Here is a 57671-nt window from a genome sequence, read left to right on the forward strand (position 1 = left end):
TGCACCATTTGGACCAATTAATCCTACGATTGATCCCTCTTCTACGTCAAAACTTACATCATCTACAGCAGCAAGTCCGCCAAAATATTTTGTGAGGTTTTTAAGATGAAGAAGGGCCATATTTAGACTCCCTTTTGTCTAATTTTCAGCAAAATTTTTGTCCATATATACGTCATATTTACGTGGAGGAGGTGGAATCAAACCTTGTGGCCTAAATATCATCATAATGATCATTGCAAGTCCAAACATAAGCATCCTGGCCTGGGAAAATTCCCTGAATATTTCAGGCAGCCCTATTAGCAAAAATGATCCCAGGATGACCCCAGTTATGCTCCCTGATCCTCCTAAGATTACAATGCAAAAATATACCACAGATTCCCAGAAGGTAAACGATTCTGGGGAAATTATGGTCATTTTTGATGCATAGATGTTTCCAACCATACCAGCCCAAAAGGCCCCAATTACAAAGGCTATTAATTTATATCTTGCAATATTGACCCCAGTTCCTTCAGCCGCTACTTCGTCTTCTTTTATGTAGTTTAGGGCCCGGCCAAATCTGGAATTTCTGAGCCTTTCAAACAAAAATACACTTATGGCTAAAAATATCCAGATGTAGTAGAAAAAGTGCTCTGGTCTCCTGATAATAAGACCCAGTAAATTTGGTCTGGATATTCCAAAGATTCCATTTGATCCACCTGTTATCCCAAATACATTGTTTACCAGTCCAATTCTAACTATCTCCACAATACCTATTGTTACAATAAGTAAATAATCGCCCCTTAGGTGAATAATTGGTCTTGCAACAAGGTATGCAAAGATAGCAGCAGTTATTCCACTAAATGGGATCAAAAAAATGATTGGGATGTGATACATGGTGTTTAAAATGGCCGTAGTATATGCACCAATTGCAAAAAAAGCTGCATGGCCCATGTGAAAAAGACCAGTATCCCCTAAAATAAAATTTAGACTAAGTGCCAGTATTGCATAAATTCCAATATTGTTTAATACATCTACCCAATAGGAATTTAACACAAGCGGTGATAAGAAAAAGGCAATTACAATAAAAGTTGTTATGTATTTCCTGTTCATGTCACCATCATTTAGGTTTATGGTTTATATTTTGTCAGCAACCCTCTCACCAAGAATACCAGTTGGACGCACGATCAAAATGATTATAAGGACAAAAAATGCAATTGCGTCCTTCCATGAAGTTGAGATATAGGCAGCACCAAGGGCCTCTATAACCCCCAGCAAAATACCCCCAACCATGGCTCCAGGGATGTTCCCAATACCTCCAATTACTGCAGCTATAAATGCCTTTAGGCCATAGACCCATCCCATCATAAAGTTCAACTGTCCATAATAGAGACCAACCATAAAACCAGCTGCACCCCCAAGGGCAGGTCCAATAAAGAACACATAGGAGATGATTTTGTTTACATCTATCCCCATGAGTCTGGCTGCTCCATGATCTATCGCCGTTGCCCTTATGGCTGTTCCAATTTTAGTTTTTTGCACAAATAGATATAAAATTATCATGAGAATTATTGATAAAAGGAGCATTGCAATCCTAAGAAAGGGAATCTTCATTCCTAAAATATTTATGGTAATTTGGGGAAGCAGATGGTGGGGATATACCTGGAACCTTGCTCCATAGATGAGCATTATTGAATTGGAGATGACTATTGATGCCCCAAGGGCAGATACCACTGCAGCAAGCCTGTCTGCTGATCTAAGCGGTCTATAGGCTACCCTTTCTAAAACTATTCCAGCTACACCCACCAACCCCATTATTATGAGTCCAAAGAGAAAAAGGGTTGGCATAGGCCCTATCTTTCCAACTAGAGATAGGGATGTTAGGAGGGTAAATCCTATGTAGGCACCAAGGGTAAATAGGTCCCCATGGGCAAAGTTTATGAGTTTTAACACCCCATAAACCATGGTATATCCAAGGGCAATCAATGCGTATATGCCGCCTATTGCCAGTCCATTGGTCAATTGTTGAAAAAAGAATTCCATGGGCTATATCTCCAAGGATAACACTTTAAAGAGTTCAAGTATTAAAGCTTATTGTTTAACCTTGCTGTCTTAATATAAAAAAGGCAGGGAGACCCTGCCTTTTAAAAAAAATTATTTAGGGCTGCAATATAAAGTTGCCCTGGGCGTCAACCATGTAAACCCTGTAAAGGTCACCTACCCTGTCACCCTTTTCATCAAAAGATATTTTTCCAGTAAGACCGGGCATATTCTTTAATTTATGATGTAAAAAATCTGCCATTTTGTCAGGATCAGTGGATTTTGTGCCATCAATTGCCTTAACTATTGCAAGGAGTGCATCCCCTGATAAAACTGCCCATACTGAAGCAGGATAGTCATGGTATTTTGTCTTATATGCCTTTAAAAATGCCTTTGCTTCAGGTGTGTCTAGGTCTTGTGGCACAGGCGGGCTCAAGAAATAAAAGCCTTTTGCAGCGTCTTTTCCTGCGATTTTAACTAAATCTGGATTATTGGTTGCATCACCACCTATAAAAGGTACATCCCATCCCATTTCTTTTTTCTGTTTTAAAAGAAGACCAGCTTCTGGATAATAACCAGTGAAGAATACCACATCTGGATTTTTGGACTTTAATTTGGTTAAAATAGTTGTGTAATCCCTCTCACCAGGTGTGAGGGCATCAAAAAATACAACCTTTATTCCACCAAGCTTCTCAATGTTGTGCTTTGCCTCTTCAGCAAGACCCTTTGCATATGTGGTGTTGTCATGAAGGATAGCTACCCTTTTATAACCAAATTTCTTTATGGTCTTTGCTGCAACTTTTCCCTGCTCATCGTCCCTTGGAGATGTCCTGAAGAAATATTTATATCCCTTTTCTGTTAACCTGATTGCTGTGGAGCCATTTGCAATTTGTATTATCTTGTTTTCATTAAAAATGTTTTGTGTGGCCTCTGTAACAGAAGAACCATACGTACCAATTACTGCAACTATGTCCCTTGTAACCAGTTTGTTTGCAGCAAGGGCAGCGGTCCTGGGATCTCCACCATCATCTTCGTCAATGATCTCAATCTTTTTGCCAAGTACCCCTCCTTTTTTGTTGATGTCCTCGGCAAGTAAATTCACAATCTTTTTCATATCTAAACCTTCACTTGCCCAGCTGCCAGTTTGTGGACACATAAGCCCAATCTTTATAGTGGACTTGGCAAAACTTATGCCTGTTAAACACAGGGCCCAAAAAAGCACTAAAACCAAAACTTTTCTCAGCATAACAACATCCTCCCTTTAAAGATTTTTTAAAATAACCTTAAAACCCCTCCCTTAATTTTAATGAGTGAGCATTAATTAAAAAACACCCAATGGTCAATTAATTTTTGCTTGATAAACACTATTTCATTAAAAGAAGATAGTTAAACCTGTTTGGGTTAATTTTTTTGAATAAAATTCTTGACTCACTTATTTTTTATGAACTATAAACTAAAAAAAGGAGAAAATCAAGAATGATTGACGAGATTGATAAAAAAATTTTGAATTTACTTCAAAATAATGCTCGAATATCCAATGCAGAGATAGCTAGACGGATAAATATGGCTCCATCTGGTGTGCTTGAGAGGATAAGGAAGCTTGAGAAAAAGGGTGTTATCCTTGGGTATGAGACAAGGCTAAACCACAAGATTTTAGGCCTTGTGCTTACTGTGCTTATTTTGGTGAAGACCAAGGATGCTGTTGGTTCTACCTTAATAGGAGAAGAAATTGCGAAAATTGGGGAAGTTCAGGAGGTTTTTTACATAGCAGGTGAGTACAACTATTTGGTCAAGGCTAGGATTTCAGATACTGATAATTTAAAGGAGTTGTTGAAGAAGTTTGGGGACATTGGCGGTGTTGTGGATACCAGGACCACGCTTGTAATTGATGAATTATTAGAGACCTTGAAACTGGATTTAGATGGAGTGGAGGTCCGCATAAAGGGTATGGGGAAGGCAAAGTAGAAATAGTTGACCAAGATAAGGAGGTTTTTTATGGAAAATCAAGTATTAAACCAGAGGATAAAGGCAAGGGGCAAAGAGTTTTTTAGATCCATTGCTGGCGAGGCCCCATCAGTGTTTAATAAGAGCTGGTGGACTGGTAAGGTCATGGACTGGGCAATGAAGAGCGAGAACTTTAAGGTCCAGCTCTTTCGTTTTGTGGATGTATTGCCCTATTTGAATACTTCAGAGTCCTTGATTAGACACATTGAGGAGTATTTTGGGGCAGATGAAGAAGAGCTACCAGCAGTTTTAAAATGGGGGGCCAAAGGCGCTGGAGGTATTGGAAGGGTCTTTGGTGGAAAGATCCTGGCAAAGACCATATCTTCCAACATCAAGTCCATGGCAATGCAATTTATAATTGGCGAGAACACAAAACAGGCCTTAAAGACCCTTGGAAAACTAAGAAAGGACAATTTTGCATTTACTGTTGATATCCTGGGTGAGGCAACAGTTAGTGAAGAAGAGGCAATCTATTATCAAAAGAGTTATCTTGATCTTCTAGATGTACTGGCAAAAGAATCATCCAAATGGGATGGTCTGTTAACTGGAGGGGATTTAGACTGGGGTTATGCGCCAAAGGTAAATTGCTCAATTAAGCCTTCTGCTCTCTATTCCCAGGCAAGGCCCGTTGATTTTGAGAACAGTGTAAATGTGATTGTTGAGAGACTTAAGCCAATTGTTGCCAAGACCAAGGAAATTGGTGGTCATTTATGTATTGATATGGAACAGTATACATACAAAGACATAACCCTGGAAGTGTATAAAAGACTTCGCCAGGATCCAGAATTTAGGGATTTTGACCAGTTGGCTGTTGTTTTACAGTCTTATCTTAAAGATACAGATAGAGATCTTGAAGAACTCCTTAATTGGGCAAGAAGTGAGGGGATAAAGATTTCAATCAGGTTGGTTAAGGGTGCATACTGGGATTATGAGACAGTTATTGCAAAACAAAAGGGATGGGAGATACCTGTTTATACAATAAAGGCAGAAACCGATGCAGCATATGAGAGACATGCTGAGATGATTTTAAAAAATAGTGATATATGCTATTTTGCATGTGGATCTCACAATATACGGACCATCTCTGCTGTTATGGAAATGGCAAGGGAATTTGGAGTGGATGAATCAAGATATGAGTTCCAGGTGCTATATGGTATGGCAGAGCCAGTTAGAAAGGGGCTTTTAAATGTTGCAAAAAAAGTGAGGCTCTATGCCCCATATGGGGAACTCATTCCAGGTATGGCTTATCTGGTTAGAAGGTTACTGGAAAATACAGCAAATGAGTCTTTTTTGAGACAGAGCTTTGCAGAAGGGGCAGATCTGGACAAACTTTTAGAAGACCCCCTTATCTTGGCTGAGGAAAAGAAGAAACAAAGGGAACAGGCCAAAAAGGAAGATAAGGGGTCTGTTGCAATACCCCCATTTAAAAACCATCCATTTGTGGATTTTACAAAAAAGGATGAAAGAGAGGCCTTTTACAGGGCAATATCTGAAGTTAGAGGGGAGCTGGGAAGGACCTATCCCCTGGTGATTGGAGGAAAAGAAATACATACTGAAGATAAAATTCCATCAGTAAATCCAGCCAATCCTGATGAGGTCATAGGGTATATATCTCAGGCATCAAAAAAAGAGGTAGATGATGCAATTTCAGCTGCCAAATCAGTCCTCTATGATTGGAGGGAGCTAAGTGGTGAAGACAGGGCAAAATATCTATTTAAGGCAGCAGATTATGCCCGTAAAAATATTTTCAAACTGGCTGCATGGCAGATTTTAGAGGTTGGGAAACAATGGGATCAGGCCCATGCCGATGTTGCAGAGGCAATTGATTTCCTGGAATATTATGCGAGGGAAATGATAAGGCTTGGCTCTCCCCGTCGTATGGGAAGGGCACCGGGAGAAGTAAACCACCTTATGTATCAGGGAAAGGGAGTTGCTGCAGTAATTGCCCCATGGAATTTCCCTCTGGCAATCTCATGTGGAATGACTTCAGCTGCCATAGTGACTGGAAATCCAGTTTTGTATAAACCAGCATCCTTGTCCTCTGTTGTAGGATATACCCTGTATGAAATCTATAAGGCAGCAGGCCTTCCTGACGGTGTTTTTAACTATATACCTGGCAGGGGAAGCGAGATAGGCGACTACCTAGTTGAACATCCTGATATAAGTGTAATTGCCTTTACAGGATCCATGGAAGTTGGACTAAGGATTGTCAATAAGGCATCAAAGGTGAGAGATGGTCAGGCCCAGGTAAAGAGGGTGATTGCTGAGATGGGTGGAAAGAATGCAATTATTGTGGACGACGATGCAGACTTGGACGAGGCAGTTTTAGATATTATTTACTCTGCCTTTGGATATCAGGGACAAAAGTGTTCAGCCTGCTCCAGGGTAATTGTGCTTGAGCCAATATACGATAAATTTGTAAAAAGGCTTGTTGAGGCTGCAAAATCAATTAAAATAGGGCCTGCAGAGGATCCCCATTACTATATGGGACCAGTTGTGGATGGATCTGCTAAGGAGAAGATTTTAAAGTATGTGGAACTGGCAAAAAAAGAGGGAAATGTGCTTTTGATTAGAGATGATATACCAGATAAGGGTTATTATGTGCCCTTGACAATAGTTGAAGGAATTACCCCAGAGCACAGACTGGCCCAGGAAGAGATTTTTGGCCCTGTACTGTCCATTATGAAGGTAAAGGATTTTGACCAGGCAATTGAATGGGCAAATTCAACAAGATATGCCTTGACTGGTGGAGCCTTTTCAAGGAGCCCAAGAAACTTAGATAAGGTGAGAAAGAGATTTAAGGTTGGAAATCTCTACTTAAACAGGGGAATTACTGGCGCCCTTGTTGAAAGACAGCCATTTGGTGGATTTAAGATGTCTGGTGTAGGCTCCAAAGCAGGTGGCCCAGACTACCTACTTCAGTTTATGGATCCAATTTGTATAACAGAAAATACCATGAGAAGAGGTTTTGCCCCAATTCAAGAAGGGGATGAGTGGGTAGAGTAGAAAATACAAACAGCCTACTAACTCAACCCAAGTTTGTTAAAACTTGGGTTGAGTTATAGTAATAATTTAAAAGATGTTTAAAAATGATATAATCGATTAAAATATTTGAATAATTGTTTGAGTTAATGTATTATAAATAATCAGAAAAGAGGAAAATATGCAAAAAACTGGTTGAACATCTTAAAGTCAATTAAAAATCCCCACCTAATGGCCCTTAAAATTCCCAAGTAAGTTTTACATTTTTTTAGTTTGTTGGAAGTTTTTAATGAGCCTGTAACATAATCTGTGTAAATCCTTTTGTAGTCTTAATACTATTGAACTACATTTTTAATCCTGTCCTCAAAAAATATATATAGTTGGGGATAAATCTTGGACCAGTTTCTTATGGTATCTGCCCATTTTTTGCTTATATCCAAAATTGCCAGGTATAAGAGTTTCAAAATGGCATCTTCAGTTGGGAATACTCCTTTTGTCTTACATATAGTCCATATTGATTTGTTACATCATGGGGAATTGATTTTGGGGATTTGATCCCACTCATAAACAGCTATCTAACTCCTAAATGGTATAGAATCTTCCAAATACACAAGATCCCTGTATTTCTCCCTCTCTCTGATTAGATGAAATTCTTCTCCAGAAACCATAACCTCTGCTGCCCTTGGTCTGGAATTATACTGAGAAGACATGACAAATCCATAGGCACCAGCAGAGAATACACACAAGAGCTCTCCTGCCTTGATTTCTGGAAGATCCCTGTCCTTTGCCAGAAAATCTCCACTCTCACATATTGGACCAACTACATCATATTTTTTTAGGGCTCTGCCCCTAGGAGTAACTTCTGCTATCCTGTGGTATGATCCGTACAGGGAAGGTCTGATAAGGTCATTCATCCCAGCGTCAACAATGAGGAAGTTTTTGTTTCCAGTCTCCTTTGTGTATATCACTTTGGTGATCAATACCCCTGCATTTCCAGCAATAACCCTTCCAGGTTCTAATATCAGGGTAAGGGGATATCCTGATAGGGCACGGGATAGGGCCTCCCCAAATTCCTTTGGATGGGGTGGATCTTCCTCTTTATACTGAATTCCAAGACCACCTCCAAGGTCTAAATATTTTATGTTTATTTCAAGTTCTTTCAGTTCAGTGTAGAGCATCTTTAATTTTTCCAGTGCCTCTAAAAAAGGAGATATTTCAGTTAGTTGTGAGCCTATATGGCAATCAATGCCAATTGGTTCAACCCCTTTTAATTCCTTTGCAGTCTTGTAGGCATATATTGCGTCGCTTATGTCAATTCCAAATTTATTTTCCCTTAGACCAGTGGAAATATAAGGGTGGGTTTTGGGGTCCACATCTGGATTTATCCTGAAACTTATCCTTGCCTTTTTATTTAAAGACAGGGCTATTTCATTGATCTTCATGAGTTCATCCATGGATTCAACATTAAACATCAGGATGTCAGCAAAAAGTGCTTCTTGTATCTCATGTTCTTGTTTCCCAACCCCTGAGAAAACAATCTTATCTGGAGCAATCTCTGCCCTAAGTGCTCTGTATAATTCCCCACCTGATACAATATCAGCTCCAGCTCCTTCTTCTTTCAATGTTTTAAGGATGTTTATATTTGAGTTACATTTTACAGAAAAGCATATAATATGTGGAATAGAATAAAAAGCTGAATCAAAGGCGTGAAAGTGCCTTTTAAATGTCCTGGAAGAATATATATAAATGGGAGTACCATATTCTTTTACAATGTCTTCAACTAAAACTTCTTCTGCCCATAATCTATTGTCTTTAACAGTAAAGTAATGCATATGAATGACTCCTTTTAGCAATTTAAGAATTATTTCGAAGGGTAACATCCCCATACATTATTTTATGAATTTTATTTTTATTGTCCATGACCATTAAATTTCCATTTTCATCTAAGTCAATGGCCTTTCCATATAATTTTTTGTCTTTTAAAAATACTATTACATTTCTATGTATTGTATTGCTCATATCAATCCATTTAGTCCTTATAGATTTAAATCCTTCTTTTAAGTATATATTGTACCAATATTCCAGATACATCAAAATATTTCCCAAAAGGTGTGCCCTTTTAAAGTTTTTTTTCCCTTCTAAATAAAGAGATGTTGCATAATCTTGAAGTTCATAAGGGATATCTTCTTGGTCTAGATTTACGTTAATCCCCACGCCTAAAATTACATAATTAACAAATTCTATATCTCCTGAGATCTCAGCCAGTATGCCAACAACTTTTTTGTTGTTTATCAGTATATCATTGGGCCATTTTAGCTCTGCTTTTAGATTTGTGTGGGCACCTATTGCCTTGCATATTGCAAGACCAGCAACCAGGGGCAGTTGCATAACTTCTGAAGGGGAAAGGTTTGGCCTTAAAATTATGGAAAATGATAATGATTTTTTGGGGACATGGACCCACTGCCTGCCCCTTCTACCCCTTCCCTTTAATTGAGATTCACATAAGATAAGGGTGCCCTCTTCTTCGCCTTGTTCTGCGAGTTTTTTTGCCTTATCCTGGGTTGATGGGAGTTCTTCAAAAAAATAGATCTTTTTGCCAAGGCTATCTGTGGTTAAATAGGGTTTTATTAGAGGTGGGATGAGTACGTCTGGAATTGAGATGAGTTTATATCCCTTTTTAGCAGAAGACTCTATCTCAAATCCAAGCTGCTTTAAGATTTTTATCTGGTTCCAAACCCATGTCCTGGAGATGTTTAAGTATTGGGCTAGTTCTTCTCCAGAAACAAATTCACCTGATAATAATTGATTAAGTATATGTTCCAGGGGGCTTTTTTTCATCTTTGAAACTTGTGTGTAAGATTTCTTTTTTTGGTGAATATAAAGATAATTGGTTTAAATATGCAAGGAGAAATTTAATAATAAATTATTTCTTGACTATAAAAAGTAACTCTAGATAATATATGAAAAAATTAGAATAGGAGATGTTATGGAAATTCCATTTATTGACCTTAAAGTCCAGTATAGGAGGATTGAAAAAAAGATTAAGGACAACATATCCAGGGTACTTGAGCATACCAGATATGTATTGGGAGAAGAGGTGTATCAATTAGAAGAAGTCCTGGCAAGTTATGTTGGGACTAAATACTGTATATCCTGTTCTTCTGGTACAGATGCACTACTTATGAGTCTAATGGCCCTGGACATTGGGGATGGAGATGTGGTCTTTACCACTCCATTTACCTTTTTTGCAACAGCAGAAGTAATTTCCCTTTGCGGTGCGACTCCAGTTTTTGTTGATATTGATCCAGATACCTTTAATATTGATCCTGAAAAACTAAAGCAGGCTATTTTAGCTGTAAAAAATAAGGACTCCACCATATATCCAATACCAAGTTTATTGGAAAAAGGCTCAAATAAATATAAGCCAAAGGCAATTATTGCTGTTGATATATTTGGAGTATGTGCTCCTTATGATAAACTTAAAAAAATAGCAGAGGAAAACAAACTCTTTTTAATAGAGGATGGTGCCCAATCTTTTGGGGGAGAATATAACAAAAAAAAGGCGTGTTCTTTTGGTGATATTGGCTGTACTTCTTTTTTCCCAGCAAAGCCCCTTGGATGCTATGGGGATGGTGGGGCCATTTTTACAGACTCAGATAATTACGCATCCATATTAAAATCCATTCGTGTCCACGGCCAGGGAAGGGATAAATACGAAAATATCAGGCTTGGCTTAAATGGGAGGTTGGATACCATCCAGGCTGCAATACTTCTGGCAAAAATGGATATTTTTGATGAGGAAATAAATAAAAGACAGGAAGTTGTAAAAAGATACAATAAGGGATTTGAGCTTCTTTCACAGATAAAACCCCAATATGTGCCCAAAGGGGTGTTGTCTGCATTTGCACAATATTGTATTTTGGTGGAAAATAGGGATGATCTCATAGAATTTTTAAAGGGGAAAAATATACCAACAGCCATCTATTATAAAAAACCCCTTCACCTCCAGAGGGCATTTGATTTTTTAGGATACAGGCAAGGGGATATGGAAGTAAGCGAGGGCATATCAAAGAATATAGTAGCCCTTCCAATGCATCCCTATCTTAATAGGGATGTACAGGATTATATTATTGAGATGGTAATTGAGTTTTATAACCAATAAAAATGGAGAATAATGTTATGTTATTTGGAATTGATGTAGGTGGTACACACACCGATGCAGTGCTAATTGATAGGGAGGTGGGGGTTCGGGCCCATGTGAAGATTCCCACAGACCCCGAAGACCTTCTTGGTTCAATTAGACAGGCAATAGGAGAGATACTTTCCCAGGAAAAAAAAGTAAATATAAGGAGATTTAATTTAAGTACCACCCTATGTACTAATGCAATTGTTCAAGATCTACTGGAGCCAGTGGGTGTTATTGTGAGTGCTGGCCCAGGAATTAATCCCAGGGAGTTTAGCATTGGAAATTTTTTTGAGGTAATACCAGGAGGATTAGACCACAGGGGAACTGAGATATATCCCCTGGATCTATCTCAAGCAAAGGGGGTGGTTTCAAATTTACTGGACTTCGGGGTTCGGGTGTTTTCAATTGTCTCAAAGTTTTCCCCAAGAAATCCAGTACATGAAGACAAGATTGCTGAGTTAATAAAAGAAAAGGCAGAGTTCATCACCCTTGGCCACAGTCTATCAGGACAGTTAAATTTCCCAAGGAGGATTGCCACAGCCTACTACAACAGTGCTGTATGGCCTATTTTTAATAAATTTTTAGATTCTGTTAACCAGTGTTTAGAGGAGTTTAAGTTTTCCCCTCAAATAAACATCTTAAAGGCAGATGGGGGAACAATGCCCTATTATGCTGCTAAACGTTTTCCTGTTGAGAGTATTTTTTCAGGACCTGCAGCAAGTGTCATGGGTATCTTTGCCCTGTGTGATATAACAGAAGATGCCATTGTCCTGGATGTAGGGGGGACGACCACAGACATTGGAGTTTTTGCTGCAGGGGACCCATTGATTGAGCCAGAGAATGTGAGACTAAAAGGCAGACCCACCCTTGTTCGGGCAATGAAGGTAAAATCCATTGGTCTAGGCGGTGATTCTGCTGTAACTACCCAGGGTGACAGGCTGCTGGTAGGTCCCAAGAGACTTGGTCCCTGCATGGCAAAGGGAGGGGATGTGCCTGCCTTTTTAGATGCCCTGAACTGTATATGTGAGGAAGCCTATGGTGACAAGGATGCCTCTTTTAAAGGAATGCAACAAATAAAGGAGAATTTAAATTGTTCTCTTTCAGATGCCCCTATAAAGGTGGTTGAAGAAGGATGTAAGATTTTGAAAAAAGAGGTACTTGGTTTTTTGGATGAAATAAATGAGCGTCCCATTTATACAATACACGAACTACTTGAATTTAGAAAAATAGAACCCAGGAAGATCTATTTAATGGGTGGCCCTGCAAACATATTAAAGAAATTCATTGAAAAAGAATTTGGACTGCCAGTGGTAGTGCCTGAGTACTTTGGGGTAGCAAATGCCATTGGTGCAGCCATTGCCAGACCAACAATGCAGGCAGAACTATTTGCTGATACTGAAAAGAAGATAATGACTATCCCGGTACTTGGAATAAAAAAAGATGTTTCCAAAAACTACAATCTTAAGATGGCCAGGGGTGATCTACAAAGACACATGCAGAAGTACATAAAAGAGAAGCTGGACTGGGATGTGGATCTATCTGAACTGGAAATTGTCTTTGAAAGCTCCATGAATATGGTTAAGGATGTATTTACAGTGGGACAGGATATCAGGGTAAAGTGTCAGGTCAAACCTGGTATATGTAAGGATTATGAAAACGTGGTGAGGTGTTTATGCAACAGGTAAAAAATAGATTAGGGGTTGTATTTTTTCCTGCCTTTGATTGGGCAATTTCACCAACACATCCAGAAAGACAGGAAAGACTACTATATACAATGGATCAATTAAAAGAAGAAGGGGTATTTGATATCCCTGGAATCAGGGAATATAAACCAGAAATAGCAACAATCAAAGATATTGAGAGGATACACTTTTGTTTTCCAGATGTTGAGAGCAATATAACAGATTCCCATCTAATCTCAGCAGGTGGCTGTATTAAAGCCGGGAAATTGGTCATGGAGAAAAAGGAAGACAGGGCCTTTGCACTGGTTAGACCCCCAGGTCATCACTCTATGAAGGTTGTTCACGGAGGACGAGGATTTTGCAATATCAACATTGAGGCCATAATGGTTGAGTATTTGCGGGAGAAATACAATGTTAAAAAGGTTGCAATAGTAGATACAGATTGCCACCACGGGGATGGTACCCAGGATATATACTGGCACGATCCAGATACACTTTACATATCCATACACCAGGATGGCAGGACCCTGTATCCTGGTACAGGATTTGTTGGAGAAATGGGAGGTCCAAAGGCCAGGGGTAAAAACATAAATATTCCTCTTCCACCTAACACAAGTGATGAGGGTTTTTTGTATGCCATGGAAAACGTGGTAATCCCCATCCTAAAGGACTTTGATCCAGATATAGTGGTAAACTCTGCTGGACAGGACAATCATTTTACTGATCCAATAACCAACATGAATTTTTCTGCCCAGGGATATGCAAAACTAAGCGAGATGTTAAAACCAGACCTGGTGGTGTTAGAAGGTGGGTATTCAATTCAGGGTGCCCTACCCTATGTGAATTTGGGAATTGTCCTGGCCCTGGCTGGGCTGGATTATTCCCATGTAAAAGAGCCAGACTACGATCCAAAGAAATTTGAAATGGATAAGAGGACAATGGACTACATAAAAAGGATATGTGCAAACTCTTATAAAAACTATTTTTCCTCCCCTTCAACAGATATATCCCTGGAGAAGGATGGGAACTGGATAGTTAGAAATAAAGAGATATTCTATGATACTTCCTATATAGTTGAAAGACAGAGGGAATATGTACTAGATTGTGACAATTGCAGGGGGGTCTTAAAAATTGAGTCTAGCTCTACCAGGGTTAAAAATTGTCTGGCAATAGAAGCTCCAAGGGGTTGCTGTGAAAAATGTCTTAATATAGCCTATATGGAATATGAAAAGGCCAGAGAAAAAGGTTATTCCCATATTCAATTTATTGATAGAATAAATAAAAAAGTACTGAGATAAAAGGTTTAAGGGTATGATATCAGAAAAAGAAAGGGAATATCTGGTAGCTGTGGTTAACTCTATCCCAAGGGAGCTTGTTGTTATATCTCCTGAACTAAGAATAGTTGCTGCAAATGATTTTGCCAAGGATATATATGGGAAAGATATAGTTGGTAAAAAGTGCTATGAGGTCTATTATGGAATTGATACACCATGTTCCAAGTGTAAAATTATTCAGCTTCTAGATGGAGAAGAAAAAAAAGAACCAAAGTATAGGATCAGGAATTTTTATCTGGAAGAAGAAGTTACTTTATTTTCCTTAGTTGGTACAGATTGTGATCCTTGTATGGTAAAACTGGATTTTGATTTAGCGCAGATAGGAAATCTTGAGAAGAAGTTATATCTTTCAAATACATTTTTGCACAATTTAATATTAAGTGCAGTTGATGCTGTTATTGCTGCTGATACAATGGGACGGATATTTATTTTTAATGATGCTGCCTCAAAGATATTGGGATACAAAAGGAATGAGGCAATTAACACAGTTGATATTAGGGATTTGTATCCTGGTGATGGTGCAAGAGAGGTTATGAAGAAACTTCGCAGTAAGGAACATGGTGGTCCTGGCAAATTGAAATCATATAGGGTTGAGTTAGTTGCTAAAAACAGAGAACTCATTCCAGTTGAGCTAAATGCATCTATTATTTATGAAAATGGGGTGGAGGTTGCTACTATTGGATTTTTTAGGGATTTGAGGGAAACCTTAAAGATGGAGAGGGAGTTAGAAGAGACCAGGATGCAACTATACCAGTCTTCAAAAATGGCAGCTATTGGCAATTTGGCAGCTGGAGTTGCACATCAATTAAATAATCCTCTAAGTGGCATCATTTTATTTAGTGAACTGCTATTGGAAGAAGAATTAGATGAGCATATAAAGGAGGATCTTAGAAGGATACTTGAAAATGCAAGGAGATGTAAAGATACAGTAAAAGAGCTTTTGGAATTTTCCCGGCATTCAGATAACAAGAGTTATTTTCTTAATATAAATAAGGCAATAGATAGAACCATATTTTTGCTAGAAAAACATCCTATATTTAAATCCATCCAAATTGTTCGGAGCTACACAGATGGTATTCCAGAAATAAAGGGAGATGTTCAACAGCTAAATCACGTTTTTATGAATATTATCTGGAATGCAGCTCAGGCAATGGAAGGTAAAGGAACCTTGACCATTAAGACCAGTTTTTTAAGAGATAAAAATATCCTGAAAATTTTATTTTGTGATACTGGTCCAGGGATTCCTGAAGATATTTTACCTTATATCTTTGATCCTTTCTTCTCAACCAAAAAACAGGGAGAAGGAGTTGGGCTTGGTCTTAGTATTGCCTACAGAATTATTAAATCACATGGGGGAAGGATATCTGCATACAATAAAGAAGGTGGTGGTGCGTGTTTTGAGATAGAGCTCCCTGTTTCACAGTAAAATAGAGGTGCATTATATGAAAATGGGATCAATTAAGATATTGGTTGTGGATGATGAAGAACATATAAGGATTGCCTTAAAGAGAATATTAAAAAGGCTTGAGGTTGAGATATATTTGGCAGAGTCTGGAGAAATTGCATTAAATATACTAAAGCATCAGCCAGTAGATCTGGTGCTTTTAGATTTAAAGATGCCTGGAATAGATGGCATGGATGTATTAAAGACCATAAAACAAGAATATTCAGATGTTATGGTAATTGTAATTACAGGTTTTGCCACATTAGAGACAGCTGTTGAATCAATGAAGCAGGGGGCATATGACTTTATTCCCAAGCCCTTTGACAAAGATCATATCTTGCTTGTTGTTAAAAGGGCTATTGATAATATCAAATTAAAGAGAGAAAAAGAGAGGTTAGATAGGGAGAGACAGGATGCACTTCTTGATTTGATTACAGAAAAAAGTAGATTGAAGACAATATTGGAGGTGCTCCCAAATGGTGTGTTAGTTACAAATAATAATATGGAAGTGGTACTTATAAATCCCACAGTAAGAGAACATTTTGATATTGCAAATAATATAGAACTTGGAAAAGATATATCTTTTTATATAAAAGATTCCAAAATAATAGATTTTATTATCACAGAGGACCAGGGATCAAAGGAATTTAAAATTTCAGATGATTTGTATCTTTTGGTAAAAAAAAATAATATCTTGACAAAGAGTGCTAAATTACTTGGACATGTAATAATTTCAGTTGATATAACTCCATTAAAAAAATTAGATCAATTAAAATCTGAGTTTGTTGCCAGGGTATCACATGAATTAAGGGGGAGTCTTTCAACTATCCACGAGCAGATAGCTCTTGTTCTGCAGGATTTAATAGAAGATCCAGGACTTAGCACAGATAAAAAGATATTGGAAAAGGCAAAACAGCGTACAAGAGGACTTACTGAGCTCATTGAAAAACTTTTGGACCTATCCAGGATAGAATCTGGAAAGGTCTATGTGGACATAAAAGATGTTAATGTGGAGGAGTTTTTAAAGGAGAGGTTTGAGGATTGGAAGGATCAGACAGAGATAAAAAAACAAAAAATAGTATTAAACCTGGGGGTGGGGGAAGATTTTACGGTAAAGGTAGACCCTAGGGCACTGGGTATAATGTTTAATAATCTGGTAAATAATGCCATCAAATATACCCCTGAGGGTGGTGAAATTTTTATTTCAACTTCTAAAAAGGGGAACATTGGGTTAATATCAGTAAAGGATACTGGAATAGGGATACCAAAACAAGAACAAGACAAAATATTTAATAGATTTTATAGGGTAAAAGAGGACTCTACAAAGGACATACCTGGCACTGGACTTGGGCTTGCCATGGTAAAGGGGATAGTGGATGATCTTGGGGGCGATATTCAGGTTATAAGTGAAGAGGGTATGGGAACTACCTTTGTGGTCAAAATTCCCCTTGCGTGATTTTAGCTCAACTTTATCAAAAGTAAAAAGAGACGCCCACCTTGGGCGTCTCTTTTTACTAACCCTTTGATATTATCTCCATAACACTCTGCAGTACTTTTTCAGTGCAATCAGGACCTTTGGGCACGTAGTCTTCTGCTTCCATACCCATTATATCATATTGAGTATATGTGGTTTCTCCTATATGCTCTGCTACTGCTGTTAACATTATTATGGGGAGGTCCTTGTAGTTGGGGTCTGATTTTAACTCCTTACAAACATCTAATCCCGACTTTTTAGGCATCATAACATCTAGTATCAGTATATCAGGTGTATTTTGTTTGACCTTTTTGAGTCCCTCTTCTCCGTCATGTGCCATATCCACAGAAAAACCCTTTTTTTCCAATTTTGATTTAAGTATCTCACAAAAGTCTTGATCATCATCCACTAATATAATTTTTCCCCCCATACTTGCTCCTTTTGTTTTAGGACATATTTTATTTAATTAGCCATCTTTTTACATATTCCCCTTAATTTTAAGGCAAGTTCCATTGGCATATTGGAGGCTATATTAATAAGCTCTACCTTGGCTGGATCAATCCCTATATTTGATAAGGAGTTTTTTAAGTGTTCAACTCTGTAGCTAGCAAAGATATTTCCTTTTTCAGATTTACAGTTGTCAATATGACACGCCCCTATTATAACCCCATCTGCCCCCTTTACCAGGGCCTCTAACACATAATCTACATCTATTTTACCTGCACATGGAACCTTAATTGCTACAAAACTTTCTGGAATCTCCAGTCCCAATTTTTTTGCACCTTCAACTGCCTCAAATGCTGAATTTTTACAGCAAAAAGCAACTATAACTGGGTTATCTTTTTTAGATTTTAATATGTTATTTAGCTCAGTTTTTATTTTATCGTCAGAGTATTCCTTTATCTGAATGGCATTCATTGGGCATTCAGCTGTACATATACCACAACCTTCGCAAACTAAGGAAGATATTCCAATTCTATCCACATTCCAGTATATTGCCCCGTGGGGACATACCCTATAACAAGTGAGACACCTTACGCATTTTTCGTGGTCAACTTCAATTGTTTCTTCTACTTTTAGTTTTCCTCCACCCTTTAGGAGGCTATGGATTCCACACCCAACATCAATGGCATCAACTAAAGTATATGGAAAAGGTTTTATGGATGATGCAGATCCTCCTACAAATATGCCTTTTCTGTTGGTATAAACAGGTATCCTCCTCACATTATTAGTCTGTAAAAAGCCAGTTGAGTCAGTATGGATTCTAAGTAGATTAGCTATCTCCTTGTTCTTTTCATTGGGAACTATCCTATCTTCCAGGATAACATAATCAGCTATGATTTCAATATCTTTTTTAATTATTGAATCATGACAAATTACAGCTAGTTTATCCCCTTCTACATTTACTTCAGGATTGTTAGGAGACTTTATAATCAAAACCCCATTTTCTTTTGCATGAAGAATAAGTTTTTCAAGCCCAGGAGATGCTGTTTTTACATTTTTTACAATAAGATATACCTTTGAACCCAATTTATTAAGCTCTATTGCATTCAAGACAATATTTTTAAAGCTCACAGGATTGCTTTCTTCCTGAAAGGTTGTGAGAAATATTGCTGTTTTATTTGAAAATTTATCCTCAGATACATTATCTTGGAGTTTTGATATAGAAACTACATTATCACTTGGTTCTAGTTTATATTCGTCAAATATAGGCAAGCATCCATAGGGAGTTGCAACTACAATTGCTCCAAAATTTTTTTTCTCTATCTTTCCATTTGAACTTAAATATACTTTAAAGTCTCCGTAAAACCCATCTACCTTAGATAGCTCTATATCCTTTAAAAGGGTGGTGTTGGGGTCGTTTTTTAATTCTTCTAATGTCTGTGCGTAGTAGTTATCAGCTTCATTTTTATAACAAGGATCTGGTTCAAAATCCTGTTCCATGCCCAGGATGGTTACTGAATATCCCTGTTTTCTTATTTTTTGGGCAGCTGCAATCCCTGCTACCCCCCCACCTATTATAAGGACCTCTGGATTTATATTTATTTCAATCACTTTTTTCCTCCTAAATAAGTCAGGGTTTCACAAGCTGCACCCTTTGCATGTGATATGGTGTTTAAGATGTCTTTTGGACCTGTGGTGGTTCCAGCCAGGAATATTCCTTCCTTGGATGTAATACATGGTCTAAGGGGATCAAACTCCTTAAAAAATTTATCTTCATCTAGCTCAACATCTAAAATATCAGACAATTGTTTGTTGTCTTCATTTGGTCTTATTCCCACAGATAGTACCACTAATTCAAATTCCTCTAATTTTCTATTGCCTTCAATGTCGTCCACATATGCCACATTTACTTTGCTGCCTTTACCAGGAAATATATCAACTGGGGTTGCAGTTACTAATTTTACCTCTGATTTTATTTGTTCTAAAAATTGGGAATACTCCTTACCCACATTTTGAATATCAATGAAAAATACCCAAATTTCTGTGTCAGGATATTTGTGTTTGATCATTGAAGCCATCCTGAGTGCATAGGGACAACACACTTCAGAACACCAAACACTGTTATAGCTTTTGCTTCTACTTCCAACACATTGAATAAAGGCCATTTTTTTTGCCCTCTGGTTGTCCGAAGGTCTAATGGGACTGTATTTTTCTTTCAAGGTATTTTCCAATTCTAGAGCAGTTATTACATTTTCCCACATTTTATATCCATAGGCCACCTTGGCTGTTGGATCAAAGGGGGTAAAGCCAGTAGCAATGATTATGGCATCTACATCTACTTCTCCCTCATATCCAAGTTCCTCTATTTTTACTGCATCCTCTTCACCTTTTATATCTCCAACAATTACCTTGTAAGGGGAGTTGTATTTTGAAAACCCTTGAAGAATTTTATTTTCTTCAGGTTCAGGGTTTGATTTTTTTAATTTTACCTTAAAATTTCCATTTTTTGTAATTTTATCAAGCTCAGTTCTAAGGCGTATATTAATATTGGGATCATTAATAACATCCCTAAGTGTCTCTTCTACCATACAAGCACCACATTGTTGGCACCTATCAGTGGCCTTACAGGTAAAACCAATGGATTTTCCACCTAAAAAACATGTTTTTTCCACTAGTTCTACCTGGATATTGTTTTTGGAGAGTTCAAGTGCGGCACTCAGACCCGCAATCCCTCCTCCCAGGACCATGACTTTTTTATTCATATGGATTCTCCTCTTTGTTTTTTAGACCTCAGGCCTAGGAAGTAGTCCTGCCCTCTCGGCAATTTCAGGGACCCTATGCTCCCATTCTATTGCCATTAGATGGACCCCTGCAACTCCTTTAAGTTCTTTAAATTCTTCTATTTGTTCACAGGCTATTTTTATACCCTCTTCAGCGGCCTTTTCTTTACCAGCACTTTTAAGGCGTTTGATCAATTCCTCAGGAACATCCATGCCCGGCACCTTATTTTGCATATACCTGGCCATGCCCACGCTTTTCAATGGAGTGATGCCCGCAAGAATAAATACTTTTTCTGTTAGTCCCATGTCATTGGCCCTTTTTAGCCACTCTTTAAACCTTTCCATATTGTATATGCACTGGGTTTGAATAAAGTCCACTCCAGCTTTGACTTTTTTGGCAAGCCTATATACCCTCCAATTGTACGGTTCGGCAAATGGGTTAGCAGCAGCACCAATAAACATCTTTTTAGGTGGTACATCTATATCATCACCGCCTTGAAATTTTCCTTCATCCCTCATTTTTTTTACCATGGATATAAGTTGCATGGAGTCTAAGTCGTAGACCCCTTTGGCCTGTGGATGGTCACCAAATTTTTGGTGGTCTCCAGATAAACAGAGCATGGTGCGGATGCCCATTGCATAACCACCCAATATATCGGCTTGCATTGCCAACCTATTTCTGTCCCTACACACCATTTGGTATACTGGTTCAAGTCCCTCTTCGAGACAGAGCAAAGAGGTAACTAAACTGGACATCCTCACAATTGCAGTCTGATTGTCAGTTATATTTACAGCATCTACGTATCCCTTTAAATATGAAATCTTTTTTTTGACCTTTTCTACATTTGCACCCCTAGGAGGTCCTAGCTCCGCAGTAAAAGAAAAATGTCCTTCCTTTAGCACCCGTTCCAATTTGCTGCTTTCTTCAATGTCTCTTTTATACATTTACATACCCCCTCTCTATTTTGAAGTCTTGTATAAATTTTCATATCCTGGTTGAATAACAGTCCTGGGTCTCTGATTTTCCCAATTATTGGCAGGCACTACGTCCATTATTTGATCAAGCCTTCCTTGTTTTTCCAACCTTTCATAAATCAAATACCATGCACAGGGCTGTTCTTCATCAATTTCACATTTTCCTTTGTTGGTACCACCACATGGTCCATTGAATAAGCTCTTGGCACACATGGTCACAGGACATATTCCTCCAGTAATGCCCAACATGCAATTTCCACAGCCACGACACCTCTCTTCATACCATCCAACAGCTCTATTTAAACCCATAAATGTGGTATTTAATGCTGGAAATACTGGTTTTTCTGGGTATACTTCTGATAGAAATTGGACTCCTACCCCACAGGCCATGGACAAAAAAGCATCATATTGACCCGCAACATCAGCAAGTTGATCCAGAAATTCTTTGTCACATTGACGTTCTAATGTAACCCCCTCAAAGGAGATCTTATCCCCCATGGACAGAGACAATTCGTTTTTTAGCACTTCCACCTCCTTTTCACCACCAGCTAGACACACTGCCACGCATGTGCCACATCCCACGATCAAAATCTTCTTATACGGAGAAATCATGGCCTTGATTTCTTCCAAAGGTTTTCTTGTTCCAACTATCATTTTTACCCTCCTGGTTTATAAGTAATAAAAAAACAGTATTTATTATTAAAAACGAATAAAATAAACTCCATTTACATCTTTATTTAATGTTTGTAAAATTTTATTTAAAATTAATTAATTATAAAAATTTGGGGGTATTGTAATGGAGTTGAAAAAATAATGTCAACTAAATTAATCAAAAAAAATTAAATAGCAGCTTGTAACTAGTGGATAGGTTTTTCAATCTACCCCGTGTATAGATTTGATTTTAGCCTTGTTAAACCACATCTATCAAAGCTTGGGTTAAAGACCATGTGTAATTTCCTTTTTTAGGAAATTGACTTTTTCCCAGTCCCTTATATAGTAGGAACTCAATTTTAGAAATAAGGGGTGAATCATATGAAAATAGCAGTGGCAGGAAAAGGTGGAGTGGGCAAGACCACAATAGCTGCATGGCTTGGGGATTATTTAAACAGACAAAAAAAGCAGGTATGGCTAATAGATGCTGATACTGCAATATCGCTGGGACCGGCACTTGGCCTGTCTTTGGATGAGGTCCCAACACCGCTTGTTAATAATAAAAAATTGATTCAGGAAAGGGTGGGAACGGGAATTTATATTAATTTAAATCCAGATGTAGAAGACCTTCCCCAGAAGTTGGCTAAGGATGTGAGGGGAATGAAGCTTCTTGTTATGGGCACCATATCAGGGGCAGGTGCTGGATGTGGTTGTGCCCCAAACGCCCTTTTAAAGGCCCTTTTGGCATACATGATCCTTAGGGGTTCCCAGTGGATGATAGTGGACTTAGAGGCAGGTGTTGAACATTTAGGCAGAGGCACCATTTCAAGTGTGGATGGTCTTGTAGTTGTCAGTGAACCAAGTATTAGGGGGCTACAGACTGCATCAAATATATCTAGGCTTGCAAAGGACCTTGGTCTTAAAAAACAGGTCCTGGTGTTAAACAGGGCAGACGAAGATTTTAAGCTGCCAGAAAATATACCCTTGCCACCCCTTGTTGCAAAAATACCTTATCTCGATTCTCTGGCTGAGCGCCAGAAGACCACCTCCAGTGTGTTGGACCTTCCAGAAATAGATGCAATAGATAAGATATGTAAAAAGATAATTGATGAAATAAAAAAATAAGGAGAATTAACTCATGGCATATACAATAGCGTTTTCAGGAAAAGGTGGAGTTGGAAAGACCACTTTGTGTGGACTATTGATAAGGTATATGATTGAGACAGAAAAATATCCAATTTTAGTAGTGGACGCTGATTCAAATTACAATTTAAATGAGGTGTTGGGGGTGGAAGTGGAGACCACTCTGGGAGATATTAGGGAACAGATGAAGAGGGGGGAGGTGCCTGTTGGTATGACCAAGGACAGATTTATGGATACCAAGTTGGAAGAGTCCATTATTGAAACAGACAAGTTTGACCTGGTTGTCATGGGCAGGCCAGAAGGACAGGGTTGTTATTGTGCAGCAAATACCCTGCTTACAAACTTTTTGACCAGACTGGCTGGAAACTACGACTATATTGTTATAGACAACGAAGCAGGGATGGAACATATAAGCAGGCTAACCACAAAGGATGTGGATGGACTTGTGGTGGTGTCTGATACATCAAAAAGGGGTCTTCAAGCAGCAAAGAGGATAAATGAGCTTGCAAGATCCTTAAATGTAGTAATAGGCAGGGGATATCTTGTATTAAATAATGTGGAAGGACAACTTAGTGATGCTGTAAAAAAATATATTGATGATATGGGAATGGAGTTTTTAGGATGTGTTATGAAGGATCCAAAGATCCAGGAGTATGATATGCTTGGAAAGCCTACCTTTGAGATCCCTGAAGACTCAATTGCCCTAAAAAGTGCATATGAAATATTTAAAAACATAATTTAGTATGTATAACCCAAGATTATACATATATTATTTAAATGGACGATTCTCAAGGGAGCTTGATTGTGAAAGTTATATTGGATGCTGGATAGAAGAAGGCGATAGTTTTTTATTTTTTTTAGAAAAACAAGATAAATTGGTGTCTAGTATAGTAGAAGATGAAAAAAATTTGTCTTTAAAAGATAAGTTTGAAATGGAGTATATAGAGTGGTTGGGAGGTGAAATAGATACATTTGATGTTGGTGATGTAAGGATAATCCCTATATGGAACAGACCATCTAAATTGAATAATAGAGATATATTACTAGACCCTTCAGTTGTATTTGGGGCAGGAAACCATGAAACAACCTATAATAGTCTTCTGGCCATAGATTGGTTATTTAAAAATAATACCATTGAGAGCGTTTTGGATCTTGGATGTGGAACAGGTATTTTGTCCCTTTTTTGCGTAAAATTAGGGGCAAAAATAGCCCTTTCTGTTGATTTAAATCCCTTGGCAGTGAGGACAACCAGAAAAAATATTTTACTTAATAACATGAACAAAAAAATACTACCCATATGGGGTAGGGCCCAGGATTTTGTCCAAATTAAAAGTAATCTTTTGGTTGCCAATATACACTTTGATGTGTTATCAGATATCCTGACTGAGATAAAAGTAAATAATTTTAATTGGTTAATTCTATCTGGTATGTTCCCATCCAAGGTAGAGGAGATCAACTCCCTCCTTTGGGATAAGGGATTTAAGATACATAAGATTTTTGGTGGAAATACCAACTGGCCTACCATTGTGGGAGGACACAATATATGAGCCATATAAATTCATGGGTAGTGGATATTGATTTGCCAAAACCCACCCTCCAGGACAACACCTCTGACTGGGATAGATTAAATAGAGTAATCAAGGAAAAGACCGGTGTGCCAAGGTGTCTTGCAGACTTGACCTTTTTAAAGGGGCTTCCTTCTGTTTTAAGGGATGGGGATTTTTCTGTTAAGTGTTCCATCTTTAGGGACAGGTGCGCACACTATTTAACTGGTATAAAGGCCAGGCCAGGCAAAAGTTTTTTAGGGGTGGCAGTGGATCTTGGTACCACAAGGTATGTTGTATCTATATTGGATCTTGAGTCAAAAAAAGAGTTAATACAGGGGAATTATTTAAATCCCCAGGCAAAGATTGGTCCTGATATCCTGACCAGGATTCACTATGCAGAAAATTTAAAGGGAAGGGAAGATCTCAGGGAATTAATTGTAAGGGATTTAGATAACAATATAAAAATCTTGTGTAAACAAGCAGGTGCAGACCCAAAAGACATAGTAAATATAGCAATTGCTGGTAATACGGCAATGACCCATCTTTTTTTGGGGATAGTACCGAACTGGATTATAAGGGAGCCCTATATCCCACCGCTAAATAGACTGGATCTATTTTCAGCAAGAGAGATTGGGCTGGATGTGGCTTCAGGGGCAAAGGTGTTTTTGTTTCCAAATATTGGGAGTTATTTTGGAGGAGACTTACTTGCTGGACTTCTTGAGTGTGGGATCCACAGACAGGAGGAGATATCTCTTTTTGTGGATGTTGGAACAAATGCTGAGGTAATTTTGGGAAATTGTGATTGGCTCGTTGCGTGTGCTGGTGCTGCTGGACCAGCCTTAGAAGGTGGAGTGAGCAAGATAGGAAAACAGGCAGCCCCTGGTGTTATTGACAGGGTAAGGTTTGATCCGGTTAAAAGAAAATTTGAATACACAACCATTGAAAACAGACCTCCTGTTGGGATCTGTGGATCAGGAATGATAGATCTGGCAGCTGAATTATTTTTAAATGGCCTGCTAGATATCAGGGGGAAATTTGTAAAGGACAGAATCCCTGAGCTTTTTGTTGAAAGGGATGAGATCCTTTATTTGAAGTTGGTGGATGCAAAGGAGTCTGCAATTGGAGAGGACTTACTCATTTCCCAGCCTGAGATAGACAGTTTAATTAGATCAAAGGCAGCAATGTACACAATATTGGAGACATTGGCTGAGACTGTGGGGATAAGCCTTTCTCAAATATCAAAATTCTATGTTGGAGGTACCTTTGGAAATTTTATTAATCCAAGGTCTGCAATTACAATTGGTATGCTCCCTGATCTCCCAATAGACAGGTTTGTTCCCCTTGGAAATACGTCTTTAAAGGGCTCCCAGAAATTGCTTACAGAGCCCAGATCCTTTGATGAAGTATTTATGTTAGAGGAAAAGATAACGTACATTGAACTCAATGTTAACCAGGAATTTATGAATAAATTTAGTGGAGCAAAATTTTTGCCCCATACTGATCTCTCAAAATTTCCTTCAGTGAAATTTAGTGTAAAGAAATAAAAATTTTTTCCAAAAACAGGGTATTCCCTGTTATGGCTTTCAAGGAGGTGGACATGCCAAAGGTAAAATTTTTACCCCATGGACGAGAAATAGAAGTGGATGTTGGAACACCTGTAATCAGGGCTGCGTTACTTGCAGGGGTTCACATTAATGCATCTTGCGGTGGTAACGGGGTTTGTGGAAAGTGTAGGGTCAAGCTTGAAAAGGGAAGTGTTAAGGGTGGTATTAGTGAGAAGCTCAGTAAAGAAGATATAGATGAAGGCTATCGACTTGCGTGTTTGTCTGAAGTAGTAGAAGATATTGAGGTAAGGGTACCAATTGAATCAGAGATAGATGAAAGTGTTTTAAATATCCAGGCATCTCCTAGAAGAAGGGCAAAAATAAAGCAGATAGACCTAATTGATTTTAAAGAAAAGGGAATGTTTTTGCCCCCTGTTGAAAAGCGTTATCTTGAGCTCCCTCCTCCAACCCATGAAGACAATTCAGCAGATGTGACAAGGCTTGTAAATTTTCTGAAATTGCAACATAACGAGCACAGATTGGAAGTTGATTTTTCAGTGATTAAAAAAATATCAAAGGTGCTCAGGGAAGCTGATTTTAAGGTAACTGCAACCCTGGCTCGGTCTGTTAGGGAAGATGGAAAGACCAGGATATTAAACGTCCAGCCCACAGATACCACAAACAGAAACTTTGCTATTGCAGTGGACATAGGCACAACCACTATCTATGGACAGGTGCTTGATTTAAATAATGGTGAGGTACTTGCAGAGTATGGTGATTTCAACTCCCAGATGAGTTATGGGGAAGATGTTATTAACAGGATTGTTTATGCTGAAAAGGGAAATGGTCTGGAAGAATTAAATCAGGCAGTTTTAAAGACAATTAATAAGGTTATAGGAAAGATAATGAAAAAGGCAGGGGTGAGTGATGATGAGATTTCTACAATTACCCTTGCTGGAAATACCACAATGACACATCTGTTTTTAAAATTAGACCCCAGGTATATTAGGCGTGCTCCATATGTTCCAACCTGCACACTATATCCTCCTCTAAATGCAAAAGAGCTTGGATTAGATGTTGGTGAACATGTACTTGCCCTTTTATACCCTTCGGTATCCAGCTATGTTGGAGGGGATATTGTTGCTGGGATTATGGGTTCTCTAGTGTATAAGGAACCTGAACTTACCCTGTATGTGGATATTGGTACCAATGCTGAGATAGTTATAGGAAATAAAGACTGGATGGCGTGTGCTGCGTGTTCTGCAGGACCTGCTTTTGAAGGTGGAGGCATGAAATTTGGTGTGAGGGCAGAAAAAGGGGCTATTGAAGATTTTTCAATAGATCCTGTTACCCTGGAGCCAATGGTCTTTACAATTGGGAATGCAAAGCCAATTGGCATTTGCGGGTCAGGACTTATTACAACTGTTGCTACCTTGTTTGAAGTGGGGGTTATTGATAATAGGGGAAAATTTAATAGAGACCTTGATACTCCAAGGATCAGAGAGAAGGATGGTATATGGGAATATGTACTTTGTTGGGCAGAGGAGAGCGGAATTGATAGGGATATAAGCCTTCAAGAGCCAGATATTGATAATTTAATCCGGGCAAAAGGGGCAATTTATAGTGGTTGCATGACATTACTTAAGGAGGTTGGGCTTTCAATATCGGATCTGGATAGAATTATCATTGCCGGTGGCTTTGGGAGCTATATTGATTTAGAAAAGGCCATTACAATAGGTCTTTTGCCTGAGATGGATACAGATAAGATATCTTATCTTGGCAATGGATCCTTGTTAGGTGCCAAAATGAGTTCTCTAAATAACCAGATCAGAAGGGATGTGGTAGAGGTGGTTAAAAAAATGACCAATTTTGAACTGTCAGAGACACCTTCTTATATGGACAATTATGTGGCATCGTTGTTTTTGCCACATACAGATATAAATTTGTTTCCAAGAGTGAATGAACGTATAAAAGAAACCAGGAGAATCCTTGGGCAAGTGAGAAAAAAATAAAATTATTGTAAGTCTGCTCTGGTTATATATTGACAATTAGAAGATTTAAAGCTAATCCCATATCAAAAAACTGCGATAAAGGGGTTTTAAATCAAGTTAGAATTTTTTTTGTTAATATTTTCAAAAGTGAAGGAGTGCTTATGGGCTTTGAGATCATTAAAGAAAATTACTCAGGAGCGATCAAGGAAGTCACCATTGGGACTGGTGACAAGGCCCTGAAATTGGGGGGACAGACATGTCTGCCCTTTTATACCTTTGAGGGAGACATGCCAAACAAACCCAAGATTGCAATGGAAGTTTGGGATATGGAACCCCCAGAGTGGCCTGATGCAGCAAAGGAGCCATTTAAGGATTGTTTAAATGATCCAGCAAAGTGGGCCAAGAAGTGTGTTGAAGAGTATGGTGCAGATGCCATTGCCCTGCTCCTTAGGTCCATTGACCCCAATGACAAAAATGCGCCGGCTGAAGAGGCAGTTGCCACAGTCAAGAGTGTTTTGGATGCTGTGGATGTGCCAGTGATTGTATGGGGCTGTGCCAATGTGGAAAAGGATGCAGAGGTATTGAAGAAAATAGCAGAAGAGTGCGATGGGAAAAATTTAGCAATTGGCCCAATTGAAGATGCAAATCACAAACAGATCGGCGCTGCTGTAATGGGATTTGGTCATACCGCCATTGCCTCCTCTCCAATTGACATCAACCTTGCAAAACAGATCAATATCCTGCTTGAGAATTTGGGATTACCTCTAGATAGAATGGTAATTGACCCCACAACAGGCGGTCTTGGTTATGGACTTGAGTATTCATATTCAGTAATGGAGAGGATTATGCTCGCCGCCATGACCTTTGGCGACGACAAGTTGCAGCTTCCCATAGTAAATAACCTTTCCTTTGAGGTCTGGAAGTGTAAAGAGGCAAAGGAGACAGTGGATAGCGCTCCCCTTTTAGGTGATCCAGAGAGAAGGGGAATTTTAATGGAGAGCGTTGCAGCAGTTTGTTATTTAATTTCAGGCTCTTCTCTCCTTATTTTACGTCATCCTGAAACTGTAAAATTGGTGCGCGCATATATTGATTTAATGATAGACGGTGGAATGGCAACTGATGTTGCTCCAATAAATAAATTGCTACCAGAGGTAAGTGTTGATTATGCATCACTTGCACCAGAGCCAGATCTAAAGATCGAGGAAGAGAAAAAGGCAGCAGCACCTGCTGCAAAGAAAGAGGCAGCACCACCAAAGAAGGAAGAGAAAAAAGAGCCTGAGAAGAAGGTTGAGGAAAAGAAAGTAGAGGCCAAGGTTGAAGAAAAGAAGGTAGAAGAAAAGAAAGAAGAAAAAGTACCTGAAGAAAAGGTAGCGGCTGCAGCTCCAGTTGCTGGCGTTGCCATTGATGAGGCAAAATTAGCAGCAATGATCAAAGAGGGTGTAAAGGCCGTATTAGAAGAGCTTGAGATCTCCAAGAAAGAGAAGGAAGCCCCTAAAGAGGATAAGGCCAAGAAATTGGCAGAAGAAAAGGCCAAGGCTGAAGAGGCCAAGAAGAAGGAAGAAGAGGAATTTAAGAAGAAACTTGAGCAGGACATTGAGGCCGTAAGAAAGAAATATGAAGAGCTCAAAAAAGGAAGAGAAGAGGAAGAAAAACAAATCTTTCCAGAAAATGTACCTCAAAGTGGTCCAGAAAGACAGCTTTTTGAGTTAAAATTGATCCATAAAAGGGCAGCGTAAATAAAAAAATATAAAAGGAGAGGAATATGTCCAAATTAGTGGCATTTGCAGTTATACAGGGTGCATATAACATAGTATCAAAGGTGGAAGGACGCTATAAAAGGGTCCTTGAAGGTTATGAGGCATCCACAAAGGTTGGATTTCCAAATACAGCATATTATCTACCTGTTATCTATTCCTTAACAGGTCACAAGGTGGAGACTTTAGAAGATATGAAGAAGCCACTTGAATATGCTAGGCAGCTTCTTCCTCCACATATTAAAGGTCATCACCATGTACCTTATCTTGGACCCCTACTAGATGCAGGTATGGCTGCAATATTTGCCTTTGAGATAGATGAGGCTTTAAATTATCTTGAAAAGCCAGATTTTTACCTCCATTCTGAGGAAATAGATGAAGAAAATGGAAAGATCTGGTTAGGTGCAGCTGATGATATTATTTTCAGGAAAAGGGGTGTTGAGTTTGTTGATGGTTCAGCTCCTGGTTTTGCAGCAATAGTTGGCGCTGCTCCAACTCCAGAAATTGCCAAGATGATTGTTGAAGATTACCAGCAGAAAAACCTCTACATATTCCTGGCAGCTAATCAAAATGGAACCACAGTAGCTGAGCAACTTTTAGAGGCTGGGGTACAGATTGGCTGGAATACTCGTATTGTTCCATATGGTCCAGAGATTTCATCAGCAGTATTTGCACTTGGTTTTGCCAATAGGGTAGCAATGGCCTTTGGTGGTGTACAGCCTGGTGACTATAAAAAGATTTTGCTCTACAACAAAAACCGTGTATTTGCATTTGTCAATGCACTTGGCGATGTAAATGCTGAGTGGGCTGCAGCAGCTGGCGGTGCCATTAACTGGGGATTCCCAACAATAGCTGATACAGATATTCCTCAGGTACTACCTTATGGTGTATGTACTTATGAACACGTTGTATCCAATGTGCCCCATGATGAGATTGTTCAGAAGTCAATTGAGGTTAGAGGTCTTAAAGTACAGGTAACCAAGATTGATATCCCATGTGCATTTGGTCCTGCATATGAAGGTGAAAGGGTAAGAAAAGGCGATTTGTTCTGTCAGATGGGTGGTGGTAAGACCCAGTGTACCGAGCTTGTTCAAATGGCCAATATGAATGAAATTGAAGATGGTAAAGTAGAAGTTATTGGTAAGGATATTCCAGATCTAAAAGAGGGAGATGTTCTACCCCTTGGAATTTATGTACAGGTTGCTGGTAGGGAATTTCAGGAAGACTTTGAGCCAATTTTAGAAAGACAGATCCATCACCTTGTTAACTACATCCAGGGCGTAATGCACATTGGTCAGAGAGATATTTCCTGGGTAAGGGTTTCCAAGGCTGCAGTTGAAAAGGGATTTACCCTAAAGGATATAGGTGTTGTACTTCACGCAAAATTACACCAGGACTTTGGAAAGATCTTAGATAAGGTTCAGGTCACTTTGTATACAAACAAAGACGACGTAGATGAACTCACAAAGAAGGCAAGGGCTGCCTATAAATATCGTGACGAGCGTGTTGAAAACATGAGGGATGAGGACGTTGAGATTTACTACTCCTGTACCCTTTGTCAGTCCTTTGCCCCAAGCCACGTATGTACAGTATCTCCTGAGAGGACAGGTCTTTGTGGTGCATATAACTGGATGGATTGTAGGGCATCTTATGAAATCAATCCAACTGGTCCTAACCAGCCAATCGAGAAAGGTGAATGTTTAGATCCCTGGAAAGGTGAATGGAAAGGAGTTAATGATTTTGTACACAAGGCATCAAAGGGCGGTATATCCTCCTACACATTTTATTCAATATTAGACAGACCAATGACCACTTGTGGTTGCTGTGAATGTATTGCAGCAGTCTTACCACAGTGTAATGGTGTTATGACAGTAAATAGGGAATATCAGGGTGAGACACCATGTGGTATGACCTTTACAACCCTGGCAGGAACAATTGGTGGTGGTGCCCAGACTCCAGGATTTGTGGGGCATTCCAAATTCAACATCACCCAGAGAAAGTTTTTGCGCGGTGATGGTCCCAAGGACCAAGAGCATGGTGGTCTTTTAAGGCTTGTATGGATGCCAAAGATGCTAAAGGAAGAGCTCAAAGAAAGGCTCATTAAGAGAGGAGAAGAGCTGGGTATTCCTGATTTAATTGACAGGATCGCAGACGAGACCGTTGGAACAACAGAAGAAGAGATTTTGCCATTCTTAAAAGAAAAGAAGCATCCAGCTCTGGAACTTGAGCCAATGGTTGCTGGTTAATAGGGAATATTAGGGGGCAAATTTGCCCCCTTGTTTTCTTTAAAGAACATAAAAGGGACTGTTTTATATAAAAGGAGAGTAATATGGGTCTAACAGGAATTCAAATATTTAAGATGCTTCCTGGCACAAACTGTAAGGAGTGTGGGGCAGCTACATGTCTTGCTTTTGCCATGAATCTGGCTGCTGGTAAGGCTGAATTGGATCAATGTCCATATGTGTCTGATGAGGCTAGGGAAAAATTGGCTGAGGCATCAGCACCTCCAGTGCGTCCAGTGGCCATTGGTAAAGGTGTTAGGGCTGTAAAAATCGGGGGTGAGACTGTAGAATATAGACACGAAAAGACATTTGTGGGACCAACAGCAATAGCTGCTTTGGTGAATTCTGATATTTCAGAGGATGAGTTAAAAGACAAATTAAAGGTATGGAATGCATTTCAATATGAAAGGGTTGGTCTGAATTTACGTCCTGAGTTAATTGCACTAAAAGATGTAAATGGCAATAAGGACGAATTTGCTGCCAAGGCCAAGTTGATAGCTGAAACATCTGAGTTTAATTTGATCTTAATGTCTGAAAACAAAGAGGTAATAGAAGCAGCATTAGGTGTTACAAAATTTAAGAGGCCTCTTATCTATGGTGTAACAAAGGACAATGTAGAGGATTTTGGAAATCTTGCTAAAGAAAATGGAGTACCAGTTGCTGTAAAGGCAGATTCTGTTGATGAGTTAATTCCATTGACAGAAAAATTGGCAGATATGGGTTTAAAGGATATTGTAATTGATTCAGGTGCAAGGGAACCAAAACAGGCATTTATAGATCAAGTGGCACTCAGGCGCGCAGCAGTAAGACAAAAGAATAGGGCAGTTGGATATCCAACTATTACTTTTCCATGCGATATGGCATCAAACCTGGATGTAGAGACCATACTTGCAGCAACATTTATTGCCAAATATGGCGGAATTGTAGTTTTATCGGATTTTCAACCAGAATCCCTGTTCCCACTCCTTCTAGAGAGGTTAAATATCTTTACAGATCCACAGAGGCCAATGACAGTAACTGAAGGTATCTATGAAATTGGTAAACCAGATGAGAACTCCCCAGTACTTGTTACATCTAACTTTGCCCTTACCTACTTTATTGTATCTGGTGAAGTGGAGGCATCAAAGGTACCCAGCTGGCTACTTATTAAAGATACAGAAGGTCTATCAGTTTTAACTGCTTGGGCTGCTGGTAAATTCTCTGGTGATGATGTTGGAATTTTTGTAAAGAAATCAGGGATTGAAGACAAGATAAAACACAAAGAACTCATTATCCCTGGTTATGCAGCTGCAATAGTTGGTGAGTTAGAGGAAGAGCTGCCTGATTGGAAGATAATAGTTGGGCCAAGAGAGGCTGCGCACCTGCCAGCCTTCTTAAAAGCAAGGCAGTAGCTTTGGTATAGTTTAAAGGGCAACCACAGTTTAAGGGTTGCCCTTTTTTGTAATGGAAACATAAATAGGTAAAGGGGATTTTGGTATGACAATGTTACTTTTTGGAGAAAGCTTAAATGTAATGGTAAAAAAGATTGGACGGGCTTTTAAGGAAAGGGATAAAAAGCCCATCCAGGAAGAGGCCCTTTTTCAAAAGGAAAAGGGAATGGATTATATTGACTTAAATATTGGTCCTGCAAAAAAGGATGGACCAGACCTAATGCAATGGGTTGTTGAAACTGTCCAGGAAGTGGTGGATTTACCTCTGCTCCTAGACACTACAAACATTGATGCTATTGAGGCTGGGCTAAAGGTATGTGATAAGCCCCCAATTATAAATTCAATTATGTGCAGACCTGAAAGATATGAGAAGATGCTTCCCCTTGCTGCTGAATATAATGCTGATTTTGTTGCCCTTATGTGGGGACCTGAAGGTCTTCCCAGGGATGAACACGAGAGAGTTGCACTTGCAGTGGAGCTCTTAACTGCAGCAAATGCAGCTGGTATCCCAAGTGAAAAGATCTGGGTTGACGGTGTTGTCACCCCTGTTAATGTTCAGCAAGATCATGCCATGAAGCTCGTTAAATTTTATGAGATGCTCTATGGAGAACTGGCTGAGATGTTCCCAGGTGTGAGATCCACATGTGGTCTCTCAAATGTATCCAATGGTGCACCTGATCACCTTCGTCCAATCTTGAACCAGACCTATGCTGTTATGCTTATGAAATATGGAATGCAGTCAATTATTACTGATCCAAAGGACGATGTATTAAATGCCATTGCTAAGGGTGAACGTCAGGATATAGTTGACGTGATCTACCAGACAATGGATGGAAATGAGCCAAAATTAGATGACCTACCAAAAGAGCTTCAGGATTACGTAAAAACAACAAATGTCCTCCTTGGAAAGACCTTGTATTCAGATTCCTGGTTAGAACTATAATTTTTTACCTTAAAAAGCACTTATGGCCCTGCCCTTAATTTTATTTTTAAGGGTAGGGTTTTTTTATATCTGGATTTTCTCAGAATATTTTAATAGCATCGGTCTTTCAAAGGGAGTTATATTTTATTTTTTAAAGGGAGATTTTTTATGCCTAGAATAGATGATTATAAAATGGCCAGGGAAAAGGCAGTATTAGAACTTAAGGACGAGAGTTTTAAATACCTTGCAAATAGAAGTGGTTTTAAAATAGTAGATGATAATAAAATGGAAATACCTTTTCTTGGAAGTGTTTATGAGCTTACCTACCCTGATTTTGTGTTTAAGGACAAAATAAAATCTGAAAAGGAAGTGCCTCTTACTGAACAAGTGCTCATTTTACACTATTTGCAGGGGAAAAAGCCCCTTGAGATATATGATGAGTGGATATCTTATAGGGAAATACCAGGGGCAAGCTTTTATTTTGGTCCTTTTACTGCCAGGGCAATAAATCCAATGGTAAAGGTCTTTGGACAGAATCTGGAACTCTTTGAGAAATGTTTTTCCATGCTGGGTGGAGAGAAGATAGATGATGGGGATATTGGATTTTTATATTATTTTTTTCCCTTTGTGCCTGTTAAATACATCTTATGGGAAGGGGATGAAGAATTTCCACCTTCTGGAAACATCCTGTTTGATGCAAGTATATCAAATATCCTTTCCCCAGAAGATGTGGCGTGGCTATCGGGCATGACTGTTTACAAATTAATTGGCATATCAAGAAGTATATAGATTAGGAGGAAAAGGTGATATGGATGTGAAAAAAGTTTATTACATTGAAGGTGATGGAATAGGTCCAGAGATATTTAGGGCAGCAAAACTGGTAATTGACAGGGCAGTTGATGTGGCATCTGGAGGGGAAAAGAAGATAGAGTGGATTGAAGTTTTGGCTGGAGAAAAGGCTTACAGGGAAACTGGCTCATACCTGCCTCATGAGACCCTTAAAATATTAAGAGAAGAAGCAGAAATAGCAATAAAGGGACCACTCACAACTCCAGTAGGTAAGGGCTTTAGAAGTCTTAATGTGACTTTAAGACAGACTTTTGATCTATATGCATGTATTAGACCTGTTAGGTATTTTAAAGGCCTTGAGACCCCTGTGAAGCATCCAGAACTAGTTGATATGGTGATTTTTAGAGAAAATACAGAGGATGTGTATGCTGGGATCGAATGGGAGGCCAGTAGCAGTGAGGCAAAGCGGCTAATTGAATTCATGAAAGATGAGTTAGGTGCAGATATTGATATAAGTGCTGCAATAGGGATTAAGCCCATTACTGAAAAAGGATCAAAAAGGCTTATTCGAAAGGCCATTAGATATGCCCTGGACAACAAGAGAAAAAGTGTTACCTTAATGCATAAGGGAAATATAATGAAATTTACAGAAGGGGCATTTTACAGGTGGGGTTATGAGGTGATGGAAGAGGATGAGTTTAAAGAATTTTGTGTAAGGGAAGGTGAGGAAGTAGAGGGTAAGATAGTAATAAAAGACAGGATAGCAGACAATATGTTTCAGCAGGTATTAACCAGGCCAGCAGAATACGACGTAATTGCAACTACAAATTTAAATGGTGACTATATATCTGATGCACTGGCAGCACAGGTAGGTGGACTTGGACTTGCTCCAGGTGCAAATATAGGCGATAAGTTGGCCCTATTTGAGCCAACCCATGGTTCAGTTCCCAAAAGGGCTGGAACAGATACAGCCAATCCTTGTAGTCTAATCCTATCAGGGGCAATGATGCTTGAATACATGGGATGGATAGATGCTTCCTCAAGGATCCAGAATGCAATTGAAAAGGCGATTTCAAAAAAAGAGGTGACCCAGGATCTGGCAAGACTCATGGATGGAGCAAAGGTTGTAGGCTGTCAGAGGTTCGGAGAAATTATAGCTGAAAATCTATAATTTAATATATTGGGCCAATTATATGAATTGGCCCAGTAAAAGCAAAATAGGTTTATGTTTATGGGGATAAAAGAAAAGATAAAATTTTCCCAGTATGAGAATACAGTTATAGATTTTGTAAATAGTGGTGGGGTTTTTTTGACATACACCAGGGACAATAATTTTATAAAGCTCCTCCACAGGATGGTCTTAAAGCACCTTGGTATTAAAAAGAGTTGTATAGCCACTTGTTATTCCAAGAAGGATCTTATTGCCAGGATTAATCTGGAACTTAAAACCCAAAATAGAGTGCTGTTGTTTTTGGAGAGGGTCTATGATGGGATTCAGACCACAAATTTGCTCAGTGTTATAAGAGAGACTTATAAAGACAAGGTGTTTGTTATAATGCTCACAACTGAGGTTGAAAAGGAAGTACTTATAAAATTTTATGAGCTGGGGGCAAATAATTTTATTACCAAGCCCTTTAGTATGAATACCTTGATAGAAAAGATAGCATTTACAGTAAAGCCCCAATCAAAGTTAGGGGAGATAATTGAAGAGGCAAAGGCCTATTTAAATAAAGGTAATTTGGACCTGGCCCTGAAAAAATGTGATGAAATTTTGAAGATCAAACCAAATAGTGCTGCAGCTTACATGATAAAAGGAGACATATATAAAAAAATGGGGAATATTGAAAAGGCAAAACAGTGTTATTTAAAGGCCCACACTGATTGGAAATTGTATTTAGACCCATTGAAGAGGCTTGTTGAAATAAGTAAAGACACAGGGGATAAAAAAGCCCTGTTAGAATATCTAAAAAAATTGGATAAACTCAGTCCATTAAATGTTGAAAGAAAGGTAGAAATTGGAACTGTTTCTGTGGAAATAGGCAATAAGGAAGAAGGTGAAAAATATTTAGACAGCGCAATAACCCTTGCTACAAAACAATTAAAGGAAGAAATTGGAAATTTAGCCATAAAAATAGCAGATAACCTTATGAACCTGGATTCATCCCTGGCTGAGAAATACTATAGAAAGGCACTGGATGTTAAAAAGACCCTTGATGCCAGTGATATAGAGACCTTTAATAGACTGGGCATATGTCTAAGGCAACAGAAGAAGCCAAAATTGGCAATAGAGGAATACAAAAAGGCACTTAAGTTGGATCCCTACAACGAGAGGATTATGTATAATATGTCCATGGCATATTTGGAAGCAGGTGAGGTTGAGAAAGCAAGGGATATACTAAATGTCCTTCTCAGGAGGAATCCTGATTTCGGCAGGGACAATGAGGTGGTCTTATATAACATGGGGATGATCTTTTATAAAGGAGGAGATAAAGATAGGGCCATAGAATTTTTTAAAAAGTCCCTTAGGACAAATCCAGATTATGACCTTCCCAAAAAGGTCTTGAAAAGAATTTTAAATACACAATAACTTTTTTAACCCAAGTTTATCATTTTGACAAACTTGGTTTAGAAATCTTTTTTTATCCTGGTTTTGAGCCATTTTAACAGATATGGTTCTTTGCCATGTGTTCTTGGTTTGTAAAATTTTTTGTCCTTTAATTCATCTGGCAGATATTGTTGTTTCACCCATGCCTCTTTGTATGCATGTGGATATTTGTATCCCTTGCCGTATCCAAATTTTTTATCAAGTCCAGTTGACGGATTTTTGAGGTGTAAGGGTACGTCTAATATGGACTTTTCTTTTATCAAGCCCTGTGCTTCAAGGTATGCCCTATATGATGAGTTGCTCTTAGGGGCAAGTGATAGGTAGATGGTGGTCTCAGACATGGGGATAAAACCCTCAGGCATTCCAATTAGTTCCACTGCCTGGTAGCAGGAAACAGCCAGGGTCAGGGCATATGGGTCAGCAAGTCCAATATCCTCTGCTGCAGATATAATAAGCCTCCTGCATATAAACCTGGGATCCTCGCCAGATTCAAGCATACAGGCAAGATAATATACAGCAGCATCTGGATCACTTCCTCTAATGGACTTAATGAGTGCAGATGCAAGATGATAGTGTAGATCTCCCTGTCTGTTTCCCATAATTACCCTTTTTGGTAAGACCTCTTCTATTTTTTCAACAGTTAAATCTGATGGATCCACGTCTTTTGCAAATTCCAATATATTTAAAAGGCTCCTTGCATCCCCCATGGATACATTGATTATATAGTCAATGACATCTTCAGGGAGAGAGATGGATAACTCTTCCATGCCCTTTTGGGCGATTGTTTTTAAGTCGTCTTTTTGTAGGGGATTTAGCTTTAATACATGAAGCCTTGATAAAAGTTGCCTGGTTATTGAAAAGGAAGGATTTTCAGTGGTTGTGGCAAATAGCCTTAATTTGCCCTTTTCAAGTATGGGTAAAAATACATCCTGCTGGGCCTTTGAAAACCTGTGGATTTCATCTAAGATGAGTATATCTGTGTCCTGGATGAGCTTTTTTATTTCAGATACCCCAGTTTCAGGACCACTTAGGTGCACAATATTTTTTGAGAAATTTTTCCCAATAATTTGGGCTAAAGTAGTCTTCCCACATCCTGGAGGCCCAAAAAACAAGATATTTGGAGGGAAGGTAGCCTTAAGTATAGTGGAAATACTTTTTATAAGGTGTTTTTGCCCAACAAAATCTTCCAGTTTTTCTGGTCTAAGGCGCTCATATAGGGGAGGAATGTGGTGTTCCTTCATTTTCAGTTACTCCTATGTTGTCACAGCTTCTTTTTATTATCACTACTCCCATACCCCGGAAATGTATGTGTTGCACCTTTTGCATCTTCCCTTATACATATTCAGCACCTCAGAGCTAAATCCAATCCTTCTAATTAAAGGCTCTCCACACCCTGGACAATAGGTGTTTTCCCTGTCATTTGCAGGTACATTTCCCAGGTATACGTATTTTAGACCAATTTCTTTGCCTATCTCATATCCCATCTCCAGTGTTAATATTGGTGTTATTGTACAGTTTAGGAGTCTGTAATCTGGGTGAAATCTGGATAAGTGCCATGGCACGTCATCTCCAAGGTCATTTATTATGAATCTGGCAATTTTTGTAAGTTCTTCCCTGGAGTCGTTTTTCCCTGGTATAACCAGAGTTGTTATCTCAACATGCCATCCATATTTTTTCATTTGAATGAGATTTTTTAGAACTGGCTTTAGTCTTCCATCACACAAATTTTTGTAAAAATCATCAGAAAATGATTTTAAGTCAATATTTGCACCATGGATTATTCCATTTAATCTTTCTAAACACCTAGAACTCATAAAGCCATTGGAAACAATTACATTTTTGAGATTTTTTTTAATGGCTATTTTTGCAGTGTCTTCTAAAAGTTCAAAGAATATAGTTGGCTCAGAGTATGTATAAGATATGGAGTCACACCCATAATTAATAGATGCCTGCACTATTATTTCAGGAGTAATCTTTTCTCCAACTATTTCGTTGTGTTTTTTGGGAAATTGAGACAATGAGTGATTTTGGCAAAATGTACAGGAAAAATTGCACCCAACAGTACCTAAAGAAAAGGTCTTTGTTCCTGGAAGGAAATGGTATAAAGGTTTTTTCTCTATGGGATCAATATTTAAGGCAGCAACCTTTTCATAAGCCAAGGTATATAGTTTATTTTTTTTATTTACCCTTACTCCACATTTCCCTGTTTCCCCTTCATTTAAGATGCAAAAGTGATTACATAGCTGACATTGTAATTTTTTACCGTCTATTTTTTCCCAGAGTCTGGCATCTATCATAACTCTAACTCCTGATATTTGATTAGACAAAATTTTATAAAAATTTCTGTGGGAAAACGTTTGAACGTTGTTTTTCGTAATCCGTTTCCCGGTTTACGCTTTACGTATCAACGTCTCCCAATCAAATGCAACAATATTCCCTTTCTTCTTGCTAAATTCTATTCCAATTTTTGGATTATTATACACAATCAATATGGTTTGTAAATAATAGCTAAAATGTTTGCAAGTCACTTTCTGTAAGGCGTGAGGCAATAAAGTGTGATTGGATTTGCTGTGTTTCATTTCTAAACTTCATGTTTTGGAGAAACGTTTCCCATTATTTTTGTCTTGTTTTCCATAAGTTAAATGCTTATGAATTTATTTTTGTAACTACTCATAAACAAAAAATTTAACTGAAACAATGTATCAGTAAAAAATCGTGGGCCTAAATACTCCCTTGAGATACTACTATAATTAATATATCCTCCCCATTCATGAGATGTGCAGTTGTGATACCTCCAATTGAGGATTTTTATTATACTCCCCATAGGGGGAGTTTTTTGGGAGCGCATATTGTTAGCACTATTCTAAAATCTTTTGGTTATAGTGTTCATTTGTATTTATTTCCAAACAAAAATAAGCCCAAGATTATTCAGATCCCAGATGAATTAACTTATCTTAAGGATTTTTTGATACAAGGTGAAGTGGGTCCTTCTTCTTATTTCACCACATATAAGAGATTTGGTCCAGATTATTCAAGTGCAGCAGAGGCTATTTTAGCAAACTCTCCTGATATAGTTTTTATCTCATGTTTTGCATTTTGTTATGCATTATCCACAATTAGGCTTGCAGAAGAGCTTAAGAAAAAAGATAAAAAAATACCAATTGTATTAGGTGGGGCAGGGGCAGCGGTTTTTCCAGAATATTTTGAAAGAACAGGACTTTTTGATTCAGTTTTAAAAAAAGAGGCAGAACAAGCCATTCCAAAATTTTTTGGAAAAGACAAAAGATTTAATCTAATACCTTGTGTGGTAAATACAAAGAACACAAAAAAATTTTCTTATTATTCAACCTATTTAACCAGGGGATGTCCAAATGGCTGTGGTTTTTGTTCTGTTGCACTTGTACATGGAAAAAGAATAAGGGAGGTGGATAATAATTCTCTATTAAAACTCTTACCCAGGATGGATGATTCAAAAGTTTTTTTGTTTAATTTTGAAGATGACAATATATTGTTCAGGCGTAAATTTTTTATTGAAACACTGAAAAGAATAAAAAAAATTATCCCAAACATAATGTTTAGTTGTGAAAATGGGATAGACTATAGGTTATTGGATGAAGATTGCCTAAATGGACTTATATCCCTTGGTTTTAGACAGTTCAATTTTTCAATAGGGACAGCATGTAAAAAGATAGCCAAAAAACAAAATAGGCCCACAGATATATCTCTGTTAAAGTCCCTGCTTCAGGTATTAAATAAAAAACAAATAGATACAATTGTCTATTTTATAGCTGGTTTTCCAGATGAAAAAATAGAGGATGCAGTTTTAAATTTAATTCTGTTAATGAACCTTGGCGAAAATGTGAGGATAGGACTATCATTATTTTATCCTGTGCCAGGTATTTCTGGTTTTGAGGACCTGGATATGTTTAAAGATTTAAGTCCATCTCTTCTCTGTTCCACATCTGCGTGGCCATGGAATAAGTCCCTTTCCACCATGGATATGATTACCTTATTCAGGCTGGTCAGACTTGTTAATTTGAGTAAAAGAAAGGAGTTGGATAGTTTTATGAGAGATTTTATAAAAAGGTGTGTCATGGAAAAAAGACTCTATACCCTTATTAAGGGTAGTCCACATCCAGTGGAGGTGAGGTGTTATAATAGAGAAATGGTGAGATTATTTTTTGATGGGCTAAATAAACCTTTGTGGAGCTAGGTTATGAGGAAGCTTACCATACTGTTTGTTTTGTTTTTGTTTGTGGCAAATGGCTTTGCAAAAAAAGGCATAATGGAACTTTCAATGCAAAATGAGCCCTTTAATATATCTGCAAAAAAGGTAAAGGTAGACAGTGATAGAGACATTGTTGAAGCTTATGGTGATGTTTGTCTCATATCATCACACTATGAAATTCGTGCTGACTATGCCAAGTATGAGAAAAAAGATAAAAAAATATATTTAAAGGGAAATGTATTTGCAAGCTGGGATGGAAATAATATTCATGGCCATGAGATCTTAGTGCATGTGTCAAATTCAACTGGATGGATTAAGGGGGGAGATATATTTTATTCTGTCCCGCATCTCTATTTTAAAGGTAAAAGAATAGATAAAACAGGAGAAAAGACCTTTTCATTTAGGGATGTGGAAGTAACAGGATGTGACTCTAATGTTCCAGACTGGTCATTTTTTATAAAAAAGGGAAATATTGGAAATGATGGAGAAGCCCGTCTCTATCACGTGAAATTTAAGATAAAGGGTCATAGCTTATTTTATTTTCCTTACCTGCGTTTACCCCTACTTGTAAAGAGAAAGTCTGGATTTTTGATTCCAGAATATTCCTCTTCATCAATTGATGGTACAGGGATCAATATCCCATATTATCTGGTTTTATCAAAGGAGCAGGACATTACTTTTTATCCAGGCTACCTCAGCAAAAGGGGAGTATATAGTGGGGTGGAATATAGATTTACCCCAAATGTGGAGACCAGGGGCCTTTTTATGGTGAGTTATTTGAGAGACAAGATACAGTACGCTGCAGAATCAGATGCCCCAAGTGGTTATGGGGATGATGGTCTAATCAGGCCCAATAAAAATAGATACTGGCTAAGGGGAAAGATGGATGGCTATTTGATAAACCCTGATCTGGAGCTAAAGCTTGATATTGACTATGTTTCTGACCAGGATTTTTTGCGGAAATTTGATTCAGGATATCTTGGGTTTGATAAGAGCAGGGAACAGTTTTTAGGTGTCTTTGGCAGGGATATAAATAACAAAGACAATTTACTCAGGGAAAACACCCTGCTTATTAACAGGGGATTTGATGTTGGTAATCTATATCTAAAGGCACAGTACTATGAAAATTTAAGGTATAAAAATCACAATCTTGATCCTGTCTATGACTCAACTGTTCAGCGTGTGCCGGAAATAGGATTTAATGTATTTAAGACGCCAGTGTTTCATGGATTATTTGATTTTGAATCAGAGAATTCAATTTCATATTTTTACAGAAGGTACGGTGTACAGGGAACAAGGCTAGATATATATCCTTCCTTTAGTAAGACCATATCCACTGATATGGCAACAATTATTCCAAAAATATCAATAAGGGACACTGCATATTTTTTAAAGGACAGGGATATAGGACAAATGGATGCTTTTGAAAACAGGTATTTATTTGAATTTGATCTGGATACATCTACCCAACTAATTAAGATATTTAATCTATCTCTGAATAAAAATCCGTATTTTTTACGTCATATTGTTACTCCAGAGGTGGAGTATTTTTACAGGTCAATGAGGATCAGGGATGACATACCCGCCTTTGATTCCATTGATACCCTTACAAGAGAAAATAAAATAATATATAGTTTGGACAATCATTTTACGTTGAAGTATTTTGATGAAGATCAAAATGCATTATACAGGGATGTTCTCAGAATAAAGCTATCTCAGACCTATGATATTAAGGAGGCAGGCAGGGATACAAACTTAAAAAAATATCCAAAAAGGCCATTTACAGATATCAGGACAGAATATGAGCTATCTCCATTGGATAAATTAAAGGTTACAGGAAATATATGGTTTTCTCCGTATATTTTGGGAGTTACTGAATCTGAAAACAGGATGGACCTAAAATTTTTAAGACCAATATCTCTCTATCTATCCCATGATTATCAGAGGAAATTGACAGATGATATACACAGGCAAAACCAGGACAGACTATCAGTCCTGGAGTATGGTACTTCTATTTTTCCAAATAATAGGTGGGAGATCCAATATTCAGATAGCAGGGATCTGGATATAGGAAAGACAATTGAGAGAAAGCTTACTATTAATTATAAACACCAGTGCTGGACTGTAAAAACAGAGCTTTCCCATACAAGGGATGAAAACAGGATACTGGTGACAATTACCCTGGGCTCCCTTGGGGAGGTGTCTCAGGGATTTAATCTGGAATAGATATTAACTTAAGTTTTGATAAACAGTTAGATTGGGGTGTTTTATATGGGCAATATCAGGGTCCTTCCTGCAAATATCCAGAATATGATTGCAGCTGGAGAGGTTATTGAAAGGCCTGCAAATGTACTCAAGGAACTTATTGAAAACAGTCTTGATGCAGGGGCAGATGAGATAGCTTCTGAGATCCAGGGTGGTGGACAGGTTCTTATATTGGTGCAGGATAACGGCTCTGGGATGGATAAAGAAGATCTTATCCTGGCAGTGAAAAGACATGCAACCAGCAAGATCTGGAGCCGCGAGGACCTTTTTTCCATTGGCTCATTTGGTTTCAGGGGAGAGGCCCTGCCTTCCATTGGCTCTGTATCCCACATGATAATTTCCACAAAAAAAGAGGATAGAGATTTTGGATATATGCTTGAAATAAAATACGGAAAGCAGGGAGATGTTGGTATATGTGCCATGAATAGGGGTACTAAAGTGGAGGTGAGGGATCTCTTTTTGCAGATACCTGCAAGGCTGAAATTTCTAAAATCCACCTCAGTTGAGTCTAAAAAGTGTGAAGAGGTATTTTACAAAATTGCCCTTTGCCATACAGATAAAAGTTTTTATTTAAAGAGAGATGGGAAAATAAGGTTTGAGTTTTCAAAAGGTCAGGATGTTATATCTCGTATACGTTTAATATGGCCAAAGGACCTTGTGGATAATTTCCATGGGGTTGATTTTAAGGTTGGAGATGTATGTGTTTCAGGGTATGTGTGTGATCCTAAATATTCCCAGGCCAGGGGAGACAGGATAATATTTTTTGTAAATAACAGGCCCATTAAAGACAGAATACTTCTAAGGGCATTAAAACAGGCATATTCAGGTATGATTTTATCAAAGGAATATCCATCTGGGATAATATTTCTCCATATGCCACCAGATTTTGTGGATGTAAATGTACACCCGGCAAAGATGGAGGTTAGGTTCAAAGATGAATCCCTTGTGTTTTCAGCTCTTTTTAATGGAGTAAAAAAGGCCCTTGAAAAAAAAATCTTTGAATATTCTGCAGATGAAAATCAGGTAAGGAAAAAAAAATATCTATCAGAGGACCTTTTAAGTTATGCTGAAAAACACGGAAAAGGAGATTATTTAAAAGAGAATAATAAAGACTTTACTGTGTTATCAAAAAAGATACCAGATAGGGGTCCTGCTCATGATGGATACCAAACATGCAAGGAGTTTATCTATCTTGGACAGATAGAAGACAGTTATCTCCTTGTAAAAAACAGTGAGGGGAAACTGATTATTTTAGACCAGCATGCTGTTCATGAGAAGATATTATATGAGAGATACTCAGATAAGAGATTCAGGGCCACACAAAAACTCCTGTCCAAAATAGAGATAGATATTCCAAAAGATAGGGATATTGGATTTGTTATGGAGTTAAAAGAGATTGGGTTTGATTTTGATATAATAGATGGGAAGATATTTATTTTTGAAGTTCCCGCATATTTGAGCAGCCTAGAGGCAGAAGAGGTGATTTTAGAATATGTAAATTCAGGCAGGGATGGTATAGATGATCTCATAAAAATGGTTGCCTGCAAAAAGGCAATAAAGGCCAATACAAGATTGGAGGTGTGGGAGGCAAAAGAGCTCATTAAACAGTGGCTTGATTGCAGGGATAGGGATTTTTGTCCCCATGGTAGGCCCGCCTCAATGGTTTTGTCCAGAAAAGAACTGGATAGGATGTTTAAAAGGTGAGACTCCCTTTTATTTTTCAGGATATATCAAAATTAAAGAAAAAAGGAATATTTTTTAAGTATGAAAATGGGCGGATTGAGGTCCATTTTGAGAAATCAAAAAGACTAAAACCATTTTTCTTGGATGAGAAAAAATATCTTAAGTTAAAAAAACAGATCTCTAAGAAGCAGCCCCTTATTTCTGCAATAACAAGCAGGAGGTTCAGACCTAAGCTGGCCTTGGATCTAACAGCTGGATTTGGTTTTGATGCCCTTTGCATGGCCATATATGGAATATCAGTAATATGTATTGAGAAAAACCCAATAATATTTGCCCTGTTAAGAGAGTACATTGGCAGAATTGGGATACTGGACATGGAGGTTGCAACCAGGATTAGACCAATTTTGGAGAACTCTTTAGGTGTTTTAAAAAAGGTGGGGCAGGATATTCCTTATCCAGATGTCATTTATTTAGACCCCTTTTTCCCGGACCACAGTAAAAGGCGTGCCAGGGAAAAGAAATATATGCATGTAATCAGGATGTTAGCACAAGGTGAAGGGGATGATCTGTATGAGCTACTTGAAAATGGTTTTTGGGCCACAAAATCAAGGGTGGTCTTAAAGAGGCCTTTACATGCTAAGGCTATTTTTATTGGAAAAATTGGGCCTGAGTATCAGGTAAAGGGCAGGGGGCACAGGTTTGATGTGTACATCAAAAAATAGAGATACATTTATATCTGAAGAGGAGTTTCTGGATTTTTTAGATGGATTTTTCTGTCAAAAAGAGGGTGTTATCCTTGGCAGGGGAGATGACTGTGCAATTATAGAGGCTGAAAGAGAGATGCTCATCTCCCAGGATATTTTCCTGGAGAATGTGCACTTTGATATGAGATATTTCTCTCCATATGCCATTGGATACAAGGCCCTTGCAGTAAATATTTCTGATATACTGGCAATGGGTGGGATTCCCCTTGGTTTCACCATGTCTATTATGATAAATAAAAAAAATGCAACCAGGACCTTTTTTGAAGAATTTTTCAAGGGTATGGCATTTTTATCTAAAAAATACAATCTTTACCTTGCAGGGGGTGATATATCTTTTTCAGAGGTATTTGGAGTGGATATAACTATCTGGGGAAAAAAGAAAGAGAGGTATCTATACAGAAAGACAGGATATGTTGGAGATCTAATCTTTGTAACAGGAGATATTGGACTGTCTCGGGCAGGGCTTTATGCATTGAAAATGGGTATTCAACATGGGTTTAAAGAAGCAAAAAAGGCTCATCTAATGCCCAAGATATATTATACAGAATCCAGGTGCATTGTAAGAAATTTAGATGTAACATCTCTTATGGATGTATCAGATGGGGTTTTAAAGGATATAAAAAGGCTTATACCAGATAACTCTGGTGCATATTTGAAAATAGACAGTACAATACTACATGCAGAAGTGGTTTTAATGGCTCAGATGGTGGGGGAAGATCCAGTAATCTTTGCTACAAAAGGCGGTGAGGACTATGTGCTTATGGGTACTGTTAGACCTAAGGGGGTAAATTCACTTAAAAAGGCTATTTCAGGACTAAAGATAATAGGAGAGGTCTCAGAAGGTGGGGAATTTTTAGTAAATGGAATTAAGGTTAAAGGAGGATTTGACCATTTTGGATTTTGTGATAGTATAAAAACAAAAGAGTCTTTCATAAAGATTTCCATGCAAGATAGCAGGCAGGATAATCAGGATTAATTTAAAAAAATTGTCCCAGGACATTCCCTTTACACAGGATTTTTTATGGGTTAAAAATATAACAAAAAATGGGAAGTTAAAATTATGTCTGTTATGAGTGTAAGCCTTTTTAAGAAATTAGAGACAGTTGAGCCTTCATTGAGGGAAGTGTTGTTTGCAATTTTAGAGGAGATTGAAAAGCAGCAAAAAGAAAGAGTAACCAGGGATGATTTTAGAGAACTTAAAGACATTGTTGCTGGTTTATTGGAGTCTCATAAAAATGCTGAAAAACGACTTGCAAAGTTAGAAGAAGCTGTAGCTGAACTTTTAGATGCCCAGAAGAGGAGACAGAAAAGAGGCTCAATGAACTCACAGAAGCCCAGAGGAAAACAGAAGAAAGGTTAAATGAATTTGCAGAAGCCCAGAAGAAAACAGAACAGGAGATCTCCAGGCTTGTTAAGCGAATGGACGTATTTGATAGATCGTCTTGAAGGAATATCCCATTCAGTTGGATATTTACTTGAAAATAAGGCCTACAAATCACTTCCCCTTTTTCTTTTTGTTGCCCACGATTTTCCACCCGATATTGAGGGATTTTTAAATATGCATAATATTGCATATGTCTGGTCATATGAATTTGAATAAGGGAGATTTTTGTGTTGGTTGAAATTAAATTTATTGGAAGGATAAGGTCTGTTTTTAAACACATCTCTGAGTGTCCAAAACAGCCTACCCATGACCTGGAACCATCAGAGCTAATAATTGATGGAGATTATCTTGATGCAGCACATGGGCTGAAGGTTGGTGATGAGATATATGTCTTTACCTGGCTAAATAAGGCGGATAGAGGAGTTTTAAGGTGTCATCCCAGGGGAGATAGATTCAGACCAAAAAAAGGAGTTTTTGCAACAAGATCACCGAATCGGCCAAATCCAATTGGCCTTCACAGGGTGAGGACTTTAAATATTGAAGAAAATGTCCTTTTGATCCATCCAATTGAGGTTATAGACAATACCCCTGTAATAGACATAAAGATTGGAACTTATGGAAAGTATATAAGTAGTTTTGGGCCATATGTAGACCCTGATATAGCCAGGGATATTAGAAAGATTGGACATAGGGCATGGAATAGGTCCCTTATATCTGGGCTTAGTGGAAATATCAGTGTGCTTGATGATGAAGGGAGGATGGTTATCACAAAAAGTGGTGTGAATAAAGGGATGATTGAGCCTGGTGACCTTGCTGTCTATGATATATTAAGGGACACGCCTATCTTTGGCATGCCTTCATCTGAATACAGGATGCATATAAATATTTACAAAAATCAACAGAGTAGTAGGGCAATTTTACATACCCATCCCCTTAACGTTATTTTGGCAACACATAGATTTGGAAATTTTCTGGAAAAAATAGATGTATATGAAAAGGATCTGTTTTTGGAAAAATTGGGGTTTGTTGAGCCATTTAGTCCAGGTTCAATTGAGCTTGCACAGGCAGTTGGTAAGGTCAGCAGGACCAGGCAGTTTATTGTCTTAAAAAAACATGGGCTAATTGTTCATGGAAAAGATCTAAAAGAGTGTTTGTCCTTGTCTGAAGAGCTGGAAAAATTGGCAGAAATGGCAATTAAATGGGAATAACTTTGCTCACCTGCCGCTATGAAGAGCAGCGGAATAGCGGTCAGATGAAGCGATTTGTTGGCCAAATCATTTTTCTATCGCTTCCATAAGTGCCTTGATAATTTTTGGATGTAATATTTTTCCCTTATGAAACGGAAGCACAAATCTTTCTTTCTCCTTTTGATATATTCTGTGGCTTCCTTTACTTCTTATATGTTTGAATCCCGCTTTTAGAAGCATCTTTTCAGCTTCTTCTGGGGTCAGTCTTGGTAATTTAGGCAACGTTAACCTCTAAAGATGTTGTTAGGATTTCTTGGGAAAGGCAGTATTCTCTTTCTTCAGGAGATAAAGTTTCAAGATACAGTTCTATGGCTTCTTTTATATTTTCAAGAACCTCTTCCAAGGTATCAGCTTGAGTATGGCATCCTTTTAACTCAGGACAGAATGCGAAATATCCATTTTTGTCTTTTTCAATCACTATGTTTACTTTCATCGTGTATCGCTCCTTATAGTTTTATTTATGGCTAACCACTTTTTATGTGTCCATGTCTGGCCATTTTGATAGCATGAATGCGTATTTTTTATTTTCTATTTCCATACCACATGTGCTCCATTTATGGTGGATTATATAAATTAACTATAGCTATCATTCCAATAAGTCAACTTTTTGTAAAAAATGGGGGGTGAATGGGTTAAAACTGTTAAGGGATAAGTCTTATATGCATCCTGTGCACATGGATTCCGTCAATTGCAATTGGTCCAAAATTTGTGTCACCAACCTGGAAATTGCTTATCCTTATGCTCCCCTCCATTGGAAGGTTAATCAAGATTTGAGCCAGATTGGTGTTGGGATCAACACCTACGTCCAGTGTCCCGGGATTATAGGTTGACCCACCATAGGGATTTAAGTCCCCAAACTGGAATTGTCCGTTAGGCTTCCATGTGGATGGATCAGTTGGATCGTCCTCTGGATTTGTGGTAAAGTCCTTGACCATGTAGAATTTGTCAAAGTGGAGGGATTTATGATTTGGGGTGTTGTTTTCATTGTATTGGTATTTGTAGTCAAAGTTTGTAATCTCAAGGCCTAAATTATACTGAAAGTCCACACCATCTGAGTGTCCTGTTGCATAATACCTGTGGGAATATGGGTGTATTTCATCTATATCTAGAGATCCAATTTTCTTTTGACAAAAATCAATAGAACCTGCGTGGAAATCAAATCTGTGGTCAAAGTCATCTGCTACAAATGATACCATTGGTATTGAGTCGGGATTTTGAAATACATCTATAACAACCCCTGTTTTTAAGTTGTCCCCATTTGTATCCACATTTCCAGTGGATAGGGTCTCTAAGATCTCAATGTTATTAAAAAAAATAGTTCCATTTGTCCCATCTGGAGAATCAGTATCCTTGTATCCAATATATTCAAAATTTCTATAGGTCTTGTAATTTGAGATCCCAATGGTAACCCCTGCCTGACCAACCACCCTGTCCATGTCACCATCTGTTAGCTTAATCATTTTTGAGACTGAATTAATTGGCAGGAGGATCAGGAGTGTTAAAAGAGCTATTATTGATACTATCATTAAATGACCCCTTTTTTAAATATAAAAAATCACCCAGGGGCAGGGTAACCCCCAGGTGATTTTGTTTATCCAAAGAATTAATGAGGAGCGATTTCGATCACACCGTCTAAGATTGCCAATGTGGTCTTGCCAATGTAGAAGGTGCCAAAGTCGTGACCATTTATTGAATCTAAATTGTCATCATCTAGTGGATTGAGTCCACTCAAAGCAATTTCAATTGTCATATCACTTTGAACAATTTCCAGGGTTCCAAGACCGATCATAACGCCAGCGAAGTTAGTATCTGGGATATGTATGTCTTGAGCCGCTAGAACGCCAGCATCCCATGCTGCACCTGCAGAAAGAACTGGCAATCTATCTGTTACGTCTATGGTAATTGGCTTGGCCAAGAAAGCAGTATTGTCAGCATTATTGGTGTAATCTACTTTTGCACCGTAAGTTCCTTGAAGTTCCCTTCCTATTGAATGAATGGCAGTTATCTCACCAGTAGTGCTATTAACATCTGCAGAAGTAATTGCATTAACATTTACCATTACCTCTAAATCCTTGATTCCAACACTTGCACCATTTCCGCTGTATTGGGTATGTAAATAATTTGCCCCAGGATCAGTAGAGTTACTAGGAGCAGTGACATCCAATCCATCAGTATCAGTGTACCACAATCCCTGAATGTGTTGGTACAACTTGACATCGTCAACTGCAATTGATACACCAGCTTGACCTGTGATGGAATCCATCTGGTCGTTTGAGATGGCCTTCATGGCCATTGCTGAACCTGCAACCATTAGCAAGGCTGCTAACATTACTAATACCTTTTTCATAAGATCCTCCTATGATAAGAATTTGGTTTGAAAATTCTTACCATAGGTAGCCCGACCAACCAGGTGCCTGCTATGTCCCCCACATATCTTTAGGCAGGTGCCTGGTCTCGTTGGCTTTCCGTCCCAGGGTTACCCCTGGTTTGGCTTTTTCTATGGCACCTAAAATAAACCTTTAACCCAATTTTAAAAGAACAAACTTAAACCTTAGAGAGCTTGCATTACCTCGCTCCCCATATAAAAAACTCCTTCTAACCCCTCACATCACCTCCTTTATGGTTATTTTTGTTTTTATTGGGCTTTTAATTGCCTTGAGCCCCTCCAAAGTCATACCAGATCCCTGCATCCTGTCCCTGACACTTGATTGTTATGATCAGGGGATCGTGGTTAAAGGTGTATGTCTTTACACCTTCAGCCTGCCTTGGAAGATAACCTAATCTTGATAAACTCTGAAAATCTGCCTTTAATGTGCCTACCACATCTTGAAACCCAAGTTTCACTTCAACTAACTGCCTGTTTGCTGGATCATCCATGTTCTCAAACTTTGCCTCAAATACAAATCCATTCATCTTGAGATCAGATGTTGAATCTCCCATCTGGACGTCCGTCCAGTTTTGGTCCCAACCAATGCCATTTCCATTGTCCCAGTATCCCATTTTCATTGAATCAATATCTGTATATGTCTCAACTTCCACATTAAATCCCATATGAGCAATGTCATAGATTCCATCGTTTATGAGCTGAACACTTGAAAAACCACCACCTGTAATTTCATTTAACTGGCTGTCTGACATTTTCACCATTTTACTAAATCCATTTGTGAATACCAAAAAAATAATCGCTACCTCAAATAGAACAAGTAAACCTTGTTTAACTGATTTTTTAAAAAAAATATTTAGTGCAAGCTTACTTACCATAAGGTCACTTTCTTAAACTCTGCATCTTTGCTCTTATCTTAAACGTTGTTTTCCTTTTCTACCGTTAATTTCCAATGTTGATTTTCATTTTACTCGGGAAAGTATTTTTGTCAATAGGTTTTTTAAAAAAATTGTCCTGGGATATGCACAAAGAGTGTAATTTCTTAAAATAATTTTATTTTCCTATGCAAAAATTTGAAAAGACCTTATCTAAGACATCTTCTGTTGTGATTTCCCCGGTTATTTCCTTTAAACATTTTACTGTATTTTCAAGGTGTGTGTAAATCAGGTCAACCTCATACCAGGAAGATAGCAGGCTCAAGAGGTTGGTGAGTTCCTCTTTTGCCTCTTCCAGGTGTTTTGCCTGTCTCATATTTGGGACTATTTCATCTTGTGGGGGCTCCATGTGGTCCCCCATTATTTTTCTGGCAATAGCCTTTATTAGGTCATTTATGTTTTCTCCCATCTTTGCACTGACTTTTATTACCTCAATCCCTTTTTGTTCAAAAAAATCAATTTGATCTGTCTTGTGGTCGTATTTGGGCAAATCAATTTTATTTGCAACCCCGAGTATTTTGTCCTTTGGTTTTAAGGACACAATTTCCTTTACATCTGATGATATCTGAGAGCAGATATCAAACACAACCAGGATAAGGTCTGCCTCTTTTATGAGTTCAATTCCCCTTTTTACCCCAATTATCTCTATTTGGTCCTGGGACCTTCTAATCCCAGCAGTATCAATTATTTTAACAGGGATTCCTTCTATATTTATCACATCTTCAATAAAGTCCCTTGTGGTTCCTGGGATTGGAGTAACTATGGCCCGCTCTTTTCCCAGGATTGTGTTTAATATGGAGGATTTACCAGCATTGACTTCACCACACAATACCACCTTTGCCCCATAAACCATTGGGGAATACCTTTTGTTGTTTTCAATTAAGTAGTCTATTTCACTTAAGATAGATACAATCTCTTTCTTTATGTTATTGGGATCAAATTCATCTACATCTTCATCAAAGTCCATTTCTGAAACAATCCTGGCCATTATGTTTTCCAGCTTTTCTTTTATTGAGTCAATTTTTTCTTTAAGGGCTCCACCAAGCTTGTTGGATGCAGAGAGAAGTCCCATATCTGACTTGCAGGATATTATCTCATAAATTGCCTCTGCCTTAGACAGGTCTATTTTGTTGTTAAGATAGGCCCTCATGGTAAACTCACCTGGCCTGGCCAGCCTGGCTCCCCTTTTTATGACTTCTTCAAGCACTTTTTTTACAACAATAGGGCCTCCGTGGCAGTTTATCTCAAATACATCTTCACCTGTATATGACCCAGGGCCAGGCATATAGCTCACCAGGACTTCATCTATTATTGTTTTATTAGACGATACAATGTATCCGTGATAGAGCTTGTAAGGTTTTATGGTGGTGATTTTTTTACCTGACTTAAATAGGGATTTACCAATTGATAGGGAGGATGGGCCGCTTATTCTGATTATTCCAATACCCCCCTGTCCCAGGGGGGTAGATATGGCACAAATTGTTTCCTGGTTCATGTTTTTTAACTTGTCTTTCTCCTGAACCTCTTTCTTGGAGATATTTGCACCCTTTTTAATGGTCCCTCTCCCCTGGATTGGGTGATTATTTCCTTGTCATTTTTAAGGGTCATGTGCACAACCCGCCTGTGGTAGGAACTAAGGGGCCTTGTGCTAAATGGTCTTCCAATGGTCTTTGCCCGTTTTGCCAGCTCCATGGCCTGTTTTTTTAGGTTATTTTCCTGCCTCTCCTTATATCCTGCTGCATCTAAGTGTACATACACCCTATCTGGCCATTTTTTAGACACCATTTTATTTAAGATATATTCCAGGGCAGATATGGTCTGCCCTTCTTTTCCAATTATCAGTCCTGAGTTTGGACAATCAGCAATGGAGACATTTATATTTTGCTCTTCAATGTTTATGTCTATTTTTGAGGAGGGATTAATAAAAGATATTATGTGTTCAACCATCTCCTTTACCATATTTTCCAGTTTTTTTACGTCATATTTTAAAGATACCTCGATTCTGGCCTTTCTTCCTCCAATTCCAAAGATTCCACTGGAACCTTCTTCTAATACCTTTACCTCAAGCTCGTCTTTGTTTTTATTAAAGTATTCACATGCCTTTTCAATTGCTGATTCAAGGTCTTTTCCTTCAAATATTTTTTTGGTCTCCATAAGCTCTCCTAATAAAGAATTGGATTTTTGTGGTTAATTTTTCTTTAACATCCACCACTGCTGAATTATTGACAAGATGTTGTTTGTAATAAAATAGACCACCAGGCCAGATGGGAAGTTTAAAAACAGAAAAGTCAAAAATATAGGCATAAGGAGCATTAGTTTGGCCTGGGTTGGATCCCCGGAGGTTGGGGTCATCTTCTGTTGTATAAACATGGTGATGCCCATAAATATTGGTGTAATGTATAGGGGATCCTTTGCAGAGAGATCAGCTAGCCACACAATGTTGGTAAATGGCAAATGATAGATAAATGGTGAATGCCTGAGCTCAATTGCGCTTAACAGTGCCTCATAAAGGGCTATAAATACAGGGATTTGAAGGAGCATTGGGACACATCCACCAGCTGGATTGATTTTATAGGTCTTATATAGCCGCATCATTTCTTCGTTTAGCTTCTGCTTGTCGTCTTTGTATTTTTCCTTTAGCTGCTGCATAAGGGGTTGGATCTTTTTCATCTGCTCCATGGACTTGTAGCTTTTATGGGACAGGGGCCAAAACAGTATCTTGATCACAATTGTGAGGATTATAATGGCAATTCCATAGTTGTGGGTGTATTTATAGAAATAATTAAGGGCAATGACCAGGGGTTTTGCAAGGAAATCCAGCCAGCCATAGTTAATTGCAGCACCTAGGTTGTTTGGTAATTTTTCTAAATACCTGGCCTTTTTTGGACCAATGTAGTAAACGTTTTTAAGGGATTTACCTTTGCCTGGTGGAAGGGATATTTTTGACTCCACAGCCACTCTGTATGCACCATCTTCTAGTTTTGCCTTAAGGATGTGTGATCCAGTAATTGGAACAACAGATAAAAGAAAATAGTTGTCCTCAATACCTGCCCAATTAATGGGCTGTTTTACCTCAATTCCAGGTCCCAGCTTCTTTTTCTTGTATTCCTTCTCCAGCTTCTTTTCTTTTGTGTAATACACAATTTGCTTTTTGTTGAATCTGGATGCGTGTTCAGATTCAGAGGGAGCTGCAATACATATTCCAACTATTCCAGTAAGTGGATGGTCAGATGTGTTGTACACATCTAATTCTTCATCTATCCTGTAGCTATCTCCATGGAAGGTGAGTTTTCTTGAGATAAGTGTGCTGTCTAGTCTGGCTTTAAAGGTGAGTGTGGTGGTTTCATTTTCTGCTAGCTTTTGGGAAGTTCCCGAATATTCCCATTTTATAACCTTCCATGTGGGGTTGTAATTAAACAAGATGCCAAGGGGACCTTTTCCCAATATGTTTCTTGTTATCAAAAAGACATTTTTTGAATCTGGCCTTATTGAGTTTTTGTAATGGGTAAGTTCAAATTCCTCAAAGATTCCACCCTGGGAATTTATCCTGGCAATGTATTTGGGGGTTTCAATAGTTAAGGTCTCACCCTTAGAATAGCTGTAGTTTCCATCTGTTACCTCAGAGATAGACAAAGTTTTTGAATCATTTTTCACCTGAGCCCTATCTTGACTTTTTACTATATTGTTCGTGCTGTTGTTCTTCACACTCTGTTTTGGTGGCGGAAAAAGGATATTCCAAACCACCAATACCAACACAGTAAGTCCCAATGCCAACATGAGCCTTGTGTTTTCATTATTGTCCACTTGTTTTGCTCCTGCTTTTAAATGGATTTAAGGAAAAGGTATCTGGTACTGGATCAAGTCCACTGCCACCCAGGGGATGACACTTACACAGCCTAATCGTCCCAAGTAAGGTTCCTCGAATTACACCAAATTTTGATATGGCCTGAATAAAATATTCTGAACAAGTTGGCTGATACCTGCAACTAGGCGGAAAATATGGAGAAATTAATTTTTGATAGAGTAAAATTATAGATATTGTGAAGCTTTTTGCGAGTTTTGTCATAGGTTCGTGGTTAGATATTCTTTAGTTTAACAGGCTTAGAGAAAAATCAAGCTGTCTCTTCACAGAATTTAGGGTTAGATCCTCTTTTTTTATCCCTTTTTTTGCCACAACAACTACGTCCACATCCTGTCTTGATTTAATAAACCTTGACTGTCTAAATCCCTCTCTAATTAGCCGCTTTATCCTGTTTCTAAAAACTGCATTTCCTACTTTTTTGGTCACAGCAATTCCCACCCTTGGTCCCAGGTGGTCTGGATCCCTTTGTTTTACAAATACTATAAAGTGCTCTGTATAAATCTTCTCACCTGTTAAATAACAGTCCTGGTACTCTTTTGGTTTTGTGATCTTTTGCATCAAGGGAGTTCTAAACAGTTAACCTCTTTCTTCCCTTGCTTCTTCTCCGTTTTAAGACATTCCTGCCCCCTTTGGTCCTTGATCGCACTAAAAAACCATGTGTCCTCTTCATCTTTAATCTTCTTGGTTGATAGGTCCTTTTCATGGCAATACCTCCTTTGTTTTTTTATTGATTTGTACCGGCCAAAAAAAAGCAAAAAACATAATTAACCTTAAAGTGTTGGGAGGTCAAGGATTAAGCTTCAAGTTTTATCGCCGTGGTTCTGTGCAGGTTTAAGGAGTTATTTGAGTTGCCAATTTAATTTATATGGATTAATTGTAGGTGGCAACTTGAATAGTGAATAGTGGTTAGTGATTAGTGAACAGTACACAGTGAACTTTAT

General features: G+C 38.3%; 52 protein-coding genes and 1 riboswitch (1 of these 53 only partly in view). Of the genes, 27 read left to right on the forward strand and 25 right to left on the reverse strand.

Annotated features, from left to right (window positions below):
• The 4 genes from ACYQ0O_RS01285 to ACYQ0O_RS01300 all read right to left on the reverse strand — a co-directional run.
• On the reverse strand, window positions 1–120 hold the beginning of the coding sequence (locus ACYQ0O_RS01285) for an ABC transporter ATP-binding protein (protein WP_459889913.1). 645 nt of this gene lie to the left of the window's left edge; the window shows 120 of its 765 coding nt (coding positions 1–120); it begins with the start codon at window positions 118–120; the stop codon falls past the left edge of the window.
• A gap of 18 nt (window positions 121–138) precedes the next feature.
• A complete protein-coding gene (locus ACYQ0O_RS01290; RefSeq protein ID WP_459889915.1) occupies window positions 139–1089 on the reverse strand; it encodes a branched-chain amino acid ABC transporter permease in 951 nt (316 codons plus the stop codon).
• A gap of 24 nt (window positions 1090–1113) precedes the next feature.
• Entirely contained in the window at window positions 1114–2019 is a 906-nt protein-coding gene (locus ACYQ0O_RS01295; protein ID WP_459889917.1) for a branched-chain amino acid ABC transporter permease, read from the reverse strand.
• 115 nt (window positions 2020–2134) lie between these two features.
• Entirely contained in the window at window positions 2135–3262 is a 1128-nt protein-coding gene (locus ACYQ0O_RS01300) for a branched-chain amino acid ABC transporter substrate-binding protein (RefSeq protein WP_459889919.1), read from the reverse strand.
• Window positions 3263–3492: 230 nt separating this feature from the next.
• Between ACYQ0O_RS01300 and ACYQ0O_RS01305 the strand changes: the two genes are divergently transcribed.
• Both ACYQ0O_RS01305 and pruA read left to right on the forward strand, forming a co-directional pair.
• Entirely contained in the window at window positions 3493–3981 is a 489-nt protein-coding gene (locus tag ACYQ0O_RS01305) for an Lrp/AsnC family transcriptional regulator (protein WP_459889921.1), read from the forward strand.
• Window positions 3982–4011: 30 nt separating this feature from the next.
• Window positions 4012–7026: an L-glutamate gamma-semialdehyde dehydrogenase gene (gene pruA, locus ACYQ0O_RS01310; RefSeq protein ID WP_459889923.1), complete on the forward strand. Its 3015-nt coding sequence runs from the start codon at window positions 4012–4014 to the stop codon at window positions 7024–7026.
• 311 nt (window positions 7027–7337) lie between these two features.
• Here pruA and ACYQ0O_RS01315 read toward each other — a convergent pair whose 3' ends face one another.
• From ACYQ0O_RS01315 to ACYQ0O_RS01325, 3 genes are all read right to left on the reverse strand, one after another.
• Window positions 7338–7466, reverse strand: coding sequence for a hypothetical protein (locus ACYQ0O_RS01315; protein ID WP_459889925.1), 129 nt, complete (start codon window positions 7464–7466; stop codon window positions 7338–7340).
• A gap of 111 nt (window positions 7467–7577) precedes the next feature.
• Window positions 7578–8834 (reverse strand): diaminopimelate decarboxylase, encoded by a 1257-nt coding sequence (gene lysA, locus ACYQ0O_RS01320; RefSeq protein WP_459889927.1) that lies wholly within the window; start codon window positions 8832–8834, stop codon window positions 7578–7580.
• Window positions 8835–8856: 22 nt separating this feature from the next.
• Window positions 8857–9840, reverse strand: coding sequence for a biotin--[acetyl-CoA-carboxylase] ligase (locus ACYQ0O_RS01325; protein ID WP_459889929.1), 984 nt, complete (start codon window positions 9838–9840; stop codon window positions 8857–8859).
• Window positions 9841–9988: 148 nt separating this feature from the next.
• Between ACYQ0O_RS01325 and ACYQ0O_RS01330 the strand changes: the two genes are divergently transcribed.
• Genes ACYQ0O_RS01330 through ACYQ0O_RS01350 form a run of 5 tightly spaced genes read left to right on the forward strand, consistent with a single transcriptional unit; the run spans window position 9989 to window position 17104 of the window.
• On the forward strand, window positions 9989–11164 hold the full coding sequence (locus tag ACYQ0O_RS01330) for a DegT/DnrJ/EryC1/StrS family aminotransferase (protein ID WP_459889931.1): 1176 nt from the start codon (window positions 9989–9991) through the stop codon (window positions 11162–11164).
• A 17-nt stretch (window positions 11165–11181) separates the two neighbouring features.
• A complete protein-coding gene (locus tag ACYQ0O_RS01335) occupies window positions 11182–12873 on the forward strand; it encodes a hydantoinase/oxoprolinase family protein (protein ID WP_459889933.1) in 1692 nt (563 codons plus the stop codon).
• Window positions 12861–14168 (forward strand): histone deacetylase family protein, encoded by a 1308-nt coding sequence (locus ACYQ0O_RS01340; protein ID WP_459889935.1) that lies wholly within the window; start codon window positions 12861–12863, stop codon window positions 14166–14168. Before ACYQ0O_RS01335 ends, ACYQ0O_RS01340 begins: the two co-directional genes overlap by 13 nt.
• Before the next feature lie 13 nt (window positions 14169–14181).
• On the forward strand, window positions 14182–15630 hold the full coding sequence (locus tag ACYQ0O_RS01345) for a two-component system sensor histidine kinase NtrB (protein ID WP_459889937.1): 1449 nt from the start codon (window positions 14182–14184) through the stop codon (window positions 15628–15630).
• A 16-nt stretch (window positions 15631–15646) separates the two neighbouring features.
• Window positions 15647–17104, forward strand: coding sequence for an ATP-binding response regulator (locus ACYQ0O_RS01350; protein ID WP_459889939.1), 1458 nt, complete (start codon window positions 15647–15649; stop codon window positions 17102–17104).
• Window positions 17105–17162: 58 nt separating this feature from the next.
• On the opposite strand, the gene ACYQ0O_RS01355 is transcribed toward ACYQ0O_RS01350, so the two are convergent.
• The 5 genes from ACYQ0O_RS01355 to ACYQ0O_RS01375 are packed head-to-tail and all read right to left on the reverse strand — an operon-like array spanning window position 17163 to window position 21975.
• Window positions 17163–17552: a response regulator transcription factor gene (locus ACYQ0O_RS01355; protein ID WP_459889941.1), complete on the reverse strand. Its 390-nt coding sequence runs from the start codon at window positions 17550–17552 to the stop codon at window positions 17163–17165.
• Window positions 17553–17584: 32 nt separating this feature from the next.
• Window positions 17585–19177, reverse strand: coding sequence for a hydrogenase iron-sulfur subunit (locus ACYQ0O_RS01360; protein ID WP_459889943.1), 1593 nt, complete (start codon window positions 19175–19177; stop codon window positions 17585–17587).
• Window positions 19174–20328, reverse strand: a complete 1155-nt coding sequence (locus ACYQ0O_RS01365) for an FAD-dependent oxidoreductase (protein WP_459889945.1) — start codon at window positions 20326–20328, stop codon at window positions 19174–19176. Before ACYQ0O_RS01365 ends, ACYQ0O_RS01360 begins: the two co-directional genes overlap by 4 nt.
• 21 nt (window positions 20329–20349) lie before the next feature.
• Window positions 20350–21291 carry a methylenetetrahydrofolate reductase gene (locus tag ACYQ0O_RS01370; protein ID WP_459889947.1) on the reverse strand — a complete coding sequence of 314 codons (942 nt, stop codon included), beginning with the start codon at window positions 21289–21291 and terminating at the stop codon, window positions 20350–20352.
• A gap of 15 nt (window positions 21292–21306) precedes the next feature.
• Entirely contained in the window at window positions 21307–21975 is a 669-nt protein-coding gene (locus ACYQ0O_RS01375; RefSeq protein WP_459889949.1) for a methylenetetrahydrofolate reductase C-terminal domain-containing protein, read from the reverse strand.
• Between the two features lie 378 nt (window positions 21976–22353).
• On the opposite strand from ACYQ0O_RS01375, the gene ACYQ0O_RS01380 reads away from it, so the two are divergent.
• From ACYQ0O_RS01380 to ACYQ0O_RS01435, 12 genes are all read left to right on the forward strand, one after another.
• Complete coding sequence (locus ACYQ0O_RS01380) at window positions 22354–23097, forward strand: ATP-binding protein (protein ID WP_459889950.1); 744 nt, start codon at window positions 22354–22356, stop codon at window positions 23095–23097.
• A gap of 13 nt (window positions 23098–23110) precedes the next feature.
• Window positions 23111–23857: an ATP-binding protein gene (locus ACYQ0O_RS01385; protein WP_459889952.1), complete on the forward strand. Its 747-nt coding sequence runs from the start codon at window positions 23111–23113 to the stop codon at window positions 23855–23857.
• Between the two features lies 1 nt (window position 23858).
• The gene (locus ACYQ0O_RS01390) at window positions 23859–24662 is read left to right on the forward strand and encodes a 50S ribosomal protein L11 methyltransferase (protein ID WP_459889954.1); all 804 of its coding nucleotides are present in this window, start codon (window positions 23859–23861) and stop codon (window positions 24660–24662) included.
• The gene (locus ACYQ0O_RS01395; protein ID WP_459889956.1) at window positions 24659–26206 is read left to right on the forward strand and encodes an ASKHA domain-containing protein; all 1548 of its coding nucleotides are present in this window, start codon (window positions 24659–24661) and stop codon (window positions 26204–26206) included. Before ACYQ0O_RS01390 ends, ACYQ0O_RS01395 begins: the two co-directional genes overlap by 4 nt.
• A 53-nt stretch (window positions 26207–26259) precedes the next feature.
• Window positions 26260–28218 (forward strand): ASKHA domain-containing protein, encoded by a 1959-nt coding sequence (locus tag ACYQ0O_RS01400; protein ID WP_459889958.1) that lies wholly within the window; start codon window positions 26260–26262, stop codon window positions 28216–28218.
• 140 nt (window positions 28219–28358) lie between these two features.
• Window positions 28359–29933 (forward strand): acetyl-CoA decarbonylase/synthase complex subunit delta, encoded by a 1575-nt coding sequence (locus ACYQ0O_RS01405; protein WP_459889960.1) that lies wholly within the window; start codon window positions 28359–28361, stop codon window positions 29931–29933.
• Window positions 29934–29959: 26 nt separating this feature from the next.
• The gene (gene acsB, locus ACYQ0O_RS01410; RefSeq protein WP_459889962.1) at window positions 29960–32197 is read left to right on the forward strand and encodes an acetyl-CoA decarbonylase/synthase complex subunit alpha/beta; all 2238 of its coding nucleotides are present in this window, start codon (window positions 29960–29962) and stop codon (window positions 32195–32197) included.
• A gap of 83 nt (window positions 32198–32280) precedes the next feature.
• A complete protein-coding gene (acsC, locus tag ACYQ0O_RS01415; protein WP_075068116.1) occupies window positions 32281–33624 on the forward strand; it encodes an acetyl-CoA decarbonylase/synthase complex subunit gamma in 1344 nt (447 codons plus the stop codon).
• Between the two features lie 85 nt (window positions 33625–33709).
• The gene (locus ACYQ0O_RS01420) at window positions 33710–34606 is read left to right on the forward strand and encodes a dihydropteroate synthase (protein ID WP_459889964.1); all 897 of its coding nucleotides are present in this window, start codon (window positions 33710–33712) and stop codon (window positions 34604–34606) included.
• A 147-nt stretch (window positions 34607–34753) separates the two neighbouring features.
• Window positions 34754–35374 (forward strand): DUF3786 domain-containing protein, encoded by a 621-nt coding sequence (locus ACYQ0O_RS01425; RefSeq protein WP_459889966.1) that lies wholly within the window; start codon window positions 34754–34756, stop codon window positions 35372–35374.
• A gap of 19 nt (window positions 35375–35393) precedes the next feature.
• Window positions 35394–36545 (forward strand): isocitrate dehydrogenase (NADP(+)), encoded by a 1152-nt coding sequence (gene icd / locus ACYQ0O_RS01430; protein ID WP_459889968.1) that lies wholly within the window; start codon window positions 35394–35396, stop codon window positions 36543–36545.
• A 60-nt stretch (window positions 36546–36605) separates the two neighbouring features.
• On the forward strand, window positions 36606–37961 hold the full coding sequence (locus tag ACYQ0O_RS01435; protein WP_459889970.1) for a tetratricopeptide repeat protein: 1356 nt from the start codon (window positions 36606–36608) through the stop codon (window positions 37959–37961).
• A gap of 38 nt (window positions 37962–37999) precedes the next feature.
• Here ACYQ0O_RS01435 and ACYQ0O_RS01440 read toward each other — a convergent pair whose 3' ends face one another.
• Complete coding sequence (locus ACYQ0O_RS01440) at window positions 38000–39220, reverse strand: replication-associated recombination protein A (RefSeq protein ID WP_459889972.1); 1221 nt, start codon at window positions 39218–39220, stop codon at window positions 38000–38002.
• Between the two features lie 42 nt (window positions 39221–39262).
• Window positions 39263–40276 (reverse strand): AmmeMemoRadiSam system radical SAM enzyme, encoded by a 1014-nt coding sequence (amrS, locus tag ACYQ0O_RS01445; RefSeq protein WP_459889974.1) that lies wholly within the window; start codon window positions 40274–40276, stop codon window positions 39263–39265.
• A gap of 473 nt (window positions 40277–40749) precedes the next feature.
• On the opposite strand from amrS, the gene ACYQ0O_RS01450 reads away from it, so the two are divergent.
• From ACYQ0O_RS01450 to tsaA, 8 genes are all read left to right on the forward strand, one after another.
• Entirely contained in the window at window positions 40750–42192 is a 1443-nt protein-coding gene (locus ACYQ0O_RS01450; protein ID WP_459889975.1) for a B12-binding domain-containing radical SAM protein, read from the forward strand.
• 3 nt (window positions 42193–42195) lie between these two features.
• On the forward strand, window positions 42196–44433 hold the full coding sequence (locus ACYQ0O_RS01455; protein WP_459889977.1) for an LPS-assembly protein LptD: 2238 nt from the start codon (window positions 42196–42198) through the stop codon (window positions 44431–44433).
• A 45-nt stretch (window positions 44434–44478) separates the two neighbouring features.
• On the forward strand, window positions 44479–46176 hold the full coding sequence (mutL, locus tag ACYQ0O_RS01460; RefSeq protein ID WP_459889979.1) for a DNA mismatch repair endonuclease MutL: 1698 nt from the start codon (window positions 44479–44481) through the stop codon (window positions 46174–46176).
• Window positions 46173–46877 (forward strand): class I SAM-dependent methyltransferase, encoded by a 705-nt coding sequence (locus ACYQ0O_RS01465; RefSeq protein ID WP_459889981.1) that lies wholly within the window; start codon window positions 46173–46175, stop codon window positions 46875–46877. Before mutL ends, ACYQ0O_RS01465 begins: the two co-directional genes overlap by 4 nt.
• Window positions 46858–47895, forward strand: coding sequence for a thiamine-phosphate kinase (gene thiL / locus ACYQ0O_RS01470; protein WP_459889983.1), 1038 nt, complete (start codon window positions 46858–46860; stop codon window positions 47893–47895). The genes ACYQ0O_RS01465 and thiL overlap by 20 nt, the downstream gene beginning before the upstream one ends.
• A 93-nt stretch (window positions 47896–47988) precedes the next feature.
• Window positions 47989–48279 (forward strand): hypothetical protein, encoded by a 291-nt coding sequence (locus ACYQ0O_RS01475; protein ID WP_459889985.1) that lies wholly within the window; start codon window positions 47989–47991, stop codon window positions 48277–48279.
• The gene (locus ACYQ0O_RS01480; protein ID WP_075068133.1) at window positions 48280–48519 is read left to right on the forward strand and encodes a hypothetical protein; all 240 of its coding nucleotides are present in this window, start codon (window positions 48280–48282) and stop codon (window positions 48517–48519) included.
• Between the two features lie 11 nt (window positions 48520–48530).
• A complete protein-coding gene (gene tsaA, locus ACYQ0O_RS01485; protein WP_459889987.1) occupies window positions 48531–49511 on the forward strand; it encodes a tRNA (N6-threonylcarbamoyladenosine(37)-N6)-methyltransferase TrmO in 981 nt (326 codons plus the stop codon).
• 66 nt (window positions 49512–49577) lie between these two features.
• Here tsaA and ACYQ0O_RS01490 read toward each other — a convergent pair whose 3' ends face one another.
• The 11 genes from ACYQ0O_RS01490 to rpmH form a co-directional block, all read right to left on the reverse strand.
• Window positions 49578–49772: a type II toxin-antitoxin system HicA family toxin gene (locus tag ACYQ0O_RS01490; protein WP_075068136.1), complete on the reverse strand. Its 195-nt coding sequence runs from the start codon at window positions 49770–49772 to the stop codon at window positions 49578–49580.
• On the reverse strand, window positions 49765–49983 hold the full coding sequence (locus ACYQ0O_RS01495) for a type II toxin-antitoxin system HicB family antitoxin (RefSeq protein WP_075068137.1): 219 nt from the start codon (window positions 49981–49983) through the stop codon (window positions 49765–49767). The genes ACYQ0O_RS01490 and ACYQ0O_RS01495 overlap by 8 nt, the downstream gene beginning before the upstream one ends.
• 208 nt (window positions 49984–50191) lie before the next feature.
• Window positions 50192–51076, reverse strand: coding sequence for a DUF6160 family protein (locus ACYQ0O_RS01500; protein ID WP_075068138.1), 885 nt, complete (start codon window positions 51074–51076; stop codon window positions 50192–50194).
• A 77-nt stretch (window positions 51077–51153) separates the two neighbouring features.
• Window positions 51154–51897 (reverse strand): DUF6160 family protein, encoded by a 744-nt coding sequence (locus tag ACYQ0O_RS01505; RefSeq protein ID WP_075068139.1) that lies wholly within the window; start codon window positions 51895–51897, stop codon window positions 51154–51156.
• A 42-nt stretch (window positions 51898–51939) separates the two neighbouring features.
• A riboswitch (cyclic di-GMP riboswitch) is annotated at window positions 51940–52052 on the reverse strand.
• Window positions 52053–52196: 144 nt separating this feature from the next.
• Window positions 52197–52811 carry a hypothetical protein gene (locus ACYQ0O_RS01510; protein ID WP_459889991.1) on the reverse strand — a complete coding sequence of 205 codons (615 nt, stop codon included), beginning with the start codon at window positions 52809–52811 and terminating at the stop codon, window positions 52197–52199.
• Window positions 52812–52986: 175 nt separating this feature from the next.
• Complete coding sequence (mnmE, locus tag ACYQ0O_RS01515) at window positions 52987–54363, reverse strand: tRNA uridine-5-carboxymethylaminomethyl(34) synthesis GTPase MnmE (RefSeq protein WP_459889993.1); 1377 nt, start codon at window positions 54361–54363, stop codon at window positions 52987–52989.
• Between the two features lie 5 nt (window positions 54364–54368).
• Complete coding sequence (gene jag / locus ACYQ0O_RS01520) at window positions 54369–55022, reverse strand: RNA-binding cell elongation regulator Jag/EloR (RefSeq protein WP_459889995.1); 654 nt, start codon at window positions 55020–55022, stop codon at window positions 54369–54371.
• A 33-nt stretch (window positions 55023–55055) separates the two neighbouring features.
• Entirely contained in the window at window positions 55056–56672 is a 1617-nt protein-coding gene (gene yidC / locus ACYQ0O_RS01525) for a membrane protein insertase YidC (protein ID WP_459889997.1), read from the reverse strand.
• Window positions 56662–56934 (reverse strand): membrane protein insertion efficiency factor YidD, encoded by a 273-nt coding sequence (yidD, locus tag ACYQ0O_RS01530; protein ID WP_075068143.1) that lies wholly within the window; start codon window positions 56932–56934, stop codon window positions 56662–56664. Before yidD ends, yidC begins: the two co-directional genes overlap by 11 nt.
• 21 nt (window positions 56935–56955) lie before the next feature.
• On the reverse strand, window positions 56956–57288 hold the full coding sequence (gene rnpA / locus ACYQ0O_RS01535; RefSeq protein ID WP_459890000.1) for a ribonuclease P protein component: 333 nt from the start codon (window positions 57286–57288) through the stop codon (window positions 56956–56958).
• Between the two features lie 10 nt (window positions 57289–57298).
• The gene (gene rpmH, locus ACYQ0O_RS01540) at window positions 57299–57433 is read right to left on the reverse strand and encodes a 50S ribosomal protein L34 (RefSeq protein WP_459890002.1); all 135 of its coding nucleotides are present in this window, start codon (window positions 57431–57433) and stop codon (window positions 57299–57301) included.
• Window positions 57434–57671 lie beyond the last annotated feature (238 nt).

The organism is Desulfothermus okinawensis JCM 13304, assembly GCF_054654515.1.

Excerpts from the sequence above, each read along its gene's own strand:
- ACYQ0O_RS01290 (WP_459889915.1), bottom strand. The coding sequence starts at position 1,089 with ATGAACAGGAAATACATAACAACTTTTATTGTAATTGCCTTTTTCTTA.
- ACYQ0O_RS01295 (WP_459889917.1), bottom strand. The coding sequence starts at position 2,019 with ATGGAATTCTTTTTTCAACAATTGACCAATGGACTGGCAATAGGCGGC.
- ACYQ0O_RS01300 (WP_459889919.1), bottom strand. The coding sequence starts at position 3,262 with ATGCTGAGAAAAGTTTTGGTTTTAGTGCTTTTTTGGGCCCTGTGTTTA.
- ACYQ0O_RS01305 (WP_459889921.1), top strand. The coding sequence starts at position 3,493 with ATGATTGACGAGATTGATAAAAAAATTTTGAATTTACTTCAAAATAAT.
- pruA (WP_459889923.1), top strand. The coding sequence starts at position 4,012 with ATGGAAAATCAAGTATTAAACCAGAGGATAAAGGCAAGGGGCAAAGAG.
- lysA (WP_459889927.1), bottom strand. The coding sequence starts at position 8,834 with ATGCATTACTTTACTGTTAAAGACAATAGATTATGGGCAGAAGAAGTT.
- ACYQ0O_RS01325 (WP_459889929.1), bottom strand. The coding sequence starts at position 9,840 with ATGAAAAAAAGCCCCCTGGAACATATACTTAATCAATTATTATCAGGT.
- ACYQ0O_RS01330 (WP_459889931.1), top strand. The coding sequence starts at position 9,989 with ATGGAAATTCCATTTATTGACCTTAAAGTCCAGTATAGGAGGATTGAA.
- ACYQ0O_RS01335 (WP_459889933.1), top strand. The coding sequence starts at position 11,182 with ATGTTATTTGGAATTGATGTAGGTGGTACACACACCGATGCAGTGCTA.
- ACYQ0O_RS01340 (WP_459889935.1), top strand. The coding sequence starts at position 12,861 with ATGCAACAGGTAAAAAATAGATTAGGGGTTGTATTTTTTCCTGCCTTT.
- ACYQ0O_RS01345 (WP_459889937.1), top strand. The coding sequence starts at position 14,182 with ATGATATCAGAAAAAGAAAGGGAATATCTGGTAGCTGTGGTTAACTCT.
- ACYQ0O_RS01350 (WP_459889939.1), top strand. The coding sequence starts at position 15,647 with ATGAAAATGGGATCAATTAAGATATTGGTTGTGGATGATGAAGAACAT.
- ACYQ0O_RS01355 (WP_459889941.1), bottom strand. The coding sequence starts at position 17,552 with ATGGGGGGAAAAATTATATTAGTGGATGATGATCAAGACTTTTGTGAG.
- ACYQ0O_RS01365 (WP_459889945.1), bottom strand. The coding sequence starts at position 20,328 with ATGAATAAAAAAGTCATGGTCCTGGGAGGAGGGATTGCGGGTCTGAGT.
- ACYQ0O_RS01370 (WP_459889947.1), bottom strand. The coding sequence starts at position 21,291 with ATGTATAAAAGAGACATTGAAGAAAGCAGCAAATTGGAACGGGTGCTA.
- ACYQ0O_RS01375 (WP_459889949.1), bottom strand. The coding sequence starts at position 21,975 with ATGATAGTTGGAACAAGAAAACCTTTGGAAGAAATCAAGGCCATGATT.
- ACYQ0O_RS01380 (WP_459889950.1), top strand. The coding sequence starts at position 22,354 with ATGAAAATAGCAGTGGCAGGAAAAGGTGGAGTGGGCAAGACCACAATA.
- ACYQ0O_RS01385 (WP_459889952.1), top strand. The coding sequence starts at position 23,111 with ATGGCATATACAATAGCGTTTTCAGGAAAAGGTGGAGTTGGAAAGACC.
- ACYQ0O_RS01390 (WP_459889954.1), top strand. The coding sequence starts at position 23,859 with ATGTATAACCCAAGATTATACATATATTATTTAAATGGACGATTCTCA.
- ACYQ0O_RS01395 (WP_459889956.1), top strand. The coding sequence starts at position 24,659 with ATGAGCCATATAAATTCATGGGTAGTGGATATTGATTTGCCAAAACCC.
- ACYQ0O_RS01400 (WP_459889958.1), top strand. The coding sequence starts at position 26,260 with ATGCCAAAGGTAAAATTTTTACCCCATGGACGAGAAATAGAAGTGGAT.
- ACYQ0O_RS01405 (WP_459889960.1), top strand. The coding sequence starts at position 28,359 with ATGGGCTTTGAGATCATTAAAGAAAATTACTCAGGAGCGATCAAGGAA.
- acsB (WP_459889962.1), top strand. The coding sequence starts at position 29,960 with ATGTCCAAATTAGTGGCATTTGCAGTTATACAGGGTGCATATAACATA.
- acsC (WP_075068116.1), top strand. The coding sequence starts at position 32,281 with ATGGGTCTAACAGGAATTCAAATATTTAAGATGCTTCCTGGCACAAAC.
- ACYQ0O_RS01420 (WP_459889964.1), top strand. The coding sequence starts at position 33,710 with ATGACAATGTTACTTTTTGGAGAAAGCTTAAATGTAATGGTAAAAAAG.
- ACYQ0O_RS01425 (WP_459889966.1), top strand. The coding sequence starts at position 34,754 with ATGCCTAGAATAGATGATTATAAAATGGCCAGGGAAAAGGCAGTATTA.
- icd (WP_459889968.1), top strand. The coding sequence starts at position 35,394 with ATGGATGTGAAAAAAGTTTATTACATTGAAGGTGATGGAATAGGTCCA.
- ACYQ0O_RS01435 (WP_459889970.1), top strand. The coding sequence starts at position 36,606 with ATGGGGATAAAAGAAAAGATAAAATTTTCCCAGTATGAGAATACAGTT.
- ACYQ0O_RS01440 (WP_459889972.1), bottom strand. The coding sequence starts at position 39,220 with ATGAAGGAACACCACATTCCTCCCCTATATGAGCGCCTTAGACCAGAA.
- amrS (WP_459889974.1), bottom strand. The coding sequence starts at position 40,276 with ATGATAGATGCCAGACTCTGGGAAAAAATAGACGGTAAAAAATTACAA.
- ACYQ0O_RS01450 (WP_459889975.1), top strand. The coding sequence starts at position 40,750 with ATGAGATGTGCAGTTGTGATACCTCCAATTGAGGATTTTTATTATACT.
- ACYQ0O_RS01455 (WP_459889977.1), top strand. The coding sequence starts at position 42,196 with ATGAGGAAGCTTACCATACTGTTTGTTTTGTTTTTGTTTGTGGCAAAT.
- mutL (WP_459889979.1), top strand. The coding sequence starts at position 44,479 with ATGGGCAATATCAGGGTCCTTCCTGCAAATATCCAGAATATGATTGCA.
- thiL (WP_459889983.1), top strand. The coding sequence starts at position 46,858 with ATGTGTACATCAAAAAATAGAGATACATTTATATCTGAAGAGGAGTTT.
- ACYQ0O_RS01475 (WP_459889985.1), top strand. The coding sequence starts at position 47,989 with ATGAGTGTAAGCCTTTTTAAGAAATTAGAGACAGTTGAGCCTTCATTG.
- ACYQ0O_RS01480 (WP_075068133.1), top strand. The coding sequence starts at position 48,280 with ATGAATTTGCAGAAGCCCAGAAGAAAACAGAACAGGAGATCTCCAGGC.
- ACYQ0O_RS01495 (WP_075068137.1), bottom strand. The coding sequence starts at position 49,983 with ATGAAAGTAAACATAGTGATTGAAAAAGACAAAAATGGATATTTCGCA.
- ACYQ0O_RS01500 (WP_075068138.1), bottom strand. The coding sequence starts at position 51,076 with ATGATAGTATCAATAATAGCTCTTTTAACACTCCTGATCCTCCTGCCA.
- ACYQ0O_RS01505 (WP_075068139.1), bottom strand. The coding sequence starts at position 51,897 with ATGAAAAAGGTATTAGTAATGTTAGCAGCCTTGCTAATGGTTGCAGGT.
- ACYQ0O_RS01510 (WP_459889991.1), bottom strand. The coding sequence starts at position 52,811 with ATGGTAAGTAAGCTTGCACTAAATATTTTTTTTAAAAAATCAGTTAAA.
- mnmE (WP_459889993.1), bottom strand. The coding sequence starts at position 54,363 with ATGAACCAGGAAACAATTTGTGCCATATCTACCCCCCTGGGACAGGGG.
- jag (WP_459889995.1), bottom strand. The coding sequence starts at position 55,022 with ATGGAGACCAAAAAAATATTTGAAGGAAAAGACCTTGAATCAGCAATT.
- yidD (WP_075068143.1), bottom strand. The coding sequence starts at position 56,934 with ATGACAAAACTCGCAAAAAGCTTCACAATATCTATAATTTTACTCTAT.
- rnpA (WP_459890000.1), bottom strand. The coding sequence starts at position 57,288 with ATGCAAAAGATCACAAAACCAAAAGAGTACCAGGACTGTTATTTAACA.
- rpmH (WP_459890002.1), bottom strand. The coding sequence starts at position 57,433 with ATGAAAAGGACCTATCAACCAAGAAGATTAAAGATGAAGAGGACACAT.